Source organism: Microbacterium sp. UFMG61, from assembly GCF_015354505.1.
Classification (GTDB): Bacteria; Actinomycetota; Actinomycetes; order Actinomycetales; family Microbacteriaceae; genus Microbacterium.
Genome location: NZ_JACAFP010000008.1, coordinates 1 through 56138 on the forward strand (window position 1 = coordinate 1; position 56138 = coordinate 56138).

The window sequence follows — 56138 nt, forward strand, 5'->3', positions numbered from 1 at the left end:
CTGNTGCCCCCGCCCCCGCCCCCGCGAAGCGCGGGCGCAAGCGCGCACTCCTCATCGGCGGCGGGATCGCCGCGGCCGTGGTACTCGTCGGCGGTGGTGTCGCACTGGGTGCAGCCGTCGGCGATGAGTTCGGCGACGACGATGACCGCCCCTCGATGTCCGACGGACCCCGTGGAGACGACGACCGCGGCGGACAGCCCGGCGACGACCGAGGCGACGACCGCGACGATGACGGACAGGGTCCGTCGCAGGGTGGCGGGCAGGGCGGCGGCCCCGTGACCGGCATCGGCACCGACTCGGCCGATGAGCTCGTCGCGATCGCGGATGCCGCCCGCGGCGCCGCCGAGGGCGACGTCACCTCGATCGACGCGAAGCGCGACGGCACCTGGGAGGTGCAGCTGACCGGCGCGAACGGCAGTGAGACCGAGGTGCGGGTGGGTGCCGACCTCGCCACCACCGTCACCTCGACCGAGCAGGACGACGATGACTCCGCGCCGACGAACACTCTCGACGAGGCGACCATCCGCGCCCTGGTGGATGCCGCGCTGGCCGAGGCCGACGGCATGATCACCGACCTCGACGCCGACAGCGACGACGTGAGCCCCTTCGATGCCTCGGTGCTCACGAGTGACAACCGCTCGGTCGACATCGACTTCAGCGCCGACTTCGCCGTGGTCGGCACCGACATCGACGACTGAGCGTCCGGCGTCGTTCCTCGAGCCGCCGGCCCTTCGGGGTCGGCGGCTCGACGCGTGCCGGACGACGGCTACCATTTCAGTCATGACCAATTCCGGCCGAATCGATGACATCTCCATCGGCGGCGAGATGATCCGCCTCGGTCAGTTCCTGAAGTTCTCGGGACTGCTCGACTCGGGCGGCGACGCCAAAGAGGTCGTGATCGACGGGTTCGTGAAGGTCAACGACGAGATCGATCGTCGCCGCGGGCGCCAGCTGCACGACGGCGATCTCGTCACCTTCGAGGGTCGAACGGTGCGCGTCCGCCCCTGAGCGCTCGTCACGGCTTCGTCGCGTAGCGCAGGAACATCACCCCACTGCGGAACCGGCGATCCTCGAGCAGCTCGAGGTCGACGTGCAGCCCTCGGGGAAGAACGGCTTGCCGCCGCCGACGATCCCCGGCCCGATGAAGAGGCCGAATTCGTCGACGAGTCCGGCGCGGATCGCCGCACCTGTTCCCGCTCGGGAGGAGATCTCTCCTTCGGGAGGAGCAACTGCACGATTCTCTCCTCCCGAGGGCGTGATCTCCTCCCGAGACGGTGTCGAGCGACCCGAACGGCACCCCTAGCGACCTGAACCGGAGCGCGCAAGGCGGTAGCCGGGCCGGCGACCCGGGCGCACGATGGGACTTCCCCCGCACAGACGACCGAGAGGACCCTCATGTCTCGCGACCAGTACACCTTCACCGATCCAGCGAAGCTCTACTCCGACATCGAGCCGCAGAAGCAGCACATGCCCGAGCCGGGGCTCGACGCCGACCTCGCGCCGAAGGCCGATCTCGGCGAGAAGAGCTACCGGGGCACCGGACGTCTGACCGGACGCAAGGCGCTCATCACGGGCGGCGACTCGGGCATCGGGGCGGCCACGGCGATCGCCTTCGCTCGCGAGGGAGCGGACGTCGCGCTCTCGTACCTTCCGGCGGAGGAGGAGGATGCTGCGCGCATCGCCGGCATCCTGCGCGAAGCCGGCGCCACCGTCGCGCAGATCCCCGGCGACCTGCGCGACCCCGAGTACTGCCGCACGCTCGTCGCCGAGACGGTCGGCGCTCTCGGCGGCCTCGACATCCTCGTCAACAACGGCGGCAAGCAGATCTACCGGGAGTCGCTGACCGACATCACCGACGAACAGTTCGACGACACCTTCAAGACCAACGTCTACGCGATGTTCTGGATCACGAAGGCAGCGCTGCCGCACCTTCCGGCCGGCTCCGCGATCATCAACACCACGTCGATCCAGGCGTACTCGCCGTCGGACATCCTGGTCGACTACGCGTCGACCAAGGCGACCATCAACGCGTTCACGAAGGGCCTCGCGCAGCAGCTGGCCCCGAAGGGCATCCGCGTGAACGCCGTGGCGCCGGGCCCGATCTGGACGCCGCTGCAGCCCACCGACGGACAGCCGCAGGAGAAGCTCGACGAGTTCGGCGAGAACACTCCGCTCGGTCGCATGGGTCAGCCCGCCGAGCTCGCCCCCGCCTACGTCTTCCTCGCCTCCGCCGAGTCGAGCTACGTCGCGGGCGAGACGCTCAACGTCAACGGCGGTATGCCGACGCCGTGACACGCTGACCACGCGCGCGCCCCCTCCCGAGATGATCCGGAGGGGGCGCTCCCCCGTTCTGCACCCGTCGGCGAATGTCGGCGACGCGAGGCAGTATGTCGATATGGCAGATGGATACGACCTCGAATTCCTCGCGACACCGGTGCCGCTGCCCCGGCCCTCACAGGATGCGACGGAGTTGAGCTATCCGCGCTTCACCGTGCTGCTCGACCGCGCGCGGCGATTGGCTGCCGTCACGGGAGTGAACATCGACGGCGCCCTGCTGCGCGAGCTGCCGCGCACCGGCGAGTGGCGCCTCGACCCTCGTGTGGATGCCGAGCAGCAGACCGGCCCCGACGTCTACGCGCGCAACGATCTCGACCGAGGGCATCTCGTACGACGGCGCGACCCGGGCTGGGGCGACGTCGCCGACGCGCGAGCGGCCACAGAGGCGACGTTCTTCTATCCGAACGCGGCTCCGCAGGCCGCCGGGTTCAATCAGTCGAAGGAGCTCTGGCTCGGCCTCGAAGACCATGTGATCGAGTATGCCGAGAGCACCGACCAGCGCCTGTCGGTCTTCACCGCGCCGGTGCTCGGAGACGACGATCCGTCGTACCGCAGCATCCGCATCCCGCTCCGATTCTGGAAGATCGCCGCGTGGCAGGGTGTCGAGGGGCTGGCCGCCGCCGGTTTCGTGCTCGACCAGACCGACCTCGTCCGCACGCCCGACGGGCTGCTGGCGGCACCCCCGCTGGGGTCTTTCCGCACGTTCCAGGTCCCCGTCGCCGAGATCGCCCGGATCTCGGGCGTCGATGTCGGGCCGCTCGCCGCAGCGGACGTCCTCGAGGCACGCACCGGTCGACAGGTGCACTGGCGGCAGTTGGCATCACCGGTCGACATCACGCTGTGACGACTCGCACAGCGGGACGCGCCGGAGGAGCGCGTCCCGCTGAGAAGACGAACACCGCCACACGCTCCGGGGAAGAGTTCGTCGCACATCGGGGAGAAGGGCGACTCGGTGGCGGCATTCACGCGGATCCGCGGGTGTTCGAGTGGGAGTTCGAACACATCGACCATCCCGCATCCGGAGCCGGCTCCGGCGGGGAATCGGGGCCGTTGCGAGTCCGGATGCTCGACCTTGCGTGCGTCGGCCCGGTGTCTCAGTAGCCGTCGGCGAGCGGCTCCGCGTCCGGCGCCATCGGAGCATCCGAGTCCGGCGAAGCAGTAGCGCGGGCGGACTACTGCATGCGCCTCGCGATCGGCGGAGCGGCGGTCAGCGAGTACGCAAGCTCGGCGGCGACGGCTCGTAGAACGCCCCCATCTGCGAGTCACCGGGGCTGCACACGGGGCAGGCTCACCTGTGCGGCCACACCGTCGGAAGCGTGGGACTGCGTCTATCCCTCCCGGGGCTCGGAGTGTACTTTTTGCTTAGGACATGCGCGTGAGAAAGCGAGATCTCATGGTCGTCGGACGCGAAGAGAGCCTCACCTCGGCGGTGGATCTGATTCGCGCGGGCGTCAGCATCGATGTGGTCGGCAGCCGCGGCTCCGGTCGAAGCGCCTTCCTCAAAGCTCTGCGCTCTCGCATCGAGGAAGACGAATGGACGGTGATCGCCGTGCGCGGGATCGCCTCTCTGCGACAGCATCCGCTCGCAGCGCTCCACCTGGCCGGGATCGGAGACCCCGGCACCCAACGACCGGGATCGAATCTGCACGGCACGGCCGACGCTCTGCGGCAGGCGCTGCGCCCGCAGAGATCCGTGCTCTTCCTCGACGACTGGGATGATCTCGACGAGTCGTCCTGGGGCGTGGCCGAGTCGGTGCGCCGCGAGTACGGGGTGCCGATCGTCCTGTCACGTCTGCAGGGGCTGCGTGCCCGCCACACTCCGAGCGGGCTGCCCGCCTCGACCCTCGAACCCTCGTACGTGATCGACATGACGCCGCTGCGATTCGAGGAGATGGAGTCCGCCCTCGAGCTCTATCTGTCGGCTCCGATAGAGGCCACCACGATGAGTCGGGTGTTCGCGAAGTCGGGCGGCAACATCGGCCTCGCCCTGAGCCTGGTCGACGCCACCATCCGCGAACAGCGGCTGGTCCTGCGCGCCGGCGAGTGGACCGCCACCCGCGATCTCTGGAGCAGCGGCCTGCGCGCGGTGCTCGAAGCGCACCTCGAGAGCCTCGACGACGCGACCCGCGATGCGCTCGAGATCATCGCGATCGTCGGCGTCGCCGACATCGACACGGCGAGTCAGCTGGTCGACTGGGGAACCCTCGAGCTGCTGGAGGAGCGACGGATGATCACGTTCATCCCCAGCGGCGATCGTCAGCTCGTGGCCGTCATGCCGCCACTGCTCGTCGAGTTCTTCCGGCACGAGCCGCTGACCGCGCGTCGCACCCGTCTCACCGGGCAGATCGTGCGGCAGCTGAGCACTCCCGAATCGGTGTGGTCGGTGCTGACGGAGCCGCAGTCGTCGCCCTCGTCGGGTGGGCGCGATGCGCTGTTCGTACGTCTGCTGCAGGAGCGCGCCCGCGCACGCCGCATCGTCACAGCTGCCGAGTGGGAGGCGAACCCGACGGCGTCCAGCGCCGTCCGATACATCCGCGCCCTCATGCACACGCACACCCCCAGGGTGAGAGATGTGATCACCGAGGTGCTGTCGTCGCCGCATGCGCTCTCGGGCGACGACGCGAGCAGGGCCGACTTCTCAGCCCTGAGGGCCGAGTGGATCGCATACGTCGAGAACGACATGGCACGAGCCCTTGCTCAGCTGCAGGCGGACGCGCCGAGAGTCGGCCGGTTCGGACGGATGCTGGACGCGATCGAGGTGCAGCTCCTCGCCAACCTGGACGTCGTCCCCGAGGACTTCAGCACCCGTCTCGAGGTCACCGACGAGCTCCCGACCGCGGTCAAGGCCGTGCTGCTCGAGACCCAGATGGGCGTGCTCGTGAGCCTCGGCCGCTTCGCGGACGCGAAACGCGTGTTCCGTCTCATCGACACCGTCGACGACGGGCAGCAGCGGCACGCACCGCGGATGCTGCTGGGACTGGCGCTGTTCGGGGAGGGGGATTCTCGCGCCGCGCTCGACGTCCTGCAGCGCGGGTTCGACGAGGCGCACGGATACCTCGACATCGATGGTGTGCGCGCGTTCGGCACCGCCGCAGCGGTCTGCCACCTCGCATCCGGAGATCATGCGGCTGTGGACGATCTGCTCGAAATCATCTTCTCGGCCGGTGAGCCCTCGCCGCTGCCTCCGGGCATGCAGCTCTCGCTCCTCTCGATCGCCGCGGTCGTCGCCATCCGTCGCGGGCAGCTGACAGTCGGCGAGCGCCTCGCCGCCGACCTCGATCAACTCGGGGCCGTCGACGGACCATTGCCCGGTCAGAGCAACGCCTGGCCCCAGGTGCAGCTGCTGGCTTTCGACGGAAAGGCGCAGGACGCTGCCGATGTGCTGGCGCGTTCGGGCGAAGTGCTCTGGACCCGTGGTGCTCGCTTCGCCGGACTGATGGCCGAACTCTCGGCTGTGGAGCTGGATCCGACCCCGGCACGGCTCGGCAGTGCGCTCGCGCACGCGAAGGAGCTGCCCGAGGCTGCCGGACTGAGCGCCCATGCGGCATTCACCAGTGCGCTGGTGGCCCGAGACGCCGAGGCGATGCTCGCGACGGTCGGCGAGCTCGACGACAGGGGCCTGACCGGCACCGCACTGTCGGCGTGCCGATTCGCGCGTGCCTGGTTCGCCGAAGCCGGCGACGACGTCGCGCAGCGCCGCGCGCTCGGCCTCGAGGAAGAGGTGCGCAGCCGTCACGTCGGACGGAACTTCGACCTGGCCCGGTTCGGCGCGATCGCCGTGACCCTCACCGAACGCGAGAAGGAGGTCGGCCGCTTGGCCGCGAGCGGCCTGTCGAACGCCGAGATCGCCTCCCGCCTGGTGCTGAGTGTGAGAACCGTCGAGAGCCATATGCACCGCATCATGCGCAAGCTCGACGTCTCCAACCGGCGCGGCCTCCGCCGCCATGCCGAGGCGCTCAGCTGAGCCGAGAACTGGACAAAGGGAGACTTGTGCGGGCTCTGATCGGCTGTCACTCTATGTGAGCAGCCATGCCGCGCTGCGGCGCGGCGGCAGCGGTGTCGTCCCTATGACGATGCCTGACGGGGCGCCCTTTCCGCCGCCTCCCCCGTGGTGGGGGCGCCCCGTCTCCTACGCTCTTCCAGCATCCGCATCCGCATCTGCACCTGCACCTGCATCTGCATCTGCATCTGCATCTGCATCTGCATCTGCATCTGCCAAGATACGAGGATGGTTCGGGGGGACGTGCCGTCAGGCAGAAAACGCAAGGTCTGGGCGTGGGTTGGCTTCGGCGTGATCCTGACGATCGGCGCTCTGTTCGGTGTGCGATTCGTGAATCCCCTGTTCCCCGCCGCCTCCGAGGCGTCATGCACCGTGTCGGGAGGTCTCGACCACCACAGGGTCCGCAAAGGACCCGACTACGCCACGGTCCGCACGGACTGCGGCACGTTCGTCGCTCGGTCCGAGGTGACCTGCAGTGCCGACCCCTCGCGCATGGTGTACCTGACCTCCGGGGTCACGTTCGACTTCACGGTGCGAGGACCACGCATCCCGATCTTCTCGGAGCCGACGATCATGGACGCTCGGGTCTCGTCAGAGCAGACCCTGGAACCCGAGCCGGATTTCGACCTCGAGGGTGAGGTGGCATCGGAGAGGCTCGAGGCCCTGCGCGCCTCGCGCTCCCCCGAGGTCCTTCGGCCCTTCGACTACGAACAGCCACCGTACGATCCGCAGTGCGACTCATGGCGCACGCTCATGACCACCGCGGGGTTGCAGATGTTCCCGATCGCCCGCGCCGAAGAGGTGCTGCGGGTGCCCGACGGCGAGGTCGCCCGTGATCCGAAGCTTCCGTGCGAGGGATGGAAGTGCGACCTGGAGTGATCGCGTCACCGCAGGCGACCCTGCCGCGGTTCACTCGACTCAGTTGAAGTCGCCGCCCGGCGCCATGTCGTGAAATCGCGAGTAGTGGCCCTGGAAGGCGACGGTGATGGTGGCGGTCGGACCGTTACGGTGCTTTGCGACGATCAGGTCGGCCTCACCCGGACGCACGTCCTTGTCGTAGACCGAGTCGCGGTGCAGCAGGATCACCATGTCGGCGTCCTGCTCGATCGACCCGGACTCACGCAGGTCGCTGATCGCGGGCTTCTTGTCCTGGCGCTGCTCGGGACCACGGTTCAGTTGCGACAGGGCGATGACCGGGACCTGCAGCTCCTTGGCGATGAGCTTGAGGCTTCGGGAGAACTCCGAGACCTCCTGCTGACGCGACTCGACGCGCTTGCCCGAGGTCATCAGCTGCAGGTAGTCGATGATGACCATGCGCAGACCCTCGCGCTGCTTGAGCCGGCGGCATTTCGCGCGGATCTCGACGAGGGTCATGTTGGGGCTGTCATCGATGTAGAGCGGAGCATCGTTGATGCGCCCTCGGGTCGCCGCGACCGTGGTCCAGTCCCGAGGGTCGAGGTTTCCCTTGCGCATGTTCTGCAGCGGGATCTGGCCCTCGGCGCTGAGCAGACGCATCGCGATCTCGCTCTTGCCCATCTCGAGCGAGAAGAAGACGGAGGGCAGGTTGTGCCCGATGGATGCCGCGCGCGCGAAGTCGAGAGCGAGCGTGGACTTACCCATGGCGGGTCGGGCGGCGACGACGATCATCTGGCCACCGTGCAGTCCGTTGGTGAGCTCGTCGAGCTCCTTGAACCCGGTGGGCACGCCCGTCATCGAGCCGTCGCGACCACTGGCCGCCTCGATCTCCTCGAGCGCCGCGTCGACGGCGATCTGCAGGGGAACGTAGTCTTCCGCGGTCTCGGATCCGGTGATCGAGTAGATCTCTGCCTGCGCGTTGTTGACCAGGTCGGTCGCGTCGCCCTGACCGTCGTAGCCGAGCTGCACGATGCGGGTTCCGGCGTCGACCAGACGGCGCAGGATCGCGCGCTCCGACACGATGCCCGCGTAGTATCCGGCGTTGGCCGCAGTGGGCACGATCGAGGTGAGCGTGTGCAGGTAGTCGGCACCGCCGGCGCGGCTGAGCTCGCCGGTCTTGATGAGCTCGTCGGTGACGGCCACGACGTCGGTCGGCTCACCGTGCGAGTACAGCGAGAGGATCGCCTCGAAGATCAGCTCGTGCTTCGGGATGTAGAAGTCGGCGCCCCGGAGCGTCTCGATCACATCGGCGACCGCATCCTTCGACAGCAGCATGCCGCCGAGCGCGCTCTGCTCCGCGAGAAGGTCGTGCGGCGGGGTCCGCTCGGGCGGACGCTTGCCACCGAGGCGGTCCTCGGAGATGTCAGCGATCGACACAGTGTTCCCTTCGATGCGACGAGCGTGGTGGGGCGGGGCGCTGCCCGGATGTCGTGCTGCGCTGTCGCGGCCGTTCGAAGCCGTCTGCACAGCGAACCAGCAGCCACCGACATCGGGTCGCTCGACCACGCTACGAGCGGCTGTTTTCGGTCGCAACACAGGCTGTGGATAACTCTGTGGAGAGTGTGCGGAGAATTCCGGAGTGTCTGTGCACAACCGCTGTGGATAACCCGGTGGACTACGTGAAATCAGTACCCGTTTATTTCCCGTGAACTGGACTTTACTGTTTCCCCAACCTGTGGATGAGAACGCGGTTCAACTGCACGTTTAAGGTTTGTCCACCGGTTGGGGAGATGTGTAGAACCTGGGGAAAGTCAAGCCGAGATTTCACCGGGCGCGTCACAGATCGCAACGCGTCGGAACACGCGGTCGCGACCAGCGGATTTGGTCATCAGGGGTATGGACACGAGCGATATGTCGGGAGTATCTTCCCGCCTGTGACCGACGCATCTCGCGTCGGAACGATCCCCCCGTGAGCGCACGGCCCACAGGCAGCGGGCGCAGGCACGCGGCTGCCTAGACTGGCCCGGGGAGGTCGCCATGGTCGACGTTCGACGCCTGCGGCGGGCGGTCAACGGCGCCCGCACGTTCACCGTGCCGGTGGATGCCGTCGCAACCGCCCTCGCCGAGATCGATCGCGCGATGCAGTCCGCCCACTTCCGCGCAGCGACACCCACGACAGCGGCGGGTGCCACACGCACCTACCGGCGCGGATCCGTGGTGGGTGACGTCCTGATCGGAGGGAGCGGTCTTTCGACGCTCACGACCCGCCTGGGGCCCCTCTCCGCGAGGGGTGTCGTCGTCGTGTGGGTCGGCGAGCACGTCCCGGGAACCACGCGCGTGATCGTCTCTCTCGTCGACGGCTCGCACGTCGGCGGTGACTTCGTCGATGCGGTCGACGATGCGGTGCGCGGCCTCATCGCTCGCGGCGTTCCCGTGTCGGACGACGTATGGTCTCGGGCGGTCGATGTGGATCCGGCGCTCCCCGCGCATCCCCGTCGCGCGACCGAGCTCGGACTCCGCTGACGACGGGATGCAGAACGCCCCCTGTCCCGGAGGACAGGGGGCGATTCGCGCGGGGTGTCGGGCCTTACTTGGCGGCGACGACCTGCAGGGTGATGACAGCGGTCACGTCGTCGTGCAGACGAACCGTGGCCTCGTGCTCACCGACGACCTTGATGGCCGATCCGATGTGCACCTTGCGCTTGTCGATCGAGCCGAGACCGGCTGCAGACACGGCGTCGGCGACATCGGCGGTCTTGACCGAACCGAAGAGACGACCCTCGTTGCCGGCCTTGACCGTCAGGCGCACCTTGGTGCCCTCGATGGTGTTCTTCAGGGCCACGGCCTCGTCGCGGTCGTGGATCGCACGCGCCTGACGAGCAGCCTGGATCGAAGCGACCTGCTTTTCGCCACCGCGGGTCCACGCCGTAGCGAAGCCCTGGGGGATGAGGTAGTTGCGGGCGTACCCGTTCTTGACCTCGACCACGTCACCGGCGCTTCCGAGCCCGGCGACCTCGTTCGTGAGAATCAGCTTTGCCATATCCGTACCCCTCAGCGGCCAGCGCCGGCGTAGGGCAGGAGAGCCATCTCGCGAGCGTTCTTGATCGCCTTGGCGATCAGACGCTGCTCCTGCACGGAGACACCGGTGATACGACGGGCGCGGATCTTCCCACGCTCCGAGATGAACTTGCGAAGGGTCGCGACATCCTTGTAATCGATGAGACCGACCCGGATCGACTTCGCGGGAGCGGCGTTCTTCGCGCCCTTCCGCGGCTTGCGGCGGTCGCCGCTCGACTTTCCAGCCATTGTTTTTCCTTAGTTATGAGACGGACCGCTGAGTCTTTCGACGGACTCAGAGACCCGATCCAGAAGATTGTTCAGAAGGGGGTGTCGTCGCCGAAGCTGCCCGGAGTGCTCCAGGCATCGGCGCTGGTCGACGAGCCGGGGGTTGACCACGGCTCCTCCGACACCTGCTGCTGCTGCGCGGGGCGCGACTGTCCGCCGCCGCCACCGCCACCGTTCGACGCCGCGCGGGTCACCTGTGCGGTCGCGTACCGGAGCGAGGGGCCGATCTCGTCGACCTCCAGCTCGATCGCGGTGCGCTGGTTGCCCTCGCGGTCCTGGTAGGAGCGCTGACGCAGACGGCCCTGCGCCATGACGCGCATTCCCTTGGTCAGCGAACCCGCCACGTGCTCGGCGAACTCACGCCAGACCGACGCGCGGAGGAACAGCGCTTCGCCGTCCTTCCACTCGTTGGCGGCGCGGTCGAAGTTCCGAGGAGTCGAAGCGATGGTGAAGTTCGCCACCGGCAGTCCGTTCTGCGTGTACCGCAGCTCGGGGTCGGCCGTGAGGTTTCCCACCACGGTGATGACTGTTTCGCCGGCCATGAAACTCAGGCCTTCGCAGCCTTGGCGGCCTTGCGGGCAGCCTTCTCCTCGGAGCGCTTCGCCTCGGAAGCGATCATTGCCTGAGCTTCCTCAGCGCGGAGCACCTTGGTGCGCATGATCTGCTCGTTCAGCTTGAGCTGACGGTCGAGCTCCTGCGTGGCCTCGCTGGTCGCGGTGAAGTTCACGACGGCGTAGATGCCTTCGGTCTTCTTCTGGATCTCGTACGCGAAACGGCGCTTGCCCCAGACGTCGACCTTTTCAATCGAGCCACCATCGTTGGTGATGACCTTCAGGAACTTGTCGAGCGTAGGGGCGACCTGGCGCTCGTCGATCTCGGGGGTCAGAATGACCATGAGTTCGTACTGGTGCGTCACTTACCCACCTCCTTCGGACTAGAACGGCTTCCGGGACTTTCCCGGAAGCAGGAGGGTGTGTGCACGTCGTCGGTCATGGCTTCCCGAATGGACGCCAGAGGGCAGACAACCTCGACAGTCTAGCCGAGATTCCTTCGGACTGCCTCCACGCGGTTCCGTCCGGAGTTGGCATGCTGGAATGCGTGCGCGGTGATCGACATCGCGCGCACGACCGAAGGGGGAAACATGATGCGTTCCAAGAAGTGGGGAGTCGGGCTCGCCCTGACCGCTGCCGTGCTGCTCACCGGCTGCTCTGCCGGCGCCGAGGAGAAGCCCGCCGAAGAGAAGCCCTCCGCCGCGGCGGAGCAGGAGGAGACGACCGCTCCCACCTCCGACTGCCCGGAGCTCACCGAAGGCGCCTCCGTCGACGGCGCAGCCCTCGGCGCCTGCATCACCGACGCAATGGCGGATACGGCCGGCTACGCGGGCACCACGTCGGTGCTCGGCATGGAGTCGACCATGAAGTACAACCCGTCCGAGAAGGCCGTCGAGTCGATCTCGCCCATGGGCTCGCTGATCGTGATCGGCGACGACGTGTGGGTCAAGTCGTCGACGAGCGAGTGGCAGGCCGCCGACCCGCAGTCGTCGGACCCGGTCATCGCCGCACTGAGCACCAGCGCCGCCAACCTCGAGGGCATCGACCCGGCCGAGGCCGCGGGCGGACTGACCGGCGAGTTCACCGTCACCGGCACCGGCACGCGCCTCGACCAGGAGGTCTTCCTGGTGAGCGGCACGGCCGACATGCAGGGTGTTCCGGTCGACGTCGTCTACGAGGTCACCTCCGACTACGTGATCCTCGCGTCGACGGCATCCGCCGACGCCGGTGGACAGTCCATCGAGACGTCGATGGAGATCACCGAGTGGGACGTCGCGCAGGACATCGTCGCACCCGTCTGATCCACCGACAGACGCTGCGGGCCGGGGCTCTCGCCTCGGCCCGCAGTGCGTCGCTCCCGGTTCCGTCGCGCAGACCACGGGCGACGAGACCGCTCGCGCGATCACGCGTCCAGCGGCAACCCGAGGATCAGCGCGCGCAGCGTCGTGATCGGAAGCTTGGGTTCTCGCGCCTCGGTGAGCAGCCCGTTCTGCTCCTGCATCGTGTCGGTCAGCTGAGTCCAGCACCAGCCGGCGAGCCCCCCACGACGACCGCGATGATCCCGGACGCCCGACTGCACGGCTCCCAGGATCTCGGCGAGCCTGCGCTCGTAGTCGTCGGGGCTGGCGGCTTCGGAGTAGCCCCAGGAGTTCGCGGGCCCCGCATCGGCCGCCCACTTCACTCCGCCGAACTCGGTGAGCATGATCGGCTGGCCCGTGTCGACGGTCCCCTCGAGGCGGATCCGACGTCCCGCGGGGCCGATGCCCCCGATGTACTCGCGGAGTCGGCTCTCATCGACGTCGTAGCGATCGGTGAGCACCTCACCGTCCCACTCATAGTCGTGCACCGTCCAGAGGTCCGATGTCCCCAGCTCCCAGCCGTCGTTCGAGATGACCGGCCGGGTCGGGTCGAGCGCCTTCGTCAGGTGGTACAGCCCCTCGGCGAAGGCCCGCTGGTCGGCGCGCGAGGCGATGTGCTGCACACCCCAGCTCTCGTTGAGCGGAACCCAGGTGATGATGCTCGGGTGGGCACGGTCGCGCAGGACCGCCTCGGTCCACTCGGCCGTGGTGCGCCGCACCGACTCGGTGGTGAACGTGTAGGTCGCCGGCATCTCGCCCCAGACGAGCAGACCGAGTCGATCTGCCCAGTAGAGGAAGCGCTCGTCCTCGACCTTCTGATGCACCCGCACCGAGTTGAACCCGAGTTCGGCGATCAGCTCGGCCTCTCGACGCAGGGCGTCGGCCGAGGGTGCCGCGAGGTGCGACTCGGGCCAGTAGCCCTGGCTCAGCACCGATCGCAGGGTGACCGGTCGCTCGTTGAGCAGCAGGGCGCCGTCGCTCCACCCCACCGAGCGGAGGCCGAGGTAACTGGCGACGGCATCCGTCTCGGATCCCGCCGTCTCGACCTGCACCCAGGCGTCGAGCAGCACCGGGTTCTCGGGCCTCCAGAGCAGGTGCTCGTAGTGCTGACCGTTCGTCTGACCGGCGAGCGGGAAGGTCAGGGTCGTGCTCGTGTCGTTCGCCGTCACGCTGGCGGTGCCGAGCATCCGCCCCTCGTGGGCGATCCGCACCTGCACGACGCTGTCGGCACGCCGGCTGAGGGCGACCTCGACCGTCACCGTCCCCGCGGTCAGGTCGCTCGTCCAGTTGATCGCGGTCACGTGCTGCGGCGGCACCGATTCGAGCCACACGGTCTGCCAGATGCCGGTCGTGCGGTGGTACCAGATCGCGTGGGGGTCCTCGTGCCAGTCCTGCTTGCCTCGCGGCTGGGCGAGATCGTGCGGGTCGTCTTCGGCGCGCACCACGATCGTGTGCGCGTCGACGGTCGGAGCGAGCGCATCCGTGATGTCGAACGCGAAGGGCGTGTGGCCCCCCTCGTGCGAGCCGACGACCTGACCGTCGACCCAGACCGTGGCGCGGTGATCGACGGCGCCGAAGTGCAGAACGGCCCGGCGCCCTGCGGTGTGCCCTGCGGCATCGAGATCGCTCGCGGTCAGCACACGTCGGTACCAGACGACGGGGTGGAAGCCGGTGGCGCCCACACCCGACGCCGGCGACTCGGGCGGGAAGGGCACCCGGATGCGATCGGGCAGCTCACGTCCGTCATGCCAGCGCTCGGTGTGACCCAGATCGGCGTCGTCGTGCGCGAACCCCCATTCGCCGTCGAGGTCGATGAACGAGTCCCGCACCAGCTGAGGGCGCGGGCGCGCGGTCTCCAACCGGCTCGCCTGAAGGGACTCGATCCCGGATCGGTCGTCTCGCTGTGCCACGTGTACGGCTCCCTCTTCCGGTCGGCTGGTGCCGGCCATTCATCGTCGAACGGGTTGCCCCTCGGAGTACACCACGTTAGTTCCACGTTGAACTATGGTCAAACGCTAGAGTCGGATCGAGCAGGACGCACCGATCCCGCAGACGCTCGACCCGACGATGCCCGACCCGAGATGCCCGACCCGACGACAGGAACCCCATGGCGCGCGTGACCCTCGCCGACGTCGCGGCTCGAGTCGGCGTCAGCGCCAAGTCGGTCTCCAACGTCGTGAACGGCACGGGCTGGGTGGGCGCCGAGGTCAGACAGCGCATCCTCGCCGCGATCGACGAGCTCGGCTATCGCCCCAATCTCGCGGCTCGGCAGCTGCGCAACGGTCGCAGCGGTCTGATCGCACTCGTGCTGCCCGATCTGCGCGAACCGTACTTCGCCGAGTTCGCCTCCTCGTTCGTCACCGCGGCCCAGCGTCGCGCGCTCACCGTGCTGATCGCGCAGACCGACGGCGACCGCGACACCGAGCTGGCGATGATGGTCGGTGACGGGCTCCCCGCCCTCGACGGCATCGTGATGAGTCCTCTGCTGCTGACCGCCGCCGATCTCGCCGACCGTCCGGCCACTCCCCCGCTCGTGCTCATCGGCGAGCAGGCCGAGGTCCTCGTCGGTCCGACCGTGCACCACGTCGGCATCGACAACGTCGCGGCCGCCGCCGCGGCGACGAGCACGCTCATCGCCGATGGACGTCGGCGCATCGCCGCGGTGGGAGTGCAGGAATCAGGTCCGAGCGCCACGTCACATCTCCGGTTCGAGGGGTATCTCCGTGCTCTCGCCGCTGCCGGTATCGCCCCGGACGACTCGCTGCACGCGCCCGTCGATGAGTTCAACCGGGCCGCAGGGTCGGTCGCGGTCGACCGCCTGATCGAGAGCGGTGCCCGGTTCGACGCGCTGTTCTGCTTCAGCGACAGCCTCGCGCTCGGCGCTCTCTACACGCTCGCGAGTCGGGGCATCGACGTGCCGACGCAGGTGCAGGTCATGGGATTCGACGGCATCGAGGAGGGCGGATTCCACATTCCGACGTTCTCGACCGTCGGTCATGGCACCGAGCAGGCCGCGACGACGATCCTCGACATCCTCGCGGACCCCACCCCCTCGCCCGGCGCACATCACGAGGTCCCGTTCACCCTCATTGCGCGCTGATCACGTCGCGGGTCCCGCGCAGGCATCGAAGGAGATCTCTCGCATCGACGGACGAGTTCACGGCATCCGTCCTTCGATACGTGAGATCTCCTTCGCAGCGCGAGCCGTCCCGCAGCGTGAGCCGCCCCGGCGCGTGAGCGTCCCGGCGCGTGAGCCGTCCCGGCGTGCGTCCCCCGACGCGAGGGCACACGGACTCACTCAGCCGAGGACGGGAGGGATCTCCGACCACACGACGCGCTCGTTCACGGTCGGCGCGGCCGGGATGCGCCCTCGGCCGTCAGGCTCCGGGATCGCGGCGAGCAGCGCCTGCGTGTACGGATGCTGTGGAGCGGACCACACCCGATCAGTCGGTCCCGACTCGAGCACACGCCCCGCGTACATCACGAAAGTGCGGTCGGCGATGCGCCGAACGACGGCGAGGTCGTGCGAGATGAACAGCATCCCGGCGCCGGATTCCGCGACGAGATCGCGCATGAGCCCGGCGACGCTCGTCTGGGTCGAGGCGTCGAGGGCCGAGATCGGCTCGTCGGCGACCAGCAGCGAGGGCCGAGCGGCGAGCGCCCGCGCGATCGCGAGACGCTGCTTCTGTCCGCCCGAGAACTGGTGCGGGAAGCGCGTGGCGACCTCGGTCGGCAGTCCGACCCGTTCGAGCCACTCCGCCACGGTCGAGCCCTCGGCCCCGCGGGCGCGGGCCGTCGCGATGCCGTCGGCGATCTGGTCGCCCACGCGACGGCGCGGATTCAGCGAGGTCGACGGATCCTGGAACACCATCTGGATGCCGGTGAGGGCGATGTCGCGACGGCGGATGCCGAGCGGGGTCACGGGCGCATCGCGGAACCGCACCTCTCCTCCGGCGAGCTTCTCGATGCCCACGACGGCGCGGGCGAGGCTCGACTTGCCACTGCCGGACTCGCCGACCAGCGCCACGGTCTCACCCGGGGCGACGCTCAGCGACACGGTGTCGACGGCGACCACGGGCGGGTTGCCGGGGTAGCGCACGACCACGTCGTGCGCGTCGAGGACGGCGGTCTCACTCATCGGCGGGCCTCCTCATCGGCATCCGGTTCGGCATCCGGTTCGGCATCCGGTTCGGTGTCCGGTTCAACGTCCGGCAGTTCGGCATCCGGCAGCACCGGATCCAGCGCCGCCGGGTCGGTATCCGCGATCTCGAGCCTCGATCCCGGCAGTGCGGCGAGCAGCGTACGCGTGTACTCGTGCTGCGGTGAGCGGAACAGGGTCTCGCGGTCGGCCCGCTCGACGATCTGCCCGTTCTTCATCACGGCGACCTCGTCGGCGATCGCGCTCATGACCCCGAGGTCGTGCGTGACGAGCAGCACGGCGAGGTTGCGCTCGATCGCGAGGTCGCGCAGCAGCTTCAGGATGCCGGCCTGCACGGTGACATCGAGCGCGGTGGTCGGCTCGTCGGCCAGCAGCACCTCGGGGTCGCAGGCGAGTGCGCACGCGATTGCGATGCGCTGCCGCTGTCCGCCCGAGAACTGGTGGGGGTAGCGCTTCAGCGCCGCATCCGGATTCGACACCTGCACGGTCTTGAGCAGTTCGACCGCCTTGGCAGTGGCGGCCGCGCCCCGCAGCCCGAGGTGCACCCGCATGTGGTCGGTGAGCTGGCGTCCGATCGGCAGCTGCGGGTGCAGCGACGCCGACGGGTCCTGGAAGATCATCGCGATGCGCGTGCCCCGGATGCGGTTGAGGGCCCGCCGGCGCATGCCGACCAGCTCCTCCCCCGCGAGAGTGATCGATCCGCCGGTGCGCGCCTGCCGGGGCAGGAGCCCGAGCACGGCGAGTGAGGTGAGCGTCTTGCCCGATCCGGATTCGCCGGCGAGGCCGTGGATGCGACCGGCCTCGAGGTCGAGCGAGATGCCGTGCACGAGCGGACGGCCGATCTCGATCGTCAGGTCGCGGATGCTCAGTGCGGGTGCGCCGGTCATGCTGCCACCCCCTTCGCGGATGCCGCATGCTCGGCCTGCTTCTCGTGCGTGACCTCGGCCGTCGGGTCGAGGATGTCGCGCATCGCGTCCCCGAGGAAGTTGAAGGCGAGCACCACGGTGAGGATCGCGAGACCGGGGAAGACGCCCAGCCACCACGCGTCGAAGTTCTGCATGGCCGCCGAGATCATCGATCCCCACTCGGCCGTCGGCGGCTGCGCGCCGAGGCCGAGGAACGACAGACCCGAGAGCAGCAGGATCGCCGCACCGATGTCGAGCGTCGCGAGCACCAGCACGGGGCCCGCGATGTTCGGCAGGATGTCGACGAACAGCGTCCGCAGCGGCGAGTGGCCGAGCAGTCGCCCCGCGATCACGTAGTTCTGCCCGCGGAGTCCGAGCACGATGCTGCGGGTCACTCGCGAGTACTGCGGCCAGGACACCACGATCGCCGCGATCACCGCGTTGAACAGCGACGGGCCGAGCGAGGCCGCCACGACCATGGCGAGGATGACGGTCGGGAACGCCATGAACAGATCGGTGATACGCATCAGCGTCTCGTCGACCCAGCCGCCGAAGTAGCCGGCGACGGCGCCGATCACGGTGCCGATGATCATCGCGGCGATCACGAGCATGAGCGCGAGCGGAAGGCTCACGGTCGCGCCCGTCATCAGACGCGAGAAGATGTCGCGCCCGTTGCCGTCGGTGCCGAGCAGCGTGTCGATGCCGGGCGCCTGCAGACGCGGGAGCACCTGGGCGTTGGGGCCGAACGGCACCCACCACTGCGCGGTGAAGGCGACGATGATCCAGGCACCCGCGATCACGGTGCCGATCACGCCGAGCGGCGTGCGCCAGGCGCGGGGCCAGCGGAAGCGGAACCGCCAGGGGCCGGATGCCGAGTCGATGCGGCTCATGCGATCCTCACTCTCGGGTCGAGGACGCCGTACAGCAGATCGACGACGAAGTTGATGAGGAGGTAGATGACACCGACGACGAGACCGACGCCCATGATGCCGGGGAGGTCGAGGTTCGCCGCCGAGTTGTAGGCGTAGGTGCCGAGCCCCGGCCACGCGAACACCGACTCGACGAGAACGGTGCCCGAGAGCAGCGACCCGAAGGCGACGCCGACGACCGTGAGGATCGGGAGGGATGCTCCGCGCAGCACGTAGTCGAGGATCACGCGCATCGCGGGAAGGCCCTTGGCCCGAGCCGCACGCACGTAGTCGCTGCCGAGCACCTCGAGCACCGAGGTGCGGATGAAGCGCGTGAGCAGCCCGATCGTGACGAGCGACAGCACCATGACCGGCAGGGCGAGGTGCGCGAGAGCATCCGCGAATCCGACGCCGTCTCCGTTGAGGAGGTAGTCGACCGTGTAGAGCCCGGTGATGCGGGGCGGCGGGGTGATCGACGGTGAGATGCGACCCGAACCGGGGGCGATCCGCAGCTCGAGGAAGAACACGTAGAAGCTCACGAGCGCGAGCCAGAAGGTCGGCACGCTCAGGCCGATCAGCGTCACGATGCGGATCACCTGATCCGTCACGAGTCCGCGGCGGTACGCCGCGAGGGTGCCGAGCACCACACTCACCGCGAGGCTGAGGATGATGGCGCCGATCGCGATCTCGATCGTCGCAGGCACCGCCGTGGCCAGGTCGCTGGTGACCGGGCGACCGGTCACCAGCGACGTGCCGAGGTCTCCGCGAAGGAGGTTCCCCATATAGATGAAGTACTGCACGAACAGCGGCTGATCGAGACCCTGGGCCTTGATGAACGCCTCGCGCGTCTCGGGATTCTGAGAGGCCCCCTCACCCAGCGCCGCCGACACGGGGTCGCCGGGCACGAGGTTCGTGAGCGCGAAGGTCACGATCGTGACCCCCACCAGCAGGAGCAGCGAAGTGCCGATCCGGCGCAGCAGGTATCCGACGAGCGGCGACCTGCGACGCTGTGACTGCCGTCGCACGGCCACCGTCGTCATGAGTCGGCGCCGCTCAGCCGGCCGGCGTGATCTCGGCGATGTCCATCTCCCACACCGAGTTGTACACGGCGCCGGTGACGGAGTCAGCCGTGGCGATGTTGCGACCGGGGACGATCAGCGGCACGAAGGGGCCCTCGGCCTGCATCGCCTCGGCGAACGAGGTGAAGGCCTCGCTGCGCTGGGCCTCGTCGGTCGCGGCTGCGGCACCCGCCGCGATGCCTGCGATCTCGGGGTTGGCCTCGGCCGCCCATCCGGCGCGCAGACCGACCTTCAGGCCGGGAGCGAAGGGGAGGAAGTTCGCGGAGTCCGCGTAGTCCGGACCCCAGAACCAGAGGCCGAAGCCCTCGGTGCCGTTGACGTACGCGTCGAGCTCGGTGGCGAACGGCGCCGGAGCGAGTTCGACGGCGATGCCGGCATCCTCGAGCTGTGCCTGGATGCGCTCGGCGAGCGGGGTGAACTCCACGCCGCCGACCGGGTAGTCGTTCGGGAACTGCAGCTTCAGGGTCTGACCCGTGTAGCCGGCCTCGGCGAGCGCGGCCTTCGACTTGTCGAGGTCCTGCTCGACGCCGGTCTCGAGGGCACCCTCGAATCCGGGCGGGATGACGCCGGTCGCCTGCACCGCGCCGGAGCCTGCGAGCTCGAGCAGCGCGTCGTAGTCGAGCGCGTAGCGGATCGCCTCGGCGATCTTCACGTTCGCGAGGTCGCCGCCGACGGCGGCCGACTGGTTGAGCAGCAGGAAGATGGTCTGGCCGGAGGGCACCGACTCGACCTGGAGTCCGTCGCCGAGGCCCGCGACCTGGTCGCCGTTCAGGTCCATGGCCACCATCGAGTCGCCGCCCTTGAGGTTCGCGAGCTGCGTCGCGCTCTCCGAGACGTTGCGCACGACGACGCGGGCGTAGGCCGCCTCTTCGTCGCCGTTGTACTCGTCGCTCTTGGTGAGCACGACCTGCGACGACAGGTCGAGGGTGTCGAGCACGAAGGGACCGGAGCCGGCGGACTCGCCGTCGAGGAAGCTCTGTGCGCTGTCGGATCCGTCGATCGATCCGCCGTTCTCGATGACCACGTCGGAGTTGACGATGCCGAGAGCGGGGTTGGCGAGGATCGCGGGCAGCTGCAGCAGGGGGGTCTCGGAGGTGATCGAGACGGTCTTGTCGTCGACCTCGGTGATCGTCAGGCCGCCCAGGAGGAAGTTCGGCTTGGCATCGGTCATGCCCTGGATGCGCTGCAGGGTGAAGACGACGTCCTTGGCCTCGATCGGCGAGCCGTCGGAGAAGACGCGGTCGCCCTCGAGGGTGAAGGTGAACTCGGTCGCCTCGTCGTTCTGCTCCCACGACGCGAGGCCGGGAACGGGAGTCGAGACGTCGGAGCCCTCGAAGTCGACGAGGGTCTCGTACAGGGCCTTCGCGATCATGTTGCCGGTCGGGTCGTAGGTGTGACCCGGGTCGGCGGTCTCGATCGAGAACGCGGTGTCGATGACGAGCGAGTCGGAACCTGCGGACTCACCGCCGTTGTTCGCCGAGTTGCCACCGGAGCAACCAGCGAGAGCGAGGAGCGCGACGGCTCCGATCGCGATGACGGACGTGCTGCGACGTGACGACATATGGGCCTCCAAGGGCGAGGAGTTCATCGGGTTCGGTCGACGCCGGGTGGACGACCGGTGATCAGATTCGCATTGTATGGGACTATGTGTCCAGCAAGATTGCAGACGTCACCACAGTCTGTCCAAGACCCCGCCCGTGAGGAGCATTGTGTCCACCAAGAGCGACGAAGCTGCGAGGCAAACTGGACGAAGTGCCGCCCCGCTGGACGACATCGGATACAGAATCCTCGAAACACTCCGCGATAACGGTCGGATCTCGATCGCCGCTCTCGCCGAGACCGTGGGGATCTCGCGTGCCAATGCCTACACCCGCGTCGAGAACCTCATGCAGGACGGCGTCATCACCGGCTTCAGCGCACAGGTCGATCAGGCCAAGGCGGGGCTCTCCATCGGAGCCCTGGTGTTCGTCACCGTGCATCCGCAGGCCTGGGCGTCGTTCCGAGACCGCATCGTCGAGATGCCCGACGTCGAGTGGTGCGCGATCACGACGGGCGAGCACGACGCCATGCTGCTGATCCGCGCGGTCGATGTGAGCGGCGTGCACGAATTCTCCACCGGCGTGATCGCACAGCTGCCTGAAGTGCGCACGGTCGTCAGCGTCGTGGTGCTCGACGAGGTCGTGCGACGCTCGTTCCTGCTGCCGTCGGATCTGCCCGAGCGAGAGCCGCAGGCATCGCTCGGCATGACGCGATGGACGCCGGCGTCGCCGGGACGAGACACTCTTCCGCCCCGCTGACACGCCCGCCACCCTGCTCGTCGAGCGAGGCCGGCGAGGCCGACCGAGACGGAAGGCCCGATTCAGCTGACGGAAGCCTCTTCGCAGACGCTGAGCTGCGGCAGCCCGTGCATCTCGTAGTGCTCCACGAGGCGGATGCGACCGTCGTCGGTCAGTTCGAGCTCGCTCTCGCCGTCGCCCGTCACGACGGTGCCGTCAGAGACGAGGACATGCACGAACGAGACCCAGATCGTGTCGCCCGTGCGGGTGCCCACGAAACGTCCGAACGTGACGGTGTCGCCGGAGTAGTCGCCCCAGATCGCTCCGTCGCGCTCCTGGTAGACGAACTCGCTCGGAGCGCTCGGATCGACCGCCGAGGTCGTCGAGGAGACCATGCGGAATCGGCGGCCGTCGAGCGAGGGGATGGATGCGGAGGAAGTCACGTTCCGATTATGGGGGCCTCGACGGACTCCGGTCGGACCGGCTTCTCGAGCGTCTCGGGCGCCCGCAGTCGGCGCCGATCAGGCGAGACGAAACCCCGCCGCGCGAGGTCGTCCGGCGCGATTCGTCCGTGCGGTCATTCCAGGTCGAGACGCAGCAGCTCGGGGCGTGTGGAGGTCTCCGCCCGCAGCGCGAGCAGGAAGTCGCCGTAGTCGGGGGTCATCTGCACGCGGTTCGATCCGAGGATGTGGGTGGTCGATCGCCCCTCCGCGCGCTCGAAGCGGATGCGCCGCACCGGGTAGCCCGTGGGCGTGAGCCAGATGCGGGTGAGCTGGGCGAACGGCAGGTCGACATCGTCGAGACGGATGCCGTGGTGGCTGATCGAGACGTGTGCCGGAATGCGCTTCAGCACCCGCTGCCGCTGAGCCGCTCCGATAGCCAGACCGATGCCCGCGACACCGGCGGTCGGGATGAGCAGGACGAGCGCCGACAGCTCGCCGTCGAGGAAACCCGGGGTGAATGCGACGGCCGTGACGGCAGCGGCGACGATCAGCAGCACGACGGCGGCGATCGTCAGACCGGTCGCGAGAACCCGCTCCTTCGACGAGTCGACGCGGAACGACGAGGGCAGCTGTGCGCGCACACGCGCTGCCTCGACCGGATCCGCCGGCTTCGCAGGGGCGATCGGTGTGAGCACAGCCATGAGCTCGTTGAAGGTCGACCGGGTGAACCCCGGCAGTTCGACCGTGATCTCTCGACCGGCGCTGTAGACGACGAGCGCGCGGGTGATGCCGCTGCGGATGCCGTTCGTGCGGTGCTCGGTGATCTTCGAGCGGAACGCCGTGGTCGCCCGGTCGTACGTCTCGCGATTGCCGGCCCGCCCGATCTCGACAGTGGCGGGACGCACCACGATGCGGGTGTTGCGCAGCCAGAGCATCGACGTGAACACGAGTCCCGTCACCACGATCGCGGCGACGAGCACGATGATCCTGCGGGTATCGAGGTCCATGGTCCGCGGCAGCATCCGCGGCAGGATGAACAACGCAGCGGCCGAGAGCACCGCCGACAGGACGAGCGCGGTCACCGCCGATCGCACCGGATGGCGTCGGAACACCTGCTCGCTCATCATCACCGACACCCCATCGACCATCTGACGCCCTCCGCATCCCGCCCTGGCTGCACGGTCGCCTGTCGGCGATCACGCGCACTTCTCCGCACATTCTGGCGTCTTCGCCGCGTCCGTGGGGGAAGCGATATCTCGCAGGTACCGTGGGTCGCATGCAGTGGATCTCTGACACCTCGCCCGGCGACTGGCTGCGCGAGCGCCTCGACGACCCGTGGAACGCGACCATGCACGCCGTCGTGCCGCACGGGTATGCGGCGTACGCCCGGGTGCTGCATCCGCCCACGGTGCGCTCTCTTCCCGATCGACCGATGCCGTCGTTCGACGAGTTCGATGCCATGTCAGAGGCCGAGCGGCAGTCGACGTTCGACCGGATCGTCGTCGCGCCGACGACCTGGGCCGAGACCGCCTCCGCGTTCGGCACGATCCTGCATCCGCTCGCGCAGTGGCACCGCATCGTGCGCGCGGCCCCGGACGGAGACTGGAGTGCGAGCGTCACTCCCGACGGTCGCGAGTTCACAGAGCCGATGGGCGGAGCGATCTCGGCGGAGATGCTCGCGACCATCGCCTCTCACCTCGTCGCGCACACCACCACGCCGGATGCCGGCTTCGCCGCGCTCTGGGAGGGCACCGGCGGACTCCTCGGGAATCTGGGCCACACCCCATCGCGCGCGTTCTTCACCGTCGGTGATGACCCGAACCACCAGGCGATGCTCGATCGCAGCGTGCACGACCCGTTCAACAACGTCTTCCGCACGCACACCTGGCAGGAGGGCATCCTGTCGCGGGAGATCTCCGAGGGTCCGCGGCTGCAGCTGCCGAACCGAGACCACGTGCTCTTCCACGGCGATGTGGGCGAGTTCGCCCGTCCGGACTGGGTTCTGGGGATGCCGTGGAGAGACACACCCGCCGAGGCCCACGGGTTCCCTCCGGCGGCGCAGAGCCCGAGCATCCTCTGGCCGGACGACCGCGCCTGGGTGCTCGTGACCGAGGTCGACTACGACTCGACGATCATCGCCGGTTCCGCCGAGTCGATCGCGGCGATCTGCGCCGACGAGCGCCTCGAGGCGTTCGCGATTCCCGAGAACGCCGATCTGACGTGGGATGGCGATGAGGTGAACCGATGAGCGCACCGCAGACCGGCCCGTCGTTCGACTCGCGACCGCTCACCGATCCCGTGGATGCGAAGGCGGTCAGCGCCTTCAACGCCGAACTCCGCGCGAAAGGCACCTCGGGCGTCTCGGCGACGTCGATCATCGCGATCGTGGTCTTCGGCATCGTGTTCGTGGTCGCGATGAGCTTCGTCGGCGCGACGATCGTGTCGATGTTCACCGATCCGGGGGCGTCGTCGTTCGTCGGCCTCGGCATCCTCGCGGCCGTGGGCGTCGGGATCGCGATCGCCGTGGTCGGCTGGCGTCGGTCCCGCGTCGCGCGCTATCGCCTCGACGCCTTCGCGCGAGCGAACGGCATGACCTACGAGGCTCGGGTCGCCGAGCCTCGCCTGCCGGGCATGGTGTTCGGTCTCGGTCGCTCCCGCGTCGCGACCGATCTGGTGCGCGGCAGCCACCCGCGCTTCGTGGAGTTCGGCAACTACCAGTACACGACCGGGTCGGGCAAGAACTCGACCACGCATCGCTGGGGCTACGTCGCGGTCAAGCTCGACGTGCCGCTGCCGAACATCGTGCTGGACGCGAAGGGCAACAACGGGTTCGGTTCGAACCTCCCCGCCGCCTTCCAGCGCGAGCAGCGCCTGTCGCTCGAGGGCGACTTCGATCAGTACTTCACTCTGTACTGCCCGACCGGTTACGAGCAGGATGCGCTCTATCTCTTCACCCCCGACATCATGGCGCGGTTCATCGACAGCGCGGCCGAGCTCGACGTCGAGATCGTCGACGACTGGCTCTTCCTCTATACGCCGCGTTCCGTCTCGACCCTCGACCCTGCGAACTGGGCGTGGCTTTTCGGCGCCGTGGGTGCGCTGATCACCAAGTTCGAGCAGTGGGCGCGCTGGCGCGACGATCGACTGCTCGCCGAGCGGTCGGCATCCGATGTGGCGGCATCCGGCCCTCAGCCGGGCTCTCCGGTTGCGGGCGCGACGTCGGCGGCATCCGGTCAGCTGCCGTTCGCGCCGCCCGTCGGTCTGCTCGCCCCGCCGCCCGGCGTCGCGCAGCAGGGGCGCAGACTCAAGCGCAGCGGCCGCTGGCTGCCGGTCGTGTTCGTGATCGGCTTCGGGATCCTCTGGATCTGGCTGCGATCGTTCTGAGCGGAACTCCCGAGGGCGGGTTGTGGGGGTGGGTGCTGACTGGGGATCAGCGCTCCCACCCCATCCCCCCTCGGGATCAGAAGGAGATCTGACTCTCCCCCTGCAGGACGGCCGAACCGTCCGACGCGGGGTCAGCTGGGGACTGACATATCAACGCGTTATGCATAACGGTATACCGGGATACGTTGCACGAAATTGCGGCAGAGCTTCCCGGATGCCGTTCTTCGATACACCTGCGAATCCAGTACCGGATGTCCGATCCGGCCTTCAGTTTCGTGCATGTCGTGTTCGCTCCCCGGTCCGCCGGCCGCACGCGAATGCTCGTCATGAGACCGCCCTTGCTGCACGAAACCCCTGCCCACCCCACGGGCCTCACCCAGCGACACGGGTCTCACCCTGCGACACGGGTCTCACCCTGCGACACAGGGCTCACCCACCGAACTCGACGGGAAGTGATCGCGCCCGTCGCGCGTTACCCCTCGTGACGGTGACGGGGCCGCCTCCCTCTGCATGCACGAGAATGGAAATGATGTCTGAACGCGAAGCCCACACCCTCTGGCAGGACTCCCGCCGCGAATCGGTCACGGGTCCGACCGGCAATCTCGCACTCGTCGAGACCCGCTGGACGGGCGACGCACCCGATGTCGACGCCGAACAGAGCGCCGCACCCGCGAGCGTCACGGTGACCCCGATCCAGCGCACCGACATCGAGACCGGCGAGGCCGAGCACGGGCTGCGCATGTGGGATGCCGAGGCACCGGCCATCCGTGCCTTCGACCGCATCGACACGTACGAGTACGACCCCGCGTGGGTGCTCGAGGGCCACTTCACCCCGGTCTCGGGCGACCGGAAGGTGTCGTTCGAGCACATCCGCGACAACGGCGGCACCCGCGATCTCGTCGTCCCCGGCGACATCCGCTTCGAGCTCGACGGCCGCGAGTACGATCTCGCGGCGTTCGATGACGGCGGCACTCTGCTGCTCGTGTTCGGCGACGAGACGAACGGCTCAGAGACCTACGGCTCGGGGCGCTTCCTCTTCGTGCAGCTGCGCGACGACGAGGGCACCGTCGTGCTCGACTTCAACCGTGCCTTCGTGCCGCCGTGCGGATTCAGCGCCCAGTACAACTGCCCGCTGCCGCCGGCATCCAACCGCTTCCCCCTGCCTATCCGAGCAGGCGAGAAGAACGTCGTCTTCCGCGACGGCTTCGACATCTACGCGGCGTGACGCCCGACCCGCACACCGCGCCGCACCCCCTTACCCTGGAGTACTCATGAGAAGAACACGCATCCTCGGCGCGCTCGGCGCCGTCGCCACGCTCGCCCTCGTGGCCGGCTGCGCCTCGGGGGCGACCGACGACGCCGCGAGCGAAGACGCCACGATCGCGATCGGATCGCTCTACGAGCCGACCAACCTCAGCAACACGCAGGGCGGTGGCCAGGGCGTGACCGAGGCGCTGACCGGCAACGTCTACGAGGGCCTGTACCGACTCACCGACGACGGCGAGGTCGAGCCGCTTCTCGCCGAGGACGCTCAGGTGTCCGACGACGGCCTCACCTACACGATCACGCTCCGCGACGACGTGACGTTCCACTCCGGGGACCCGCTGACCTCGGCCGACGTGAAGTCGAGCATCGAGGCCGTCACCGCCGAGGACTCGGTGTCGGCGCGCAAGTCGAGCTTCACGACCATCGCCGACATCGCCACCCCCGACGACCAGACCGTCGTCTTCACGCTGTCGCAGCGATCGATCTCGTTCCTCTATAACCTCAGCTACGTGTGGATCGTGAACGACGAGGCCGGCGACATCACCAGCACCGAAGACGGCACCGGCCCCTACACGCTCGACGAGTGGAAGAAGGGCTCGACCCTGACCCTCACGCGCTGGGACGACTACTGGGGCGAGCCCGCCAAGAACGGCGAGGTCGTCTACACGTACTTCACCGACGCGACCGCCGAGAACAATGCACTGCTCACGGGCGAGATCGACGTGATCACGAGCGTGCAGAGCCCCGACTCGCTCGCTCAGTTCGACAATGACGACTACGTCATCAGCGAGGGAACCTCGACCACGAAGGAGCTGCTCGCGTTCAACGACCGCGTCGCCCCCTTCGACAACGCACTCGTGCGCAAGGCGATCTACTCGGCGGTCGACACCGAGAAGCTCCTCGACTCGATCTGGGGCGACTACGGCACGCTCATCGGCTCGATGGTGCCGCCGACCGACCCCTGGTACGAGGACCTCACGACGGTGAACCCGTACGACGTCGAGCTGTCGAAGGACCTGCTGGCCGAGGCCGGCTACGCCGACGGCTTCACGTTCACGCTCGACACCCCGAGCTACGACCCGCACCCCGCCGTAGCGGAGTTCCTGCAGTCGCAGCTCGCCGAGGTCGGCATCACGGTCGAGATCAACACGATCAGCGCCGACGAGTGGTACACGAAGGTGTTCAAGGAGCAGGACTTCGAGGCCACCCTGCAGGAGCACGTGAACGACCGCGACGTGGTCTGGTACGGCAACCCCGACTTCTACTGGGGGTACAACGACGCCGAGGTTCAGCAGTGGGTCGCCGAGGCCGAGCAGGCCGCCACGACCGACGAGCAGACGGCTCTGCTGAAGAAGGTCAACGAGAAGATCGCCGAGGATGCCGCGAGCGTATGGTTGTACCTGTATCCGCAGATCGTGGTCGCTTCGAGTGACCTCAGCGGGTACCCGGTCAACGGCCTGAACTCGCAGTTCTTCGCCTACGACATCGTCAAGTCCTGACGCGCGAGGGGGATGCCGCGCGTCGGCATCCCCCTCTTTCATCCTGAGAACTCATGCTCGCCTACCTGCTGCGCCGCCTCGCGTTCCTCGTGGTCTCGCTCGTCGTCGCGATGATCGCGATCTTCGTGCTGCTGCGACTGCTGCCCGGAGACCCGGCGAACGCCCTGCTCTCGGTGAACGCGACCCCCGAGCAGATCGCCGCCGCCCGCGCGCAGGTCGGCTCCGACCAGCCGCTGCTGCAGCAGTTCACGACCTGGGCCGGGCAGCTCCTGCGCTTCGATCTCGGTGAGTCCTTCCTGAGCTCACGTCCGGTCGGCCCCGACATCGCCGACCGCCTCGCCGTCACCCTTCCGCTCACGCTCATCGCCTTCGCCGTGGCGCTGCTCGTCTCGCTCGTGATCGGCATCACCGCCGCCGTGAAGTCCGACCGCTGGTACGGGATCGCGCTCTCGGGCTTCGCGCAGCTCGGCGTCGCCGTGCCGGTCTTCTGGGTGGGCGTCGTGCTCGTGTGGATCTTCGCCCTCGGTCTCGGGGTACTCCCGTCGGGCGGATTCCCTCGCGATGACTGGGAGGATCCCGCGGATGCGCTGCGCTCGCTCGCCCTTCCGGTGGCCACCATCGTGATCGTCATGAGCGCGTCCCTCAGCCGCTATGTGCGTTCCGCCACCCTCGACGTGATCGGCAGCGATTACCTGCGCACAGCGCGAGCGGGAGGATCGGGCATGTCGGAGGCGCTGCTGCGCCACGGTGTGCGCAACGGCTCGGTCCCGGTCGTCGCGATCCTCGGCATCGAGCTGTCGACCACGCTGCTCGGCGCGGTCGTCGTCGAGAGCGTCTTCACGCTTCCCGGCCTCGGCAGCCTGTTGCTGTCGGCCATCGAGCAGCACGACTTCCAGGTCATCCAGGGCGTCCTCGTGGTCAGCACCCTGTTCGTGCTGCTCGTGGGCTTCGCCGCCGACATCGTGCAGCGCCTGATCGATCCGCGTCTGCGCACGAGCGTCTCGGGCAACCGATGAGCCGCGTCGCCGAGCAGCTGATCACCGGATCCGTCCCCGTACGGCGCCGGCCGAAGGCGACCCTGCTGATCGGGCTCGTGCTCACCGGTGCCATCGTGCTGATCGCCCTCGTCTCGCTGTTCTGGTTGCCCTATCCGCTCGCCGACACCAGCGGCAGCCGCCTCGAAGGTCCGAGCGCCCTGCACCTGCTCGGCACGGATCGACTCGGTCGCGACCTGCTGTCGCAGCTCATGTGGGGAGCGCGGATCGCCCTGATCGTCGGCATCTGCTCGGTGGCGATCGCCGCCGTGCTCGGCACGATCATCGGTCTCATCGCCGCCTTCTCGCGACCCTGGGTCGACGACACGCTCTCCGCCGGACTCGACGTCGTGATCGCCTTCCCCGTGCTGCTGCTGGCGATGCTGGTCGTCGCGGTGCAGGGGGCGTCGCTGTGGTCGGCCGTGCTCGCGATCGGACTCGCGATGTCGGCGGTCGTCGCGCGCCTCACCCGCATCCTGTCGCGCCGCGTGCTGCAGGAGCAGTTCGTCACCGCGGCGCGCACCAGCGGCACGAGCATGCTCGGAATCGTCTTCCAGCATGTCCTGCCCAACATCGCGCCGACGCTGGCGGTGAGCCTGGCACTGCAGTTCGGCGCCGCCGTGCTCGCCGAGGCGAGCCTGTCGTACCTCGGACTCGGCGCACCGCCCCCCAACGCCTCATGGGGTCGGATGCTGCAGGAGGCGCAGGGCACCGTGCTCACCGCACCTGTCGGTGCGATCGCCCCCGGTATCGCGATCATCGCCCTCGTGCTCGGGGTCAACTTCCTCGCCGACGGTCTGCGCGACCTCGCCGACCCGACTCGCAGGAGGAGCCGATGAGCATTCTCGACGTCGCCGGTCTCACTGTGCGCTCGGCATCCGGCGCGCTCGTGCGCGACATCTCGTTCTCGCTCGAGCCCGGTGAGCGTCTGGGCCTGATCGGCGAATCCGGTTCGGGCAAGTCGCTGACCTCGCTCGCCGTCACCGGTCTGCTTCCGGATTCGCTCACGGCCTCCGGTTCGGTGCTGCTCGACGGGCACCAGGTGGTCGGTGCGCGGGATGCCGACCTGAGGCCTCTCCGCGGACCCGTCGCCCAGATCGTGTTCCAGGAGCCGCTCACCGCGCTCGACCCGCTGATGCGGGTCGGCCGCCAGATCGCCGAACCGCTGCGTCGGCACCTCGGCCTGCGAGGTGCCGAACTGCGGTCTGCCGTGATGGCCGCCCTCGACGAGGTGGCGCTGTCGGAGCCGCGGTTCGCGCGCGCCTACCCGCACGAGCTCTCCGGCGGTCAGCGCCAGCGTGTCGCGATCGCGATCGCCCTCGCTGCCCGGCCGCAGCTCCTCATCGCCGACGAGCCGACGACCGCGCTCGATGTGACGGTGCAGGATGCCGTTCTCGCCCTGCTCGAGCGGCTCGTCGCCGAGCGCGGCATGGCGCTGCTGTTCATCAGTCACGACCTCGCCGTGGTCTCTCGACTGGTCGATCGCATCGTGGTCCTTCGTGACGGTCTCGTCGTCGAAGAGGGCACGGTCGCGCAGGTGCTGCGGAATCCGACGGAGCCGTACACGCGGATGCTGGTCGACAGCGCCCGCGCGCTCGACGCGTTCCTCGATGCGAAGGAGGCCGGCGCATGACCCTCCTCGAACTGCGCGCCGCCGGTTTCTCGTACGGGTCCCGTCGGGTGCTCGATGACGTCTCGCTGAGCCTCGATGCGGGCGACTCGCTCGGTCTCGTCGGCGAGTCGGGTGCGGGCAAGTCGACGATCCTGCGGCTGCTGTTGGGGCTCGCAGCGCCGCACGAAGGGCAGGTGCTCTTCGAGGGAGCACCGCTGTCGCCTGGGTCGCTGAGCCTGTCGAAGCGCCGCACGCAGATGCGCCGCTTCCGGGCGAGCGTGCAGCCCGTGTTCCAAGACCCGTACTCATCGCTCGACCCCCGTCAGCGCATCGACCGCATCATCGGCGAGCCTCTGCGCTCACTGCGCCTGGCATCCGGCCCCGACGCGCAGCGCCGCATCGCCGAGGCCCTCGAGTCGGTCGGGCTTCCCGCTGACACCGCCCGCCGCTACCCGCACGAGTTCTCGGGTGGACAGCGCCAGCGCATCGCGATCGCACGGGCCGTCGTCTCGCGCCCGAGGGTGCTGCTCGCCGACGAACCCGTCAGCGCGCTCGACGTCACCACGCGCGTGCAGGTGCTCGAGCTGCTCGATCGGCTGCGCCGCGAGAACGGATTGTCGCTCGTGATGGTGTCGCACGACCTGACCGCGATCGCCTCGGCGTGCGACCGCACCGTCGTGCTGCAGAACGGTCGGGTCGTCGAGCAGGGCGCCACGGCATCGGTGCTGCACGCCCCGCAGGATCCGTACACGCGAGCGCTGGTCGACGCGGTTCCGCGCCTCCCCCGCTGAGACGCCGACCGTCCCTCACATTCGTCTCGGATGGCTGGCCGTTTCACGGATGGCTGACGGACCGACGGCGTGTCTCCCGCCAGTCGAGCATCGTTCAGCCAAGTGGCCGCAGACGCCCGTCAGCCCGCCGACGGCGCGAGCCCGAAATACTCCAGCTCCGCGTCGTTCAGCATCCGCGATCTGATCAGGAATCGCATGCCCGTCGGCCCTTCGACCGAGAACCCCGCACCTCGCCCCGGCACCACGTCGATGGTGAGGTGCGTGTACTTCCAGTACTCGAACTGCGACTCCGACATGAAGACCTCGACCGGCGCATCCAACCCCACGTCGAGCGCGCCCAGCAGAACGTCTCCGGGTCCCGTGATGAACATCCCCACGGGGTAGCACATGGGCGACGAGCCGTCGCAGCACCCGCCCGACTGATGGAACATCAGGGGTCCGTGCTGCACCGTGAGGTCTCTGACGAGGGATGCCGCGGCATCCGTCACGTCGACCCGCTGATAGGTGCCGATGCTCACCATGTCTGTCCTCCGTCTCGCTTCGAACCCGGGTCCCTGAGCCTGTCGAAGGGCCCAGGAACCCGGAAACCTGTCGTCGAGCTCAGAAGAAGCCCATCGGGCCTTCTGCGTACGAGACCAGGAGGTTCTTGGTCTGCTGGTAGTGATCGAGCATCATCTTGTGGTTCTCGCGCCCCACACCCGACTGCTTGTACCCGCCGAACGCGGCGTGCGCCGGGTACTGGTGATACGTGTTGGTCCAGACGCGACCGGCCTCGATCGCCCGTCCTGCGCGATAGGCCGTGTCGCCACTGCGGCTCCACACCCCGGCGCCGAGTCCGTAGAGCGTGTCGTTCGCGATCGAGATCGCGTCGTCGAAGTCGTCGAAAGACGTGACCGACAGCACAGGGCCGAAGATCTCCTCCTGGAAGATGCGCATGTCGTTCGTGCCCTCGAACACGGTCGGGGCGACGTAATAGCCCTCGCTGAGGTCGCCGCCGAGGTCGACGCGCTCGCCACCCGTGAGCAGCCGCGCGCCGCCCTGCTTTCCGATGTCGATGTAGCTGAGGATCTTCTCCAGCTGATCGTTCGACGCCTGAGCCCCGATCATCGTGGCGGGATCGAGCGGGTTGCCCTGCACGACCTTGCCGACCCGTGCGAGTCCGTCCGAGAGGAAGCCGTCGTAGATCGACCGCTGGATCAGCGCCCGCGACGGGCAGGTGCAGACCTCGCCCTGGTTCAGCGCGAACATCGTGAAGCCCTCGAGCGCCTTGTCGTAGAACGGGTCGGCGGTGTCGCGGGCGACGTCCTCGAAGAACACGTTCGGGCTCTTGCCTCCGAGTTCGAGCGTCACGGGAATCAGGTTCTGCGACGCGTACTGCATGATCAGGCGACCGGTCGTGGTCTCGCCCGTGAAGGCGACCTTGCGGATGCGCTTGTGCTGCGCGAGCGGTGCACCAGCCTCGATCCCGAAGCCGTTGACGATGTTCACGACACCGGCCGGCAGCAGGTCGCCGATGATGTCGAAGAGGAACAGCAGGGATGCCGGGGTCTGCTCCGCCGGCTTGATGACCACGCAGTTGCCTGCGGCGAGCGCCGGCGCGAGCTTCCACACGGCCATGAGGATCGGGAAGTTCCACGGGATGATCTGACCGACCACTCCGAGCGGCTCATGGAAGTGGTACGCGACGGTGTTCTCGTCGAGCTGGCTGATGCCGCCCTCCTGCGCGCGGAGCACTCCGGCGAAGTAGCGGAAGTGATCGACCGCGAGGGGGATGTCGGCGGCCAGGGTCTCGCGCACCGGCTTGCCGTTCTCCCAGGTCTCGGCGACGGCGATCTCCTCGAGGTGCTGCTCGATGCGGTCGGCGATCCTGTTCAGGATCACGGAGCGCTCTGCGGGGCTGGTCTTGCCCCAGCTCGCGAAGGCCTTCCAGGCGACGTCGACCGCGCGGTCGATGTCTTCGACGGTTCCTCGGCCCACCTCTGTGAAGGGTTTGCCGTTGACGGGGCTGACGTTCTCGAAGAACTGGCCCTTGACCGGATCGACGAACTCACCGCCGATGTAGTGGCCGTATCGGGCGCGGTAGCTCGCGATGGCGCCCTGCTGGCCGGGGGCGGCGTAGGCGGAGGACGCGGGTGCGGTGGACACGTCTTCTTCGACGATGGTCATCGGTGACTCCTTCGACGGGCCGCGGCTCCGATGCCGAGCGGCTGATGCTCCGAACGGTACGTCGCGCAACGTTGCGCGAGAATGCGCAACGTTGCGAGGAGTTGCGTGGGCTCAGCCTGCTTCGATGCGCTCGATCCGGGCGACCAGACCCGCCCGCTTCGGGGACCGCGCGGGCAGCATCTCGAGAGCCATGCGCAGTGCCTCGGCATCCCCCTGCCCCTCGGGGATGTCGGCATACGCGAGCAGCACGTCGAGGCTCGCCTCGGACAGCATCGCTTCGCGCAGCGCCCCACGCACGCCCTCGCGGAAGTCCTCGACGCCGGGCGACGTGGACTCGGGCAGCACCGGCCCGCGATACGACGTCAGCGCGACGCGGTGCGCTCCGCGGTCGAGCAGCGAGAGCACGTCGTGGGCGTCGGTCTCGAGCGGCACCGGCAGACGGTAGGGCCGCGACTCGGGCACGAGCCCCGGCGCATGCTTCTCGAGGACTTTACGCAGGCGCACCATCTCCGGGCGCAGGGTGTCGGGGGATCCCTCCTCCCCGTAGACGAGCTCTGCGAGACGCTCGGCCGACAGGCCCTGCCGGTGCACGGCGAGCATCAGCAGGATCGCCGCGTGCCGGGCGCTGAGCTCGATCATCGCCTCTTCGAGCTCGGTCTCGACCTCCAGGCGCGCGCGGTCTCGGCCGAGCACATGCAGGGTGGCACGGGCGGTCGGCTTGGCGCGCGAGGTGAGAGTGGTCGCTCGACGCGTGTCGGTGCGCGCGCGCAACCGGGCGACCATCAGTTCCGATTCCACCGCGCGCGCGGTCGCGTCGACCAGCAGGCGCGCCTGCGTCGAGACGGCGTCGTCTCCTCCGGTGATGTCGATCACGCCGAGCACGCGTCGCGTCTCGGGGTCGCGCACCGGAGCCGCCGTGCACGACCACGGATGCACGAGCCGGTTGTAGTGCTCCGCCCCGCGGATCTGCACCGACTGCCCGAGAGTCAGGGCGGTGCCGGGAGCCGTCGTGCCGACGGCATCCTCAGCCCAGTTCGCGCCCGCGACGAAGCCCATACCCTCGGTCAGCGACTGCAGCTGATGGTCGCCTTCGATCCACAGCAGGCGTCCGGCGTGATCACCGACCGCGATCACGACGCCGGAGTCGTCGGTCTCGCCGGGAAGCAGGAGCGTGCGGATCATCTCCATCGCGGAGGCGAGCGGATGCGCGCGGCGATAGGCCTCGAGCTCGTCGCGCTCGAACTCGATGCGGGGCGTCCCCTCCGGCCCCACTCGTCCGCGCCAGGAACGGACCCACGATTCGCGTACGAGTGGACGCACCTGCAACAGCCTCTGGTCGTCGAGGTTCCCGGCGATGAGCTCCTCGTGCGCGCGCTCGATGAGCAGCCGAGATGCACCCGGCGAACCTGCGCGTGACTCCTGCCACGACCCGACCACGGCCTCTCCCATCGTCGTCGGTGAGCGTGGTCTCAGCATAGGAGTCGGATGCCGCTCGCGACACCCCGATCCGGCGCGCCGGAAATGCACACCCCGCACTACTGTGCACTGCGTGGTAGTGTGCACTGCATCGAAGGAGGTCCGATGGACACGACGCAACTGCTCAAAGGCGTACTCGACGTCGCCGTGCTCGCGGTGCTGCGCGCAGAAGACGGCTACGGCTACGACATCGTGCGGAGGCTCCGGGATGCGGGCCTCGGCGACGTCGGCGACGCCTCGGTCTACGGAACGCTGCGTCGCCTGTATGCCGCGGGGAGCCTGTCGAGCTACGTGGTGCCCTCCGACGGCGGCCCGCACCGCAAGTACTACGCGATCAACCCCCAGGGCCGTGCGGCGCTGGAATCCCAGACCGTCACCTGGTTGGACTTCGCCGGCGCGATGTCCGCTCTGCTCACGACCGAGACCGCCGGACCCACCACGATCGGAGAGACCCGATGAACGACACAGCCGTCACTCTCGATGACCAGATCCGCTCCTTCGCCGCCGCGGTCCGCGCACATCTCGACGATCTGCCCGCCGACGAACTCGACGAGATCGTCGGCGGACTTACCGCCGACCTCACCGACCAGGCCGCAGACAACGACGGCGTGCTCGACCTCGGCGACCCGGCGGCGTACGCCGAAGAGCTGCGATCCGCGGCGGGGCTTCCCCCGCGCACCGAGACGCGGCGGCGAGCGCCCCTCGGCGCGCGGATCGCCTCCTGGCGCACGCGCACGGCGACGAGCATCCGTCGCAGTCCCCTCGGATCGTGGGTACTCGATCTGCTGCTCGTGCTTCGTCCGGTGTGGTGGGTGCTGCGCGGGTACGGGATGTACGTCGTCGTGCTGTTCTTCGTGCAGTTCGGCCAGGGTCGCCTCGATCACTGGATGGTGCCGGACACTCTGATCGAGTGGGCCATCACTGCGGTGTTCGCCACCGTCAGCGTGCAGTGGGGGCGAGGCCAGTGGCTCCCCAAGAACGCCCTGCGCCACATGCGCACCGTGTCGAGCGTCGTGGCGCTCATCGCTCTCGTCGTCGCGCTGCCCGCCGCATTCACACCGCGAGTCGAGTATGTCGGCGACGAGTACAGACTGCAGAGCGGCCTGCGCCTCGACGGCGTGCAGATCAACAACATCTTCGCGTTCGACGCGGAGGGCAATCCGATCGACCAGGTACAGCTCTTCACGGGCAAGGGCACACCGATCAATCTCTACGGTCAGAACGGCGCGCAGACGGCACAGACATCCGACGGGCAGATCGTCGAGTCCGAGAACGGCGGCGACCAGCAGTTCGGGATGCAGGACGACGGACTGCGGGCGACGATTCCCGGCGACGACTATCGCGGGCGCCCCGTCTGGAACGTGTATCCGCTCGACGAGACCGACCTCGACCCGTACTCGCTGATGCCCGAGTTCGAGACGATCAAGCGACCCGAGCCGCCCTTCCAGAAGGCGCCGAGCATCGATGCGACGAACGCGACGCCCTCGCCGACACCCTCACCCGCAGACGGCACCGTGCCGTCACCGACCGAGACCCCCGCACCGTGACCGCCAGGAACGAGCGGATCATCTCGATCGACATCACCCACCTGGTGCGGGAGGCGCTGGGTCACCCCTCCGAGCCGGATGCGTCAGCCGCACCGAGCAGTCCCGCGACGAGAGCGTCGATCGCGTCATCCGTCGACGACTCGGGGTCGATCGGCGTGGTGAGCCGGTCGAGCAGCAGCCCGTCGATCGCGTAGTGGAAGAGGGCGATCTCGCGCCGACCGCCGGGTAGCCCGGCCCCGATGGTGAACGCCACGTCCGCATCGAGACCGGCCCGCAGCCACGCCCCGAGCACGGTGGCCACCTCGGGCCGACGCGCGGCCTCCAGCCGGAGTTCGAACAGGGCGAGGGTGACGTCTCGGTCGGTCGTGAGTCGTCGGACGATGTCTCGCACGTAGTCGGCGAACAGCGCAGGTCCGGGCTGCTCTCCCTCCCGTCGGCGAAGATCGTCATCGGTGGGCGCGAGCCGCTCGCCGATGCGCTCGACGAGACCCTCGATCAGAGCCTGCCTGCTGCGGAAGTAGTTCGATGTTGTGCCGGTCGGGACTCCGGCAGCGGCATCCACCGCTCGATGCGTGAGCCCGCGTGACCCTTCCTGTGCGAGCACCGCCAGGCCCGCATCCGCCAGCTGTCGTCGCCGACCGTCGTTCTTCGCCATGACGACACCCTAGCGCGACCACTACGCCTGTTGTATGGTAACTGCCACAGATGTAGTGAATGGAGAGATGATGCGAGAACTCGTCTACTACGTGGCCGTCACACTCGACGGATTCATCGCCGGGCCGCAGGGCGAATACGACGGCTTCCTGATGGAAGGCGACCACATGCAGGCGATCAACCGGCGCTTCGCCGCGACGATCCCCACCGACTTCGCGGCCTCCCTCGGCCTCGCGCAGGACACCTCGATGTTCGACACGGTGCTGATGGGCTGGAACACCTACGCGATCGGTGGCCTGCCGAGTCCCTATCGGCACCTGCGCCAGATCGTCTTCAGCCGCACGCACACGGCCGTCGGTGAGAACCTCGAGGTCACCGTCGACGACCCGGTGTCGGTCGTGCGCCGCCTGAAGCAGCAGGAGGGTTCCGCGATCTGGCTGTGCGGCGGTGGAGCTCTCGCCGCGACGCTCGCCGACGAGATCGACCGGCTCGTGCTCAAGCGACAGCCCGTGCTGTTCGGATCCGGCATCCCGCTGTTCGGCGATCGTCCCTACCGGCCGCAGCGCTTCGACCTCATCGAGACGACGAGCTATGAGTCGGGCGTCGTGTTCAGTGAGTTCGCCCGTCCGTCGGCGTGATCCCCCCGCGCATACCGCCGAACGGGGCCCACGTGGATGCCGAGGCCCCGGCTGGCTGACGGGACACCGCGTTCCGGTCAGCCATCCGTGATCCGATCAGCCATCCGGTTCGCGAGGCAGCGCACTCAGGCGCGGGCTGCCCACCACTCCCGAAGTCGCTGCTCCGCAGCATCCGGACCGATGACGCCCTCGTCGAGACGCAGTTCGAGCAGGAACCGGTACGCCTCGCCGACCTCGCGACCCGGTGCGATGCCGAGGACCTGCTGGATCTGGTTGCCGTCGAGCTCGGGGCGGATCGAGTCGAGCTCCTCCTGCTCGCGCAACGTCGCGATCCGCGACTCGATGTCGTCGTAGGCCCCGGCGAGACGCGCGGCCTTGCGCCGGTTGCGGGTGGTGACATCGGCGCGGGTGAGGATGTGCAGGCGCTCGAGCTGGTCCCCCGCATCGCGCACGTAGCGGCGCACCGCGGCATCCGTCCAGGCGCCCTCGGCGTAGCCGAAGAAGCGCAGATGCAGCTCGATGAGCGTCGCGACCGCATCCGTGGTGTCGGTGTCGAAGCGCAGCGCCTGCAGTCTCTTGCGTGCCATGCGCGAGCCGACCACGTCGTGGTGATGGAACGTCACCGCGCCGCCGTCTTCGAGCTTGCGGGTGCGCGGCTTGCCGATGTCGTGCAGCAGTGATGCGATGCGCAGCGCCACATCGGGTTCCGCGCCGGGATGCCGCTGGTGCTCGAGCGCGATGGCCTGGCTCAACACCGTGAGCGAGTGCTCGTAGACGTCCTTGTGGTGGTGGTGCTCGTCGACTTCGAGCCGCAGCGCGCTGACCTCGGGAAGGAACTCCTCGATGAGTCCGGAGTCGACCAGAACACGGATGCCGCGCACGGGGTCGTCCGTCTGCATCAGGCGCACGAGCTCGGACTGTATGCGCTCGGGGCTCACGATCTCGAGCGTCGCACGCAGCCGGGCGATCGCCTCGGAGGTCGCGTCGTCGATGCGGAAGCCGAGCTGAGCGCTGAACCGCGCTGCCCGCAGCATGCGCAGCGGGTCGTCGCCGAACGAGACCTGCGGGTCGGCCGGGGTGCGCAGAACGCCCGCGATGAGGTCTTCGACTCCCCCGGTCGGGTCGACGAGCTTCACCGAGGGAACCAGCAGAGCCATCGCGTTGACCGTGAAGTCGCGGCGGTGCAGGTCGGCGTCGATCGTGTCGCCGAACTCGACCGTGGGCTTGCGGGTCACGCCGTCGTAGCTGTCGGCGCGGTACGTGGTGACCTCGACCTGCTCGCCCTGCACCCGGGCGCCGATGGTGCCGAAGGCGCGGCCGATGTCCCACTGCGCGGTCGAGATCGGCTTGACGATGCGGAGGATGTCGTCGGGCAGCGCGTTCGTCGTGAAGTCGAGGTCGTGCGTGGGTCGTCCGAGCAGGGCGTCGCGCACCGGACCGCCGACGACGGCGAGATCGAACCCGGCGGCGGAGAACGCATCACCGAGGGTGCGGACGACCGGGTTCTCGGCGAGCGCGCCGAGACGGGCGAGGCCGTCGGCCATGTTGAGCATGGGTTCCAGCGTACCGGGGTGCGTCCGGGCCGTTCTCTGCCCGGTGGTCGCGGGCGTCACTCAGAAGAGCGGGTTCTCGCCCTTGGCCTGTGCGACCGCGCGGACTCGCCCCTGCATCAGCCGCATCAGAAGCATGCTCATCAGGAACCCGCCGACCACGGCGACCGCGACGATGAACCAGATGCCGATCTCGGGATCGATCAGCTCGAAGCCGTAGATCGCGACCGCGAGCAGGACCAGGACCGGCCCCTCGATCAGCGCGAACGTGATGAACAGCCGCGTCTGACGCACCATGTACTCCTTCTCGACGGCGCGCACCCGCGCATCGATCGACGACTCCCCCGCGTGGCTCATGCCCCCACCGTAGCGGCCAGGCCCGCATCACGCAGCAGGTCGCACGTCACGCGCGTAGACGCACGTCATGCAGGCAGACCGCGCCTCGGCAGGGGATGGCCAGCAGATCGTCCTCGCGAAGATCCGCCGGAAGACGTGCGTGGCCCCGCGCGCTCGGCGTGCCGCCGTCGGCTCCTCCCAGGACGACGGCGTCGTGGGCCGGAGCGGTCGACACCCGACCGAGCAGGCGCGTCTCCTCCCAGAGCGCCGCGATGCTCGTCAGCTCGGCATCGACCAGCACCACCCGCTCCCCCGCTTCGCCCGCATGCACCCCCTCGACGGTCACCATCACGACCGACGCGTCGGCACGCAGCGCCGGCTTCGAATGCGATCCCGGCACCAGAGCATCCGCCGTGTGCACGCACGGTGTCTCGCAGAGTTCGACGAGACGACGCAGCGAGACCCCGGCGATGATGACGTCGTCGGTGGTGGGATGCGTGTACTCCGGCCATTTCGCGGGTCGGAGCGGGTCGGGGATCGTGCGGCGGAGGCTGGGGAGCACCGAGGTCAGGGTCATGTCTCCGTTGTAGTCGCGGCGGATCCCGGGCTCCCGGGCGCTGACGCAACCCATGCGATCCTGACCCGATCCTCTACGGAACTCCCTCGATCGACGGCCGCGTTCTACGATCGGCAGATGGGTGCAGAACAGAACGAGTCCCCCGCTCAGCCCGACACCTCTCGCCGCGGCTTCCTCAAGATGGGTGGCGCCGCCCTCGCCGGCGCGATGGTCGGTGGTGCGGGCGGTGCGGCTATCGGGGCGGGTGTCGCGAATCATCGAGACGGCTTCGCCTCCGACCCCGACCCGTTCGTCGCCCTCACTCCGCGCAGCGAGCCCGGATTCGACCATCTCGTCGTGGTGATGGGCGAGAACCGCTCGTTCGACAACCTGCTCGGCTACCTCTACTCGAAGGACACACTCCCGAAAGGCGAGAGGTTCGAGGGTCTCGCGTTCGGTGCGCACAGCAACACGGCATCCGACGGCACCGTCGTCGATGCCCACGTCTACACCGGCGACACCGACCGGATCATGAGCCTCCCCGACCCCGATCCGGGTGAGGAGTATCCGCACGTCAACACGCAGATCTTCGGCACCGTCGACCCGAAGGACAACGCCGACCTGTTCGTCGATCAGATGTCTGCGCCCTACAACGCGCCGACGCACGGCGAGAAGGCCACGATGTCGGGGTTCCTCGAGGACTACATCATCAACTTCCGGCGGCTGCGCGCGGGCGCGGAGCCGAAGCCGGAGGAAGCCGCCCACATCATGGGATCCTTCTCGCCCGAGATGCTGCCCGTGCTGTCGACGCTCGCGTCGGAGTTCGCGGTGTTCGATCACTGGTTCGCCGGAGTGCCGTCGCAGACGTTCTGCAACCGCTCGTTCTTCCACGCGTCGACCTCGCACGGCTTCGTCACCAACCAGGCCGGCGGGGGCTACCGCAAGTGGCTCGACGCGCCCGCTGCCCCCACCGTGTTCAATCGCCTCGAAGACGAGAAGGTCAGCTGGAAGGTCTACATCGACAAGCTCCAGCTGGTGTCGTTCACCGGGATGCTGCATGCCGCAGTGCTCGAGAAGTACTGGCGCACCGAGCACTTCGGCACGATGGAGGACTTCTATGCCGACGCGAAGAGGGGCACCCTGCCGGCGTACGCGTTCATCGAGCCGCGCATGGTCTACGACCACAACGACTTCCATCCGCCCTTCGGATCGCCTCGCGAGAGCGAGGTCGACGGCGAGCCCGTCTACGACAGTGCGATCTCGGACGTGCGGGCGGGTGACCGCCTGATCCACGACATCTACGAGGCGGTGCGCACCAGCGCATCGCCGAAGGGATCGAACGCGGTGAACACCCTGCTGCTCATCACCTTCGACGAGCACGGCGGATGCTACGACCATGTGCCCCCGCCCTCGGCGACGAAGCCGACGAAAGACACCGAGGCGGGCGAGATGGGCTTCACGTTCGACCGTCTCGGATGCCGCGTGCCGGCGATCGCCGTGTCGGCGTACACGAAGCGCGGCACCGTCGTGCACGACGAGATGCATCACGGATCCGTCACCGCCACGCTGTCGCGATTGCACGGCCTCACGCCGCTGAACGATCGCGACCAATCGGCGAACACGCTCTTCGCCGCCGTGAACCTCGATCAGCCCCGGCATCCCGCCGACTGGCCCGTCACGACGCCCGCATACACGCCGCCGAACCCCGAACGAGCCGAACCGAAGCCGGGTGATCCGACCGAGATGAAGCCGCTCACCCCGCCCGCGCGGGGACTGCTCGGCCTGCTCATCGCCAAGTACGGAAAGCCCGGCGAGCCGGAACCGCAGACCTTCGCGGATGCCTATCGACTGCTGCACGAGCACGGCGAGGAGCTGTTCGGCCCGCCCTCGGGGAGTTGACCTCCCGCGGGGGTCAGAGATCGAGGAAGTCGCCGAGCCACGCTCGCACGGCGTCGAGACAATCGGGAGTGACGGAGCCCGCGATTCCTGTGAGGCGCTCCCGAGTGAGCGTGCGTGGCTGCTCGGTCATCACCCACGCGGGGCGATCCAGACCGCTGGGTCCCTCCACGAGGACGTGGTTGGGCCAGCCGCGGTCGGTGGTCGTGATCGGGAGGGCGATGACGAGCGTGGTGACCGCATCGAGGTAGCCGGCAGACGCCACGACGAGAATCGGGCGATGACTGCCCTGCTCACGTCCTCGGATCGGCGCCAGCGTGGCCCACGCCACCGATCCCGGGACCGGTTCGATCGTGGTCACGACGAGGCGGAGAGCTCGGTTCGCTCCCACTCCGCGGTCTCAGCCGCGTGGCTCTCTGCGTCTGCGCCTGATGTCCGCGCGACCGCATCCTTCAGAGACGCGAGCCGTCGTCGCCGATCCTCCGCGTCTGCGAGACGCTCGAGGTGCGCGCCCAGAGTGACTCCGTCGCGGCCCGCTTGTGCCTTGAGACGGTCGCGGAGCTCATCGGTCACCTTGATCGTCGTAGTCATACTTTTAGTATACCGAGACGCAGCGTCCTAGGGTGGGGGCATGACCGACCCCTCCGCCATCGCCGAATACTGGGAGCGCGTGCGCGCGGATGTGCCCACTCTTCCTGAGGTTGTGCCCGGCGCCTGGGCTTTCGGCGCGACGCCCGCTCATGCCGATGCCCTGCTGGCTCTCGTGATCGACGGTGTCAAGACCGGCACCGCATCGTCGCTGTGGGACTACGAGGCCACCGGCGACCCCCAGCCGTACCTCGGAGAGTTCAGCATCATCCTCGACGGCTCGGGTGCGCCCCGCGCCGTGATCGAGACCACCGACGTCACGATCGTGCCGTTCGACCAGGTCACGTCCGAGCACGCCCACTCCGAGGGCGAAGGCGACCGCACCCTCGACTACTGGCGTACGAGCCACGAGCGCTACTGGCGCACGTACTCCGAGAGCCCGCGCGGCTTCGCCCCGGACATGCCCATCATCTGTGAGCGGTTCCGCGTCATCCACCCGCGCTGACGCGGCCTGTGCTCACTCGGCGTCGGAGTCTCGCGTCGCACTGTTCGAGCGACGGCGGGAGAAGGCGAACAGACCCGCTCCGAGCACCAGCACTCCGGCGCCGACCGCACCCCACGTCACCGTCTCGGGACCGAGGCCGGTCGCCGGCAGGGCGCCGTTCCCGGTGCCGGGGGGCGTCACGGGAGCGACCGGCGGATCGGTCGGGTCCACCGGCGGATTCGGCGTGGGAGTCGGCGCGTCCGCTGCCTGCAGCGTGAAGTCCTGATCCATGAAGGCCTCGCCGGCTGCCGTGATCACCACGGTGCGCGTGGCTGAGCCGACGACCGTGCTTCCCGATGGGGCCGTGATCGTCATCGAGTACTCACCCGGCGGCAGTTCGCCGAGCCCGTAGTTGCCCTCGGCATCCGTCGTGAGCTGCACGCTTCCGTCGGGGCCCACGATCGTGATCACGACCCCGCCGACGGGCACGCCGCCGTCGGTGACGACGCTTCCGTCGATCGACCCGAGTCGGGCGATGTCGAAGTCGATGTCGACCACGTCGTCGGACTCGACGGTCCGATCGATCGATGTGGGGCCGGTCGCGATGTATCCGTCGGGAACGGTGATGGAGATCGTGTAGTCGCCCCCGGGGATACGCGGGAACGTGAAACCACCGTCGGCGTCCGTCACCGTGGTGACGGGCGGAACGTCCGAGGTCTCCGCGGTCACGGTGACCCCCGGGAGTCCCTCGCCGTTCGATTCCACAGTGCCGCTCAGGGTCGGGTTCTCGACGAGCACGATGTCGTCGACCTGGATCGGCTCCTCGCTGTCCTCCGGAACGACGACAGGTGCGACGGGAAGGTCGGTCGAGTATCCGGGAGGAGGGGTCACCACCACCGTGTGCTCGCCGGCCGGCACCTCGTCGAAGACGTAGACGCCCTCGTCGTCGGTCGTCGTCTCCTGATCGCCGTCGATGGACACCTGAACGTCGGGAACGGGCTGACCCTCGTCGTCGATCACTCGACCGGACACCTCGGTGCCGACGATGTCGCGCACGACGAACTCGGCCACACCATCGGCCTCGGTGAGGTCGACCTCGATCGCACCGGGGCCCACCGGGACTGTGCCGGCGGGAGTGGCCGCGCGCACCGTGTAGCCGTCTGTGGCGACGAAGCCGGGGAACTCGTAGGAGCCGTCCGCTGCGGTCGTGGTGGTTCCGACGACATCGCCGTTGGCGTCGACGAGTGTCAGTTCGACGCCCTCCAACGGCCCGGTCACCTCATCGACGACCGATCCGGTGATGTCACGCGCGATCGAGGCGAACCAGGTCTGGTAGACGGGGAAGCCCGCGCGCCGGGTGAACACGAAGGAGAGCGTGCTGATCGGCGCCGCAGGCTCGAACCAGGCTGCCGAACCACTGGTGTCTGCGGCCTCGGCGTTGCCGGTGAGGGTCAGCGTGCCGGCATCCCAGCTCGGGATGTCATCGGCGCTGCCAGTGCACGAGGGCTTGCCCGCGATGCCGGGCGCGCAGTAGTTGAAGCCGCCGCGGAAGCCGATCTGCTCGGCGGTGAGGGCCTGCCCGTCGGGACCGATCGCTTCGATGCGCACCGCATCGGCGTCGATGTCACCGAGGACGAAGGTCCATCCCGACGTCGGGGTCGGCGAGGTGAAGGAGTACGTGGTGGTCGACGGGCTCGTCGCGTTGTCGACCCGCGGGCGCAGGTTCATGTACTGCTGGTCGCGGCTGCTGCCGTACTTCGCGCCGACCGGCGTGCCCTCGGCGAGCCAGGTGCTGGCTCCCGAGACGAGCCCCACCTGTCCGGCGCGGGAATCGCTCGTCACGGATGCGGTGATCGCCGGGTTCGCCGCGACCTGCACACTCGAGGTGAACGACCCGGCAGAGCCTGCGAGCGGCTGCCAGCTCGCCCATGCCGTGGTGGTCGCCGCCGCGGCCGGGATCGCCCCCACGACCACGGCGAAAGCGACGATCACTGCTGCCAGAACTCCGGTTTTCTGCACACGCATGCGGTCAGAGTATCGGCATATTGCTGCCCTGACCAGGACGGATCTGCGGCTCGGTGACACGGTGCCGCGGTCTCCCAGAACCCCTGAGCCTGTCGAAGTTCCTCCCACTCCGACAGGCTCAGCACCCCCAGATCCGCGAGTTCGGCGCCCCCGTGCGCCGAACTCGCCCCCCGGTACGGCGAGCGCATTCCCCGAGCCACGCGCTCGCCCACCCTCCCGACCGACGGCGTCCGCGCCGAGCCGACGGCCTCATGCCCGCTCGGCCTCGAACCAGCGCCGGAAGACCTCCGCGGTGATCCACGCGAGCTCGTCCAGTTCCCCGATCGGCACCGCATGCGTCTTGGGGCCGATGGCCCACCCGTCGGTGTATCCCTTCGCCAGGTGCACGTCGTTCCCCAGATGCTTCACCGCGAGAGCCGTCTTCCACCTGCCCAGCTCTCGCGTACTCACACCGGGTGCGCGGGTGCTGATCCGATAGCGGTCCTCCTCGCCGCTGAGCACCTCTCGCTGCAGCACCCGAAGATGCTCGATCCACTCCGGAACGACATCCGACGACTCCGGATCGAAGTAGTTCTGCGCGTCCTCCGGCACCGAGATCCCGAAATGACTCGTGAACCTGACATCCTCCGTGCGATCGGGCATCCGCCGCCCGGCGACCTCGAGCTGGCCGCGAATCGTACGGGCATCGGCGAGCATCGGCGACTGGAAGATCAGCGAGGGCATCCCGCTGCCACCGCGAGCGGTGCGGATGCTCCACCCTTCGAGCCCGTCGAAGCGCAGCGCAGTGAGCCGTGCCTCTACGGCGACCTTGAGCAGTCGGATCGAGGCGATGTCCTGCAGAGCTATGCGCGAGTCGGGGAAGCACCGCAGCGTCTCCGCCCAGGTGATCACTCCGACGTTCGGGAAGTCCGCGGCGAGCCACGCCGGCACTGCACCGACATGCGCGACGAGCACGAAGAGGTGATCCATCGCGGCGGCTTCGCGCCTGATCTGCTCGCGCGTGAGCTCGTGGTCGAACTTCGCCTCGATACCGACCAGGCACGTCTCGCCGTCGCCGGCATCGAACTCGAGTTCGACGTCGATGTGCTCGGCGGCCTCGCAGGACACTCCGACCAGATTGCCGAAGGAGGCTACGCCACGGCGCTCCTCGAGCAGACGGACGAGGTCGCCGTGGTGGTGTCGGACCTCCGCAGCGAGGGCGCGGGTGGCCATCGGCTCCGTCGTGAAGATCGGCGAATTGAGCATGATTCGAGGATGCGACGTGCCGACGTTCCGATCGCATCGACACATCACAGAATCACGGTTTTCGAACAACTTGGAACAGCACCCGAGGCCCTCGATACCCTGAACCCGTCGATCCCTGACCTCAGAGGGCAGTGGTCGCCGGAGCACGGGGGCGCAGGAAGGGGGATCCGATGACGACGGACGACTCATCGGTCGGTGAGCACCCCGACTCCCTCGACCGCATCGCCCTCGATCTCCAGGACCTCCGCGAGAATTCCGGGCCGGTGTCGTATGCCGAACTCGTGCGCCGCATCAGCGATCTCCGTCTGCAGCGCGGTGTGCGCGCCGCCGCCGCGACGCCGGCGCGGTCGACCGTCTACAACGCCTTCCGCACGGCCCGCTCTCGCATGGATCCCGAGCTGCTGCGCGACATCGTGGTCGCGCTGGGAGCCGATGACGCCGCCGCGGATGCCTGGGTGCAGCGGTACAGGACTGTGACTGTGCGACGACGCGAAGCGGGGCAATCCGTGCCCGAGCCGCCGTCGGCCGCCCAGCCCGTGCCCCGGGCGAGCAGACGGGTCAGGATGCCGCTCCTGGTCGGCATCCTGTGCGCCTGCATCGTCGTGAACCTGCTCGGCCTCTCGGTGACCGCGATCTTCGACCTCTCGGTGTACCTCGACATGATCGGCACCGCGATCGCCGCTCTCGCACTCGGCCCGTGGCACGGAGTCGTGGTGGCGGTCGCGTCGAGCGGCCTCGGGTTCGTCACCGGCGATCCTCACACCTGGGAGTTCGCTCCCGTCAACATGGTCGGCGCCCTGGTCTGGGGCTACGGCGTCCGGCGGTTCCGCTTAGGAGCATCCCTCGGGCGTTTCACGTCGCTGAATCTCCTGACCGCACTCGCCTGCTCACTCGTGGCGGCCCCCATCGTCGTGATGGTGTTCCAGGGCGGTGCGGGTCACGCGTCGGAACGCTCGATGCTCGCTCTCGAAGCCATGCAGCTTCCCTTCGTCGCCTCGGTCTTCTCCGCGAACATCGTGACCTCGGCGACCGACAAGCTGCTCACGGGGTTCATCGCACTGTTCGTGTTCACCCTGCTGCATCGCTCGTTCGGCGTCTCCGCCCAGCACATGCCGCTCGTCGAGAAGATCGCGGCACTGCGGTCCGGTGACCGAGTCGGTGCGCTGCGAGCAGTCGGCCGCTGACCGTCAGACCGCGTCGCCCTGCACGGGGCCTTCGGTGTTCGGCTTCCACCCGAGCTCGGGGGCGACGTACTTCGCAAAGGACTCGAGCACGTGCAGGTTGTACTCCGGTCCGAGCTGATTCGGGATCGTCAGCATCAGCGTGTCGGCCGCCATCACCGCCTCATCGGCGAGCAGCTGCCTGACGAGCACGTCGGGCTCGGCGGCGTACGTCTTGCCGAAGGTCGAGCGGAACCCGTCGATGATGCCGACCTGGTCGCCGTTCTCCTCGCTGCGCAGACCGAAGTAGGCGCGGTCCATGTCCGAGACCAGCGGGAAGACGCTGCGGCTGACCGAGACCCGCGGAGTGCCCGTGTGTCCGGCCTCTTTGTAGGCCGCCCGGTAGAGGTCGATCTGCTCGCGCTGCAGCTGGTGAAAGGGCACGCCGGTGGCCTCGGTGAGCAGCGTGGAACTCATCATGTTGAGCCCCTTGCGTCCGGTCTCCTCCGCGGTCGAACGCGATCCCGAACCCCACCAGATGTGGTCGCGCAGGGTCGGCGACTGGGGCTCGATGGCGAGGTAGCGTCCGGCACCGACCATCCGCGGGTCGCCGGGGGCGATGCCCTCGCCGTCGATCGCTCGCAGGAAGAGATCGAACTTCTCGCGGGCGATCACACCGCCGCGCTCGGGGTCCTCCTCGTCATGGAAGCCGAAGGTCTCGTATCCGCGCAGGGCGGTCTCGGGTGACCCACGGCTCACGCCGAGCGCGATGCGGCCGTCGGCGATCAGGTCGAGAGCCGCCGCCTCCTCCGCGAACTGGAACGGGTTCTCGTAGCGCATGTCGATCACACCGGTGCCGACCTCGATGCGCGTCGTGCGCGCCGCCATCGCCGACAGCAGGGGCATGGGAGAGGCCGCCTGGCGCGCCCAGTGGTGCACGCGCACGTACGCGCCGTTCACGCCGAGCTCGTCGGCGCCCTCGGCGATCTCGATGGTCTGCTTCAGCATGTCGCCGGCAGTGCGGGTCGCCGAGCCGTGGACGTCGGCGTAGTGACCGAACGACAGGAATCCGAAAGCCTTCATGATGTATTCGAACGCATGGATGCCGCAGGCTATTCCGCCGCGTGCAGCAGACCGTCGATCACGAGCTGACGGATGCGCGGCTCGAGGCTCGCCCACAGCTCGGCGAACGGCACCTCGAACAGGTCGGCGAGGGCCGCCGCGATCTGCATCACGGTCAGCTCGCCGTCGCAGGCTCCGACGAACGCGGCGAGCGCGGGATCGACCGAGATCGTGCGGGCGAAGCCGCCGCCCTGACGCAGTTCGATGATGCTCGGGTCGTCGTTGCCGGGAAGGAGGTGTCGAGCTTCGGTGACGTCGGCCGAGGTGATGAGAGTCGTCGGGAGGCCCCCGGCGAGCGCGTCATGCGCGGCGAGGCCCGCGCGCAGCGCTCCGCCGACGTTCGACACGGGCTGCGTCAGTCGCTCGACACGGCGCAGAGCCGGAGCGGATGCGGATGCCTCCGGCGGTCGCCGCACGAGGATGTACCCGAAGCCGACGGCGCTGACCCCTCGCGCGTCGAAATCGTCGAGCCAGGCGGTGAGCAGGGGCGTGAACGCGGCATCCCGCGGGGTGGTGCCGCCGTCGCGGATCCAGAGCTCGGCGTATCCGAGGGGCGAGAGCTCCTCGCGCTGCACGACCCACAGGTCGAAGTCCGCGGGAACCCAGGAGGAGAGGCGATCGAGGCCCGCCCTGCCCTCGAGCGCCGCCTGTCCGCCGCGGGACTCCCAGTTGCCGAGCAGCTGCGCGGCACCGCCCGGGGTGAGGAAGTCGGGTGCCGAGCGCAGGAACTGCTCGACGAGAGCATCGCCGACGAGTCCCCCGTCGCGGTACTCGTACTCGGGTACGCCCTCGACCCGCGGGGTGATGACGAAGGGCGGGTTCGAGACGATCAGGTCGAACGCCTCACCGGCGACGGGCTCGAACATGCTGCCCAGCCGGAAGTCGATGTTCGAGACGGCGTTGATCTGCGCGTTGAGTTCGGCATAGGCGAGGGCACGAGCGGAGATGTCCGTCGCGACGACCGCTCCAGCATGCCGGGCCACGAGCAGCGCTTGGATGCCGCATCCGGTGCCGAGGTCGAGCGCACGGTCGACCTCGATCGGCATGATGATCTCGGCGAGCGTGCGCGAGGCGCCTCCGACTCCGAGCACGTGGTCGGCGGGAAGCGCCCCGTCGAGGGCGACCTCGTCGAGGTCGCTGGCGATCCACCACTCACCGATGCCCTCGGCGTCGACGAACGACTGCGGGCGCAGCAGTGCCACGGGCACGACGGCATCGCCCTCGAGGCGGGCGAGCCCCAGAGCGACCAGACCCGGTACTCCGAGACGCGGGAGCGCCGCCGCCACGGCATCCGCAGGTTGCCGCATCCCGAGCACCAGCAGTCGCCCGAGAGTCGCGAGGGTGCCCTGGTCTTCCGCGATCGCACGCAGGATCGGCTCCCGCAGGCCCCGGGCCAGCGCATCGTCTGCCTCGTCGCCCCAGAGTCGTCGCAAGGACTCGGAGCGGAAGTCCGCAGCGTCGAGATCGGCGGCGAGCGCGGTGCTCAGGATCGGGTCGGGGACGGGCGCGGGGGTGTCGGACACGGCCGTCACTCTACGCGCCTTCAGGGTTCTCCCGCGGCCGCACGCCTAGAATCACAAGGTCAGCACTCACGAGCAGCCTGGACATCCGGCGTTCGAGGAAGACTTCCATGACCGCGACCACCCCCGACTACGGCCTCCGCGCGCGCCTGCATCGCCTGGCACGCGGTTCCGTCGTCCTCGCGATCGCCCTCTCCTCCTGCGGACTCGCCGTCTCGTCGAGCGCCGTCGGCGCCACGGAGTCCGACGATGAGGCCGCGGTCGTCCTGCATGTCGCCGCGGGTGTGCACGGCACCGTCGCCCCCGGCAGCGCGACCACGGCGTCTCTGACGGTCCAGAACGACTCCACGACCAGGCTGTCATCGGGTCGGATCGTGCTCGAGGTCAGCCGCACTCCCCTCGCCGACGATGCCGCCGTCGACTCCTGGCTCTCCGATGACGAGGCCTCCGGATCCTTCGACGAGATCGGCGCCGACACCACAGCTCCCGTCGACCCCGAGGGCACCGTGACGTCGAGCCTGTTCATCCCTCCCGAGGCACTGGCCGACCTGGGTCCCGGCGTCTACCCGCTGCGCGCGAGTCTGAGCGGTGCGCAGTCCGACGGTGCGGATGCCGTCACCTCGACCTCCGTGCTCATCGTCACCGACGTCGCCGCCTCTCCGGTGGCCGTCATGGTGCCGATCACCGCGACGCCCGAGAGCGGCGCGCTGCTCACCGCCGATGAGCTCGCCACGCTCACGGGCACCGACGGAGACCTCACGGCGGTTCTGGAGGGCGTCGCGGGCACCGCAGCCGTCCTGGCGATCGATCCCGCGATCCCGGCGGCGATCAGGGTGCTCGGCTCTTCCGCCCCCGAGACCGCACGTGAGTGGCTCCTGCAGCTCGACGAGCTCCCCAACGAGCGGTTCGCCCTGCAGTTCGGCGATGCAGATGCGCAGGCGCAGGCGCAGGCGGGGATGCCGGATCTCCTGCAGCCCACGAGCCTCGCCCCCTTCCTCAACCCGGCCGACTTCACGTCGGCTCCTGCCGGCCCCGGCGGACCGGATGCGACGGCGAGCCCGACGCCGACGCCGACCGACGGACCGGTGCTGCCCACCGACGAGCAGCTCACCACGATCGAGAAGGCGGCACCGGGCATCCTGTGGCCGCGCAGTGACGTCTCCATCGAGAATCTCGCCACGTTCTCGACCTACGTCGACGGCCCCTCGACGACCGTGCTCTCGTCGACGTCCGTCGAGGCCACGGCCGGCGCTCGGGCGACGATCGACGGCCGTGACGTGCTCGTCTCCGATGCCGCGGCCTCCGAGGCGCTGTCGGATGCGGCCGGAGAAGACGATCAGGCTGCGCGTCAGAGCTCTCTCGCCGAGGCGAACGCTCATCTCTATCTGTCGGGTCACGCGAACGCATTCGCTCCCCTGCTCGTGGCGCTCGACCGCGACGAGACCCGATCGGACGAGGCTCTCCGAGAGAGCATCACGGCCGTGGACTCGCTCGGCTTCGGCCTCGGGGCCCTGGAGGTGTCGCCGGCCGCCCCCGCGACCCTCACGAGCGACGCCGACGAGGCCCGCGCCGCGTCGCTGCGCACGATGCTCGACAGCGAGCCCACGCTCACGCAGTTCGCGACGATCCTCGACGACCCGCAGCTGCTGCTCAGCCCCACGCGCATGCAGATCCTGCGGGCGACCGGCGTCGGCCTCAGCGACAACGCCTTCGCCACTGCGGTCGCCTCGGTGCACGAGGCCACTCAGGACACCCTCGACGCGGTCGACATCCCTCCCGCGAGCACGATCCAGCTGCTCTCGGCCAACGCCGACCTCCCGTTCTCGGTGCGGAACGACCTGCCGTGGCCGGTGAACATCCGCCTGTCGGTGTATCCGAGCGATGCGCGCCTCGACGTCGAGCCCGTGACCCCCTGGACCGTGCAGGCGGGCACCACCGCACGCGTCAAGGTGCCGGTCTCGGCCCGTGTCGGCAGCGGCGAGGTGAGTCTGAGACTCGAGCTCTCCAGTCCGACCGGTGTGCCGATCAGCCAGCCCGAGACCGTGCGCGTCGCCGTGCGTGCCGAATGGGAGACGATCGGTCTCGTGGTGTTCGGCGGCCTCATCGTGCTGCTGCTCGGCCTCGGCATCATCCGCACCGTGACGCGCAAGCGTCGCGAAGCGGCGGAGGTCACTGACGCCGAAGCCGAAGCCGCCGGCGAGCAGGATGCCGAGGCCCCCGTCGCCCCGCACAAGGAGCCGAATGAGTAGTCTCGGGCGCGCCAGCGCAGTCATCGGCGCAGGAACGCTCATCTCCCGTGTGACGGGTCTGCTGCGCACCATCGTGCTCGTCGGCGTGATCGGCTCCGTCGGTGCCGGTGCGGCCGATGCGTTCGCGATCGCGAACCAGCTGCCCAACAACGTGTTCTCGCTGATCTCGGTGGGCGTGCTCACCGCGGTCATCATCCCGCAGATCGTCAAGGCGACGGCCGATGCCGACGGCGGCAACGCGTTCATCTCCAAGCTCTTCACCCTCGGCACCGTCGTGCTCGTGGTCATCACGGGCGTGGCGACCATCGCCTCCCCCTGGCTCGTGAGCCTGTACGCGGGCGACAACGTCTCTCCCGAGTTCCTCGCCCTCGGCACCGCCTTCGCCTACTGGTGCATGCCGCAGATCCTCTTCTACGGGCTCTACGCGCTGCTCGGCGAGGCATTGAACGCCCGCCGCATCTTCGGCCCGTTCACGTGGGCACCCGTCGTCAACAACATCGTCTCGATCATCGGCTTCCTGATCATCGGGGCGCTGTTCGGCGGACCGCTCACCCGCGTGTCCGACTGGACTCCTGAGATGATCGCCGCACTCGGCGGCACCGCGACGCTCGGCATCCTGATCCAAGCGGCGATCCTCCTGGTCTTCTGGCGACGCACCGGTCTCTCGCTGCGTCCCGATTTCCGCTGGCGCGGTGTGGGCCTGGGCAATGTCGGCAGGCTCGCCGGCTGGACCTTCCTCATGGCGCTCTCGAGCCTCATCGCCGGCCTCGTGCAGACGCAGATCCTCACGGATGCCGCGGGGAAGGCCGCATCGGTCGCCACGTTCCAGTACGCCTGGCTGATCTTCATGCTCCCGTACTCGATCATCGTGCTGTCGATCGGCACCCCGTACTTCACGCAGATCAGCGAGCACGCCGCCGCAGGCCGCGACGACGAGGTGCGCGCCGACATCGCGCAGAGCATCCGCACTCTGCTCTTCTTCATCGCCGTCGCCGTCGCCGCGGTCGCCGCAGCCGCGATCCCCGCGTCCCGGGTGTTCACGAATGCGGCATCCGACGCCTCCGAGGCCGCGCTCGTGCTCGTGTGCTTCCTCGTGTGCCTGGTGCCGCTGACGATCCTGTTCATCGTGCAGCGCACCTTCTACGCCTACGGCGACACCCGCACGCCGTTCTGGTTCACGCTCTTCCAGTGCGGGCTCGTGGTCATCAGCGCACTCGTGGCGCAGTGGCTGCTCACCGCCGACGTCATCGGGATCACCTCCCTCGCCGCCACGATCGCACTCGGTCAGTCGATCGCCAGCACCATCCAGACCGTCGTCGCCGTCTGGCTGCTGCACCGCAAGATCGGCGGGCTGCAGATCGGCACGTGGATGTCCGCAGTGCTCCGCTTCGCCGTCGCCGCCGTCCCGGCCGGTGTCGCGGGATGGGGCGTGTTCCTGCTCCTCGGCGGAGCGGACGGCTGGACGACCGCCGACAAGCTCCAGGGAGCCCTCGGAACCTGCATCATCGGCGCCGCGGTCGTCGTCGTCTACGTCGGGATCCTCGCTCTGATGCGGGCACCCGAGCTGAAGGCCGCAGGATCCATGCTGCGCCGATTCCTGCCGGGCCGATGACGCCCCTCGCGCGGGAATTCCCCGCGGTTACCATTGGTTGAAGCACTCGAACGCCGCAGGGATTCTCGGCGTCACCCCGATCACGGAGAGCACATGCGTCAGGTCATCATCATCGGCTCCGGCCCCGCCGGATTCACCGCCGCCATCTACGCGGCGCGCGCGAACCTCAAGCCGCTGCTCATCGCCAGCTCCGTCGAGGTCGGCGGAGAGCTGATGAACACCACCGAGGTCGAGAACTACCCCGGATTCCCCGAGGGGATCCAGGGTCCCGAGCTCATGGCGAAGTTCCAGGAGCAGGCTGAGAAGTTCGGCACCGAGGTCGTCTACGACGATGTCACCGAGCTCGACCTCGCCGGCCCCGTCAAGACCGTGAAGCTCGGAAGCGGCGCGGTGCACGAGACCCGTGCGCTGATCTACGCGACGGGCTCCGCCTACCGCAAGCTCGGCATCGAGGGCGAAGAGCGCCTCTCGGGCTACGGCGTCTCGTGGTGCGCCACCTGCGACGGCTTCTTCTTCCGCGAGAAGACGATCGCCGTCGTCGGCGGGGGCGACTCAGCGATGGAGGAGGCGACCTTCCTCACGCGCTTCGCCGACAAGGTCTACGTCATCCACCGCAAGGACTCGCTGCGCGCGTCGAAGATCATGCAGGAGCGTGCCTTCGCGAACGAGAAGATCGAGTTCGTGTGGAACAGTGAGGTCGCCGAGATCCTCGGTGGCGACTCGGTCACGGGAGTGCAGCTGACGTCCACGGTCGACGGCACCGTGCGCGATCTCGCCCTCGACGGCCTCTTCATCGCGATCGGCAACGACCCGCGCACGCACCTCGTGCACGACAAGCTCGACCTGACGGCCGAGGGAACGATCTGGGTCGACGGCCGCTCGGCGAAGACCTCGGTCCCCGGTGTCTTCGCCGCGGGCGACGTGATCGACCCCACCTACCGTCAGGCGATCACCGCTGCCGGTTCCGGCACGGTCGCGGCCCTCGACGCGGAGCACTTCCTGGCGGATTTCGATGACGCCTCGGTCGAGTTCCCGGCGGCAGAGGCCGCAGAGATCATCACCGCCTGAGCGGTCGGGAACAGTTTCACCTCGGCTGCTGTTGTAGCAGGCGAACCTCGAATCAAGGAGAACTCTGATGAGTGCAAAGGCTACGAGCCAGGCGACCTGGGAGCAGGACGTTCTGCAGGCCGAAGGTCCCGTCCTCGTGGACTTCTGGGCCGAGTGGTGCGGACCGTGTCGTATGGTCGCCCCCGTTCTGGACCAGATCCAGGCGGACAACCCCGACAAGATCACCATCCTCAAGCTGAACGTGGACGAGAACCCGCAGCTGGCGATGCAGTACCAGATCACGTCGATCCCGGCGATGAAGGTGTTCCAGGGCGGTGAGGTCAAGACGACCATCATCGGTGCCAAGCCGAAGCCGGCCCTCGAGCAGGACCTCGCCGCTTTCATCGGCTGATCAGGCTTTCACAGGGCCGCTACCCTTCCGGGTGGCGGCCCTTTCTGCATCCC

At 68.5% G+C, this 56138-nt stretch carries 54 protein-coding genes; 28 read left to right on the forward strand and 26 right to left on the reverse strand.

What is annotated here, in order from left to right; translation table 11 throughout:
- The 6 genes from IXW21_RS11080 to IXW21_RS11110 all read left to right on the forward strand — a co-directional run.
- Window positions 1–698, forward strand: a 698-nt coding sequence (locus IXW21_RS11080) for a hypothetical protein (protein WP_228528443.1), incomplete at its 5' end; no start/stop codon positions are given.
- 82 nt (window positions 699–780) lie between these two features.
- Window positions 781–1008, forward strand: coding sequence for an RNA-binding S4 domain-containing protein (locus IXW21_RS11085; protein WP_194764323.1), 228 nt, complete (start codon window positions 781–783; stop codon window positions 1006–1008).
- A 387-nt stretch (window positions 1009–1395) separates the two neighbouring features.
- Window positions 1396–2292 carry an SDR family oxidoreductase gene (locus IXW21_RS11095; protein ID WP_194764324.1) on the forward strand — a complete coding sequence of 299 codons (897 nt, stop codon included), beginning with the start codon at window positions 1396–1398 and terminating at the stop codon, window positions 2290–2292.
- A 103-nt stretch (window positions 2293–2395) separates the two neighbouring features.
- On the forward strand, window positions 2396–3181 hold the full coding sequence (locus IXW21_RS11100) for a DNA/RNA non-specific endonuclease (RefSeq protein WP_194764325.1): 786 nt from the start codon (window positions 2396–2398) through the stop codon (window positions 3179–3181).
- Window positions 3182–3712: 531 nt separating this feature from the next.
- Complete coding sequence (locus tag IXW21_RS18565) at window positions 3713–6301, forward strand: helix-turn-helix transcriptional regulator (protein WP_194764326.1); 2589 nt, start codon at window positions 3713–3715, stop codon at window positions 6299–6301.
- Window positions 6302–6628: 327 nt separating this feature from the next.
- On the forward strand, window positions 6629–7216 hold the full coding sequence (locus IXW21_RS11110; protein WP_194764327.1) for a hypothetical protein: 588 nt from the start codon (window positions 6629–6631) through the stop codon (window positions 7214–7216).
- 39 nt (window positions 7217–7255) lie between these two features.
- On the opposite strand, the gene dnaB is transcribed toward IXW21_RS11110, so the two are convergent.
- A complete protein-coding gene (gene dnaB / locus IXW21_RS11115) occupies window positions 7256–8629 on the reverse strand; it encodes a replicative DNA helicase (RefSeq protein ID WP_194764328.1) in 1374 nt (457 codons plus the stop codon).
- 600 nt (window positions 8630–9229) lie between these two features.
- Here dnaB and IXW21_RS11120 point away from each other — a divergent pair.
- Complete coding sequence (locus IXW21_RS11120) at window positions 9230–9715, forward strand: hypothetical protein (protein ID WP_194764329.1); 486 nt, start codon at window positions 9230–9232, stop codon at window positions 9713–9715.
- 64 nt (window positions 9716–9779) lie between these two features.
- Here IXW21_RS11120 and rplI read toward each other — a convergent pair whose 3' ends face one another.
- The 4 genes from rplI to rpsF all read right to left on the reverse strand — a co-directional run bounded on the left by rplI (window position 9780) and on the right by rpsF (window position 11453).
- Window positions 9780–10232: a 50S ribosomal protein L9 gene (rplI, locus tag IXW21_RS11125; protein WP_194764330.1), complete on the reverse strand. Its 453-nt coding sequence runs from the start codon at window positions 10230–10232 to the stop codon at window positions 9780–9782.
- Between the two features lie 11 nt (window positions 10233–10243).
- A complete protein-coding gene (rpsR, locus tag IXW21_RS11130) occupies window positions 10244–10498 on the reverse strand; it encodes a 30S ribosomal protein S18 (RefSeq protein ID WP_055987764.1) in 255 nt (84 codons plus the stop codon).
- A 71-nt stretch (window positions 10499–10569) separates the two neighbouring features.
- Entirely contained in the window at window positions 10570–11079 is a 510-nt protein-coding gene (locus IXW21_RS11135) for a single-stranded DNA-binding protein (RefSeq protein WP_194764331.1), read from the reverse strand.
- 5 nt (window positions 11080–11084) lie between these two features.
- On the reverse strand, window positions 11085–11453 hold the full coding sequence (gene rpsF, locus IXW21_RS11140) for a 30S ribosomal protein S6 (RefSeq protein ID WP_194764332.1): 369 nt from the start codon (window positions 11451–11453) through the stop codon (window positions 11085–11087).
- A gap of 225 nt (window positions 11454–11678) precedes the next feature.
- Between rpsF and IXW21_RS11145 the strand changes: the two genes are divergently transcribed.
- Entirely contained in the window at window positions 11679–12389 is a 711-nt protein-coding gene (locus IXW21_RS11145; protein ID WP_194764333.1) for a hypothetical protein, read from the forward strand.
- 101 nt (window positions 12390–12490) lie between these two features.
- On the opposite strand, the gene IXW21_RS11150 is transcribed toward IXW21_RS11145, so the two are convergent.
- Window positions 12491–14356 (reverse strand): glycoside hydrolase family 2 protein, encoded by a 1866-nt coding sequence (locus tag IXW21_RS11150; protein ID WP_323742227.1) that lies wholly within the window; start codon window positions 14354–14356, stop codon window positions 12491–12493.
- Between the two features lie 197 nt (window positions 14357–14553).
- Here IXW21_RS11150 and IXW21_RS11155 point away from each other — a divergent pair, with 197 nt between their 5' ends.
- Entirely contained in the window at window positions 14554–15546 is a 993-nt protein-coding gene (locus IXW21_RS11155; protein WP_194764335.1) for a LacI family DNA-binding transcriptional regulator, read from the forward strand.
- 198 nt (window positions 15547–15744) lie between these two features.
- Here the strand turns inward: IXW21_RS11155 and IXW21_RS11160 are convergent, their stop codons facing one another.
- From IXW21_RS11160 to IXW21_RS11180, 5 genes are read right to left on the reverse strand one after another with little or no spacing between them, the layout of a single operon-like run.
- Entirely contained in the window at window positions 15745–16584 is an 840-nt protein-coding gene (locus IXW21_RS11160) for an ABC transporter ATP-binding protein (RefSeq protein ID WP_194764336.1), read from the reverse strand.
- Window positions 16581–17492: an ABC transporter ATP-binding protein gene (locus IXW21_RS11165; protein WP_194764337.1), complete on the reverse strand. Its 912-nt coding sequence runs from the start codon at window positions 17490–17492 to the stop codon at window positions 16581–16583. Before IXW21_RS11165 ends, IXW21_RS11160 begins: the two co-directional genes overlap by 4 nt.
- The gene (locus IXW21_RS11170) at window positions 17489–18400 is read right to left on the reverse strand and encodes an ABC transporter permease (RefSeq protein ID WP_194764338.1); all 912 of its coding nucleotides are present in this window, start codon (window positions 18398–18400) and stop codon (window positions 17489–17491) included. Before IXW21_RS11170 ends, IXW21_RS11165 begins: the two co-directional genes overlap by 4 nt.
- Window positions 18397–19458: an ABC transporter permease gene (locus IXW21_RS11175; RefSeq protein WP_194764339.1), complete on the reverse strand. Its 1062-nt coding sequence runs from the start codon at window positions 19456–19458 to the stop codon at window positions 18397–18399. Before IXW21_RS11175 ends, IXW21_RS11170 begins: the two co-directional genes overlap by 4 nt.
- 13 nt (window positions 19459–19471) lie before the next feature.
- Window positions 19472–21058, reverse strand: coding sequence for an ABC transporter substrate-binding protein (locus tag IXW21_RS11180; protein ID WP_194764340.1), 1587 nt, complete (start codon window positions 21056–21058; stop codon window positions 19472–19474).
- A 148-nt stretch (window positions 21059–21206) separates the two neighbouring features.
- Here IXW21_RS11180 and IXW21_RS11185 point away from each other — a divergent pair, with 148 nt between their 5' ends.
- Window positions 21207–21794, forward strand: coding sequence for an Lrp/AsnC family transcriptional regulator (locus IXW21_RS11185; protein ID WP_312169341.1), 588 nt, complete (start codon window positions 21207–21209; stop codon window positions 21792–21794).
- A gap of 62 nt (window positions 21795–21856) precedes the next feature.
- Here IXW21_RS11185 and IXW21_RS11190 read toward each other — a convergent pair whose 3' ends face one another.
- On the reverse strand, window positions 21857–22216 hold the full coding sequence (locus IXW21_RS11190) for a hypothetical protein (RefSeq protein ID WP_323742228.1): 360 nt from the start codon (window positions 22214–22216) through the stop codon (window positions 21857–21859).
- A 134-nt stretch (window positions 22217–22350) separates the two neighbouring features.
- Window positions 22351–23364, reverse strand: a complete 1014-nt coding sequence (locus IXW21_RS11195; RefSeq protein ID WP_194764341.1) for a hypothetical protein — start codon at window positions 23362–23364, stop codon at window positions 22351–22353.
- Between the two features lie 128 nt (window positions 23365–23492).
- Between IXW21_RS11195 and IXW21_RS11200 the strand changes: the two genes are divergently transcribed.
- The 8 genes from IXW21_RS11200 to IXW21_RS11235 all read left to right on the forward strand — a co-directional run bounded on the left by IXW21_RS11200 (window position 23493) and on the right by IXW21_RS11235 (window position 31802).
- Window positions 23493–24464, forward strand: a complete 972-nt coding sequence (locus IXW21_RS11200; RefSeq protein WP_194764342.1) for a hypothetical protein — start codon at window positions 23493–23495, stop codon at window positions 24462–24464.
- Window positions 24461–25600, forward strand: coding sequence for a hypothetical protein (locus IXW21_RS11205; RefSeq protein ID WP_194764343.1), 1140 nt, complete (start codon window positions 24461–24463; stop codon window positions 25598–25600). Before IXW21_RS11200 ends, IXW21_RS11205 begins: the two co-directional genes overlap by 4 nt.
- Before the next feature lie 529 nt (window positions 25601–26129).
- A complete protein-coding gene (locus IXW21_RS11210) occupies window positions 26130–26825 on the forward strand; it encodes a DUF1684 domain-containing protein (protein ID WP_194764344.1) in 696 nt (231 codons plus the stop codon).
- Window positions 26826–26871: 46 nt separating this feature from the next.
- Window positions 26872–28365, forward strand: a complete 1494-nt coding sequence (locus tag IXW21_RS11215; RefSeq protein WP_194764345.1) for an ABC transporter substrate-binding protein — start codon at window positions 26872–26874, stop codon at window positions 28363–28365.
- Window positions 28366–28418: 53 nt separating this feature from the next.
- Complete coding sequence (locus IXW21_RS11220) at window positions 28419–29381, forward strand: ABC transporter permease (RefSeq protein ID WP_194764346.1); 963 nt, start codon at window positions 28419–28421, stop codon at window positions 29379–29381.
- Window positions 29378–30238, forward strand: coding sequence for an ABC transporter permease (locus tag IXW21_RS11225; RefSeq protein WP_194764347.1), 861 nt, complete (start codon window positions 29378–29380; stop codon window positions 30236–30238). Before IXW21_RS11220 ends, IXW21_RS11225 begins: the two co-directional genes overlap by 4 nt.
- Window positions 30235–31032, forward strand: coding sequence for an ATP-binding cassette domain-containing protein (locus IXW21_RS11230; RefSeq protein WP_194764348.1), 798 nt, complete (start codon window positions 30235–30237; stop codon window positions 31030–31032). The genes IXW21_RS11225 and IXW21_RS11230 overlap by 4 nt, the downstream gene beginning before the upstream one ends.
- Window positions 31029–31802, forward strand: a complete 774-nt coding sequence (locus IXW21_RS11235; RefSeq protein ID WP_194764349.1) for an ABC transporter ATP-binding protein — start codon at window positions 31029–31031, stop codon at window positions 31800–31802. Before IXW21_RS11230 ends, IXW21_RS11235 begins: the two co-directional genes overlap by 4 nt.
- 119 nt (window positions 31803–31921) lie before the next feature.
- On the opposite strand, the gene IXW21_RS11240 is transcribed toward IXW21_RS11235, so the two are convergent.
- The 3 genes from IXW21_RS11240 to IXW21_RS11250 form a co-directional block, all read right to left on the reverse strand.
- Window positions 31922–32323, reverse strand: a complete 402-nt coding sequence (locus IXW21_RS11240; RefSeq protein WP_194764350.1) for a DUF779 domain-containing protein — start codon at window positions 32321–32323, stop codon at window positions 31922–31924.
- 79 nt (window positions 32324–32402) lie between these two features.
- The gene (locus tag IXW21_RS11245; RefSeq protein ID WP_194764351.1) at window positions 32403–33968 is read right to left on the reverse strand and encodes an aldehyde dehydrogenase family protein; all 1566 of its coding nucleotides are present in this window, start codon (window positions 33966–33968) and stop codon (window positions 32403–32405) included.
- Between the two features lie 111 nt (window positions 33969–34079).
- Window positions 34080–35444, reverse strand: a complete 1365-nt coding sequence (locus IXW21_RS11250; RefSeq protein WP_416361099.1) for a GAF domain-containing protein — start codon at window positions 35442–35444, stop codon at window positions 34080–34082.
- A 105-nt stretch (window positions 35445–35549) separates the two neighbouring features.
- Here IXW21_RS11250 and IXW21_RS11255 point away from each other — a divergent pair, with 105 nt between their 5' ends.
- Both IXW21_RS11255 and IXW21_RS11260 read left to right on the forward strand, forming a co-directional pair.
- A complete protein-coding gene (locus IXW21_RS11255; RefSeq protein WP_194764352.1) occupies window positions 35550–35903 on the forward strand; it encodes a PadR family transcriptional regulator in 354 nt (117 codons plus the stop codon).
- Window positions 35900–36991, forward strand: coding sequence for a hypothetical protein (locus tag IXW21_RS11260; RefSeq protein ID WP_194764353.1), 1092 nt, complete (start codon window positions 35900–35902; stop codon window positions 36989–36991). Before IXW21_RS11255 ends, IXW21_RS11260 begins: the two co-directional genes overlap by 4 nt.
- A 61-nt stretch (window positions 36992–37052) precedes the next feature.
- Here the strand turns inward: IXW21_RS11260 and IXW21_RS11265 are convergent, their stop codons facing one another.
- Window positions 37053–37646, reverse strand: coding sequence for a TetR/AcrR family transcriptional regulator (locus tag IXW21_RS11265; RefSeq protein ID WP_194764354.1), 594 nt, complete (start codon window positions 37644–37646; stop codon window positions 37053–37055).
- A 67-nt stretch (window positions 37647–37713) separates the two neighbouring features.
- Between IXW21_RS11265 and IXW21_RS11270 the strand changes: the two genes are divergently transcribed.
- Window positions 37714–38283: a dihydrofolate reductase family protein gene (locus IXW21_RS11270; protein ID WP_323742229.1), complete on the forward strand. Its 570-nt coding sequence runs from the start codon at window positions 37714–37716 to the stop codon at window positions 38281–38283.
- Between the two features lie 125 nt (window positions 38284–38408).
- Here the strand turns inward: IXW21_RS11270 and IXW21_RS11275 are convergent, their stop codons facing one another.
- The 3 genes from IXW21_RS11275 to IXW21_RS11285 are packed head-to-tail and all read right to left on the reverse strand — an operon-like array spanning window position 38409 to window position 40746.
- Window positions 38409–39836: a CCA tRNA nucleotidyltransferase gene (locus IXW21_RS11275; protein ID WP_194764355.1), complete on the reverse strand. Its 1428-nt coding sequence runs from the start codon at window positions 39834–39836 to the stop codon at window positions 38409–38411.
- A 60-nt stretch (window positions 39837–39896) separates the two neighbouring features.
- Window positions 39897–40190: a hypothetical protein gene (locus IXW21_RS11280; RefSeq protein WP_194764356.1), complete on the reverse strand. Its 294-nt coding sequence runs from the start codon at window positions 40188–40190 to the stop codon at window positions 39897–39899.
- Window positions 40191–40236: 46 nt separating this feature from the next.
- Entirely contained in the window at window positions 40237–40746 is a 510-nt protein-coding gene (locus IXW21_RS11285; protein WP_194764357.1) for a hypothetical protein, read from the reverse strand.
- 117 nt (window positions 40747–40863) lie between these two features.
- On the opposite strand from IXW21_RS11285, the gene IXW21_RS11290 reads away from it, so the two are divergent.
- Window positions 40864–42624: an alkaline phosphatase family protein gene (locus IXW21_RS11290; RefSeq protein ID WP_194764358.1), complete on the forward strand. Its 1761-nt coding sequence runs from the start codon at window positions 40864–40866 to the stop codon at window positions 42622–42624.
- 13 nt (window positions 42625–42637) lie between these two features.
- Here IXW21_RS11290 and IXW21_RS11295 read toward each other — a convergent pair whose 3' ends face one another.
- Both IXW21_RS11295 and IXW21_RS11300 read right to left on the reverse strand, forming a co-directional pair.
- Window positions 42638–42982: a type II toxin-antitoxin system PemK/MazF family toxin gene (locus tag IXW21_RS11295; protein WP_323742230.1), complete on the reverse strand. Its 345-nt coding sequence runs from the start codon at window positions 42980–42982 to the stop codon at window positions 42638–42640.
- The gene (locus IXW21_RS11300; RefSeq protein ID WP_194764359.1) at window positions 42979–43212 is read right to left on the reverse strand and encodes a toxin-antitoxin system protein; all 234 of its coding nucleotides are present in this window, start codon (window positions 43210–43212) and stop codon (window positions 42979–42981) included. Before IXW21_RS11300 ends, IXW21_RS11295 begins: the two co-directional genes overlap by 4 nt.
- A gap of 40 nt (window positions 43213–43252) precedes the next feature.
- On the opposite strand from IXW21_RS11300, the gene IXW21_RS11305 reads away from it, so the two are divergent.
- Complete coding sequence (locus tag IXW21_RS11305) at window positions 43253–43714, forward strand: ASCH domain-containing protein (RefSeq protein ID WP_194764360.1); 462 nt, start codon at window positions 43253–43255, stop codon at window positions 43712–43714.
- Window positions 43715–43726: 12 nt separating this feature from the next.
- Here the strand turns inward: IXW21_RS11305 and IXW21_RS11310 are convergent, their stop codons facing one another.
- Together IXW21_RS11310 and IXW21_RS11315 are read right to left on the reverse strand one after the other, a co-directional pair.
- Complete coding sequence (locus tag IXW21_RS11310) at window positions 43727–45718, reverse strand: MSCRAMM family protein (RefSeq protein WP_194764361.1); 1992 nt, start codon at window positions 45716–45718, stop codon at window positions 43727–43729.
- Window positions 45719–45967: 249 nt separating this feature from the next.
- Complete coding sequence (locus IXW21_RS11315) at window positions 45968–46963, reverse strand: hypothetical protein (protein WP_194764362.1); 996 nt, start codon at window positions 46961–46963, stop codon at window positions 45968–45970.
- A 170-nt stretch (window positions 46964–47133) separates the two neighbouring features.
- On the opposite strand from IXW21_RS11315, the gene IXW21_RS11320 reads away from it, so the two are divergent.
- Window positions 47134–48147, forward strand: coding sequence for an ECF transporter S component (locus IXW21_RS11320; RefSeq protein ID WP_194764363.1), 1014 nt, complete (start codon window positions 47134–47136; stop codon window positions 48145–48147).
- 3 nt (window positions 48148–48150) lie between these two features.
- Here the strand turns inward: IXW21_RS11320 and IXW21_RS11325 are convergent, their stop codons facing one another.
- Window positions 48151–49206: an LLM class flavin-dependent oxidoreductase gene (locus IXW21_RS11325; protein WP_194764364.1), complete on the reverse strand. Its 1056-nt coding sequence runs from the start codon at window positions 49204–49206 to the stop codon at window positions 48151–48153.
- 29 nt (window positions 49207–49235) lie between these two features.
- A complete protein-coding gene (locus IXW21_RS11330; RefSeq protein WP_194764365.1) occupies window positions 49236–50777 on the reverse strand; it encodes a methyltransferase in 1542 nt (513 codons plus the stop codon).
- Window positions 50778–50875: 98 nt separating this feature from the next.
- Between IXW21_RS11330 and IXW21_RS11335 the strand changes: the two genes are divergently transcribed.
- The 4 genes from IXW21_RS11335 to trxA all read left to right on the forward strand — a co-directional run bounded on the left by IXW21_RS11335 (window position 50876) and on the right by trxA (window position 56085).
- The gene (locus IXW21_RS11335) at window positions 50876–53014 is read left to right on the forward strand and encodes a DUF6049 family protein (protein ID WP_194764366.1); all 2139 of its coding nucleotides are present in this window, start codon (window positions 50876–50878) and stop codon (window positions 53012–53014) included.
- A complete protein-coding gene (gene murJ / locus IXW21_RS11340) occupies window positions 53007–54626 on the forward strand; it encodes a murein biosynthesis integral membrane protein MurJ (RefSeq protein WP_194764367.1) in 1620 nt (539 codons plus the stop codon). The genes IXW21_RS11335 and murJ overlap by 8 nt, the downstream gene beginning before the upstream one ends.
- Before the next feature lie 93 nt (window positions 54627–54719).
- A complete protein-coding gene (gene trxB / locus IXW21_RS11345) occupies window positions 54720–55694 on the forward strand; it encodes a thioredoxin-disulfide reductase (protein ID WP_194764368.1) in 975 nt (324 codons plus the stop codon).
- A 67-nt stretch (window positions 55695–55761) separates the two neighbouring features.
- On the forward strand, window positions 55762–56085 hold the full coding sequence (gene trxA, locus IXW21_RS11350) for a thioredoxin (RefSeq protein ID WP_194764369.1): 324 nt from the start codon (window positions 55762–55764) through the stop codon (window positions 56083–56085).
- The last annotated feature ends 53 nt before the right edge of the window (window positions 56086–56138 follow it).

Bases quoted from the DNA above. Each gene is read 5' to 3' on its own strand.
- IXW21_RS11085 (WP_194764323.1), top strand. From the start codon at position 781: ATGACCAATTCCGGCCGAATCGATGACATCTCCATCGGCGGCGAGATG.
- IXW21_RS11095 (WP_194764324.1), top strand. From the start codon at position 1,396: ATGTCTCGCGACCAGTACACCTTCACCGATCCAGCGAAGCTCTACTCC.
- IXW21_RS11100 (WP_194764325.1), top strand. From the start codon at position 2,396: ATGGCAGATGGATACGACCTCGAATTCCTCGCGACACCGGTGCCGCTG.
- IXW21_RS11120 (WP_194764329.1), top strand. From the start codon at position 9,230: ATGGTCGACGTTCGACGCCTGCGGCGGGCGGTCAACGGCGCCCGCACG.
- rplI (WP_194764330.1), bottom strand. From the start codon at position 10,232: ATGGCAAAGCTGATTCTCACGAACGAGGTCGCCGGGCTCGGAAGCGCC.
- rpsR (WP_055987764.1), bottom strand. From the start codon at position 10,498: ATGGCTGGAAAGTCGAGCGGCGACCGCCGCAAGCCGCGGAAGGGCGCG.
- IXW21_RS11135 (WP_194764331.1), bottom strand. From the start codon at position 11,079: ATGGCCGGCGAAACAGTCATCACCGTGGTGGGAAACCTCACGGCCGAC.
- IXW21_RS11145 (WP_194764333.1), top strand. From the start codon at position 11,679: ATGATGCGTTCCAAGAAGTGGGGAGTCGGGCTCGCCCTGACCGCTGCC.
- IXW21_RS11155 (WP_194764335.1), top strand. From the start codon at position 14,554: ATGGCGCGCGTGACCCTCGCCGACGTCGCGGCTCGAGTCGGCGTCAGC.
- IXW21_RS11160 (WP_194764336.1), bottom strand. From the start codon at position 16,584: ATGAGTGAGACCGCCGTCCTCGACGCGCACGACGTGGTCGTGCGCTAC.
- IXW21_RS11165 (WP_194764337.1), bottom strand. From the start codon at position 17,492: ATGACCGGCGCACCCGCACTGAGCATCCGCGACCTGACGATCGAGATC.
- IXW21_RS11170 (WP_194764338.1), bottom strand. From the start codon at position 18,400: ATGAGCCGCATCGACTCGGCATCCGGCCCCTGGCGGTTCCGCTTCCGC.
- IXW21_RS11175 (WP_194764339.1), bottom strand. From the start codon at position 19,458: ATGACGACGGTGGCCGTGCGACGGCAGTCACAGCGTCGCAGGTCGCCG.
- IXW21_RS11180 (WP_194764340.1), bottom strand. From the start codon at position 21,058: ATGTCGTCACGTCGCAGCACGTCCGTCATCGCGATCGGAGCCGTCGCG.
- IXW21_RS11195 (WP_194764341.1), bottom strand. From the start codon at position 23,364: ATGGTCGATGGGGTGTCGGTGATGATGAGCGAGCAGGTGTTCCGACGC.
- IXW21_RS11200 (WP_194764342.1), top strand. From the start codon at position 23,493: ATGCAGTGGATCTCTGACACCTCGCCCGGCGACTGGCTGCGCGAGCGC.
- IXW21_RS11205 (WP_194764343.1), top strand. From the start codon at position 24,461: ATGAGCGCACCGCAGACCGGCCCGTCGTTCGACTCGCGACCGCTCACC.
- IXW21_RS11210 (WP_194764344.1), top strand. From the start codon at position 26,130: ATGTCTGAACGCGAAGCCCACACCCTCTGGCAGGACTCCCGCCGCGAA.
- IXW21_RS11215 (WP_194764345.1), top strand. From the start codon at position 26,872: ATGAGAAGAACACGCATCCTCGGCGCGCTCGGCGCCGTCGCCACGCTC.
- IXW21_RS11220 (WP_194764346.1), top strand. From the start codon at position 28,419: ATGCTCGCCTACCTGCTGCGCCGCCTCGCGTTCCTCGTGGTCTCGCTC.
- IXW21_RS11225 (WP_194764347.1), top strand. From the start codon at position 29,378: ATGAGCCGCGTCGCCGAGCAGCTGATCACCGGATCCGTCCCCGTACGG.
- IXW21_RS11230 (WP_194764348.1), top strand. From the start codon at position 30,235: ATGAGCATTCTCGACGTCGCCGGTCTCACTGTGCGCTCGGCATCCGGC.
- IXW21_RS11235 (WP_194764349.1), top strand. From the start codon at position 31,029: ATGACCCTCCTCGAACTGCGCGCCGCCGGTTTCTCGTACGGGTCCCGT.
- IXW21_RS11240 (WP_194764350.1), bottom strand. From the start codon at position 32,323: ATGGTGAGCATCGGCACCTATCAGCGGGTCGACGTGACGGATGCCGCG.
- IXW21_RS11245 (WP_194764351.1), bottom strand. From the start codon at position 33,968: ATGACCATCGTCGAAGAAGACGTGTCCACCGCACCCGCGTCCTCCGCC.
- IXW21_RS11250 (WP_416361099.1), bottom strand. From the start codon at position 35,444: ATGCTGAGACCACGCTCACCGACGACGATGGGAGAGGCCGTGGTCGGG.
- IXW21_RS11255 (WP_194764352.1), top strand. From the start codon at position 35,550: ATGGACACGACGCAACTGCTCAAAGGCGTACTCGACGTCGCCGTGCTC.
- IXW21_RS11260 (WP_194764353.1), top strand. From the start codon at position 35,900: ATGAACGACACAGCCGTCACTCTCGATGACCAGATCCGCTCCTTCGCC.
- IXW21_RS11265 (WP_194764354.1), bottom strand. From the start codon at position 37,646: ATGGCGAAGAACGACGGTCGGCGACGACAGCTGGCGGATGCGGGCCTG.
- IXW21_RS11270 (WP_323742229.1), top strand. From the start codon at position 37,714: ATGATGCGAGAACTCGTCTACTACGTGGCCGTCACACTCGACGGATTC.
- IXW21_RS11275 (WP_194764355.1), bottom strand. From the start codon at position 39,836: ATGCTCAACATGGCCGACGGCCTCGCCCGTCTCGGCGCGCTCGCCGAG.
- IXW21_RS11280 (WP_194764356.1), bottom strand. From the start codon at position 40,190: ATGAGCCACGCGGGGGAGTCGTCGATCGATGCGCGGGTGCGCGCCGTC.
- IXW21_RS11285 (WP_194764357.1), bottom strand. From the start codon at position 40,746: ATGACCCTGACCTCGGTGCTCCCCAGCCTCCGCCGCACGATCCCCGAC.
- IXW21_RS11290 (WP_194764358.1), top strand. From the start codon at position 40,864: ATGGGTGCAGAACAGAACGAGTCCCCCGCTCAGCCCGACACCTCTCGC.
- IXW21_RS11300 (WP_194764359.1), bottom strand. From the start codon at position 43,212: ATGACTACGACGATCAAGGTGACCGATGAGCTCCGCGACCGTCTCAAG.
- IXW21_RS11305 (WP_194764360.1), top strand. From the start codon at position 43,253: ATGACCGACCCCTCCGCCATCGCCGAATACTGGGAGCGCGTGCGCGCG.
- IXW21_RS11310 (WP_194764361.1), bottom strand. From the start codon at position 45,718: ATGCGTGTGCAGAAAACCGGAGTTCTGGCAGCAGTGATCGTCGCTTTC.
- IXW21_RS11315 (WP_194764362.1), bottom strand. From the start codon at position 46,963: ATGCTCAATTCGCCGATCTTCACGACGGAGCCGATGGCCACCCGCGCC.
- IXW21_RS11320 (WP_194764363.1), top strand. From the start codon at position 47,134: ATGACGACGGACGACTCATCGGTCGGTGAGCACCCCGACTCCCTCGAC.
- IXW21_RS11325 (WP_194764364.1), bottom strand. From the start codon at position 49,206: ATGAAGGCTTTCGGATTCCTGTCGTTCGGTCACTACGCCGACGTCCAC.
- IXW21_RS11335 (WP_194764366.1), top strand. From the start codon at position 50,876: ATGACCGCGACCACCCCCGACTACGGCCTCCGCGCGCGCCTGCATCGC.
- murJ (WP_194764367.1), top strand. From the start codon at position 53,007: ATGAGTAGTCTCGGGCGCGCCAGCGCAGTCATCGGCGCAGGAACGCTC.
- trxB (WP_194764368.1), top strand. From the start codon at position 54,720: ATGCGTCAGGTCATCATCATCGGCTCCGGCCCCGCCGGATTCACCGCC.
- trxA (WP_194764369.1), top strand. From the start codon at position 55,762: ATGAGTGCAAAGGCTACGAGCCAGGCGACCTGGGAGCAGGACGTTCTG.